Genomic DNA, 54,979 nt, shown 5'->3' on the forward strand with positions numbered 1-54,979 from the left:
GAGCTGCGTGAGCGCGCGCTGGCGGTGTAAGGCCTGACAGGATCGGCGCCACCTCAAGGCTGGCGCCGATCCTTTGTGGGAGCGGCCTTGTGTCGCGATGGGCCGCAAAGCGGCCCCCCGGATTTCAGCGTCAACGCAACAATCGCCGGGGCTGCCATGCAGCCCATCGCGACACAAGGCCGCTCCTACAGGGATAGCGACCTGCCTCAGAATCCTTGAGCCGGTGCCACCCACAGCATCGCTCAAAGGGCAAGTTCGGTGTCCTTGTCGGTGTAAGGCCTGACAGGATCGGCACCACCTCAAAGCTGGCGCCGAACCTGTGTAGGAGCGGCCTTGTGTCGCGACGGGCCGCAAAGCGGCCCTCCAGATTTCAGCGTCAACGCAACAATCGCCGGGGCTGCCATGCAGCCCATCGCGACACAAGGCCGCTCCTACAGGGACAGCGACTGGGGCGCCGTGCTCGGTAACCCCCGCGCGGGCCTTCGACCAGGCAATCAGTTTCAGCTGGCACTGTAGCGAGGTGCCAGCCGGTTGCTGGAAAGCTCACCGAACAGGGCTTGACGGTTACTCTCGTAGGTTTCGTAGCGCTGCAGGTCATGCAAGGCAGGGATGGAGATCAGTACCTTGTTTTCGAAGTCCTGCAGGGCGCCTTCGACCAGGTCGTCAACCGACATCACGATACCTGGGTCGAGGTTCTCCACCGGCAAGCCGCCAATCGCCCAGAAGTCGGTGGCCGTGGCGCCAGGCAGCACGGCCTGGACCTGGATGCCGTGTGGCGAAAGTTCCTTGTACAGCGACTGGGTGAAGGCGGTGACGTACGCCTTGCTGGCGCCATAAACGCCATTTAGCAGCTCCGGGACCAGGCTGACGACCGACGAGATATTGATCACTGCACCTTGCTGGCGGGCAACGAAGCCTGGCGTCACGGCATAGGTAAGGCGGGTGAGGGCGGTGACGTTGAGGCTGATCATCTCGGCCATGCGTTCGACATCGCTTTCCAGCAGGGGGGTATGGGTGCCGATACCGGCATTGTTCACCAGCAGGGTGATGCTCGCGTCTTCACGCAACTTGCGCTCGACCCGGGCGAGTTCATCGGGGCTTGCCAGGTCTGCCGGGAAGACTTCGACACTTTGCCGGGTTTCCTGGCTGATGCGGCTGGCCAGTGCATTGAGGCGGTCGCGGTTGCGTGCGACCAGCACGAGGTCATAGCCGAGGCGGGCCAGGCGCTCGGCGTATACCGCGCCGATACCCGAGGAAGCGCCGGTAATGAGGGCGGTGCCTTTGTGCGAGTGAGTCATGATTCAAGCTCCAGTGGTTGGGGACTGGGGCCATGATGCGGTAGATTCCCACTGGCTCAAATGACGTATATGGTAGTGTTTCAGGACACTACCAGACGGAGCCCGGTCATGCATCGCATCGGCTATCTGATCACCGAAGGTTTTCAAATCATGGGCCTGGCCACGCAGACGGTGTTCGAGGTCGCCAACCTCGTCGCCGGGGAGGCGTTTTACCGGGTGCAGAACTTCTCGGTAGGTGGCGGCATGGTCCGCTCATCGCTGGGCATGCCCATCGAAACCCTGCCGTTGGCTGCACCAGGCCTGGCTGACACCTGGATGGTCAGCGGTACCCTGACCCCCGAGACGCCCCCCGCCGATGAGGTGCTGGCGTGTGTGCAAGGCTTTGTTGCCAGTGCGCGCAGGACCGCCGGGCTGTGTACCGGCTCCTTCGTGCTGGCGCAGGCCGGTGTGCTGGACAATCGCCGGGCCACCACCCACTGGGCCTATGCCAAGGCACTGCGCACCCTGCACCCCAAGGTCGAGGTCGACGATGACCGGATCTTCATCATCGATGGGCCGGTCTGGACATCGGCGGGAATGACCGCGGCCCTCGACATGGCGCTGGCCATGGTGGAGAAAGACCTGGGGGCAGAGCTGGCCAGGTCGGTGGCGCACAAGCTGGTGATGCATCAGCGGCGCTCAGGCGGGCAGTCGCAACATTCCGAACTGCTCGCCCTGGCGCCGAAGTCGGACCGCATCCAGAGCGCCCTGGAATACGCCCGCCAGCACCTGAGCCGCCCGCTCAGTGTCGAAGAGCTGGCCGGTGTGGTGCACCTGAGCCCCAGGCAGTTCACCCGGGTGTTCACTGCCGAAACCGGGCAGTCCCCGGCCAAGGCCGTGGAGAACCTGCGCCTGGAGGCTGCCCGCCTGATGATCGAGCAAAGCCGGCACAGCCTGGATGTGGTGGCCAGGGAGACCGGCTTCAGAGACCGTCGGCACCTGCGCGAGGTGTTCATCCGCGGGTTTGGGGTGCCGCCGCAGGCGGTGCGCAGGGATGCCAGGCGAGTGGTCTAGAGGGTCGTTCAGGCTTCCTCGAAATGCATCTCCGGTGGCTTGCGCTTGAAACCACGGGTAATCACGGTCAGGTAGAGCACCCCGAGGCAGAGCCAGCCTGCCCCCAGGTAGATCGCCAGGTGATCGAGACTCGCCATCAGCCACAAGGTGGAGGCAAAGCCCACCAGGGGGAATGCGAGGTACATCAGCAGCGCGTTGGCACCACGCTGCTGCATGGCAACCCAGTAGTGGAAGATCACCGCGAGGTTGACCAGGCTGAAGGCGAGAAAGGCACCGAAGTTGATGAACGAGGTAGAGGTCGTCACGTCCATGCGCAAGGCGAGCAGGGCGACCACCCCGCACAGGATGATGCTGGGCACCGGCGTACTGAAGCGCTCGCTCAGCTTGCCGAAGAATGATCTGGGCAGCACACCGTCACGCCCCATCGCATACAGCAGGCGGGAGGCGCTGGCTTGCGCCGACAGGCCCGAAGTGAACTGGCCGACGATCAGCCCCAGCAGGAAGATGCTGACGAAGATGTCGCCACCGATGTTCTGGGCAATTTCATAAGCCGCAGCGTCGGCGTTGGCAAAGTCGGTGGATGGGTGAGCGAGCTGAACGAAGTAACTGCAGGCGATGAACAGCCCGCCGCCGATCAGGGTGATCAGCAGGATGGCTTTCGGGATGTTTTTGCGTGGTTCCCTGGTTTCTTCGGTCAGGGTGCTGACCGCGTCGAAGCCCAGGAATGAATAGCAGGCAATCGCCGCACCGCTCATGATCAGCGGCAACTGGGTGCCTTCCTTGTAGAACGGCTCGAGTGTCCACAGCGGCACCGTGGGGTCGCCCCAGACATAGTGCACCGCGAGCGCAACGAACGCCGCCAGCACCAGCAACTGAATGAACATCAACAGGCCATTGACGGTCTTGGCCAGCCGCAGGCCGATCACATTGATCGTCGTGGTGATGCCGATGAATGCCAGCACCCAAATGGCTTGCGGCACGCCCGGGAACGCCGAGTGCAGATAGGCCGCGCCAATGAGCCAGATCGCCATGGGCAGGAACAGGTAGTCGAGCAACACCGCCCACCCGGTGATGAAGCCCAGCTGCGGGCTGATCGATTTGCGCACGTAGGTATAGGCGGACCCGGCGACTGGAAAGGCGCGCGCCATGTGGCCGTAGCTCAAGGCGGTAAAGAGCATGGCGATGGCGGCAGCGAGGTAGGCTGCGGGTACCCTCCCTCCCGTGGTCTCGGCCAGGATACCGAATGTGCCCAGGACGATGATGGGGGTCATGTAGGCGATGCCGAAAAGCACCACCGAGCCCAGCGAAAGCGTTCGCTTGAGTGTGGCCATTACTGCTTGCTCCAGCTTGTGATTGTTATTCAGAGTCGAACACGCTGCCGTCCCTGGCGGCCTTGCATTCCAGTAAGAGAGCCTGGAAGGGTGGAATATTCAGGAGGGGATGATCAGTTCGCGAAGGCCGTTGGCGTGCTCGACCTGTTCACCCGGCAGCTGGATGCGGCGCTGGGCGATGTAGGTGTAGTCGCGCCGTGACTGCTGCAGTTGCTCCATGGTCAGCTCGACGGTCATGCGGCACTCGCTACGGCCGGCTTCGCACAGCAACTGGCCGTACGGGTCGACGACGGCACTGCCGCCAGCGAAAACCAGGCCGCCATCACCGTCGCCCACGCGGTTGACCATGACCGCGAAGGCCTGGTTTTCCATGGCGCGTGCGGTGATGGCGGTTCTGTGGGTGGGCCCGTACGGGTCCATGTTGCCGTTGGTGACAATGATCAGTTCTGCGCCCAGCTGCCCCAGGGCGCGGGCGGTTTCAGGGAATTCGATGTCAAAGCAGATCAGCAGGCCGACACGGATGCCTTTGAACAGGGCTGTCGCAAAACGGTCGCCTGGGGTGAAAACCCCGCAGTCCGATGCCCAAAGGTGGGTCTTGCGGTAGGTGAGCGCTACGCCATCAGGCGTGACCAGCACGGTGGTGTTGTAGAAACGACCGTCGTCTGCGGCTTCGGCCAGCCCGACGACCACGGCAACGTTTTGCGCTTGTGCGGCCTGTTGGACTGCCGTGATGCTCGGGCCATCCAGTGGTTCGGCGATGCGTCCGATGTTTTCTTCGGTTGGGAAGCCCATCAACTGGGTTTCCGGGAAGACCAGCAGATCGGTATCGGCGCCGCAGTTGCCGATCGCCTCGATGGTGCGCTGCAGGTTGTACGCGGTATCGCCATCGCGACCGGCCAGTTGGACAAGCTCTACCTTCATTTCCAATCCTCGACTAACGGCTTCGACCGCCATGCCCTGGCGGCATGGGGTGTAAAAAACGATCCCGGTACAGGTTCGCTCAGCGTAAGCTAGCCCGGATTATGGGGTGGTCATCATGGCGGGGGGTATTACGCCCACGTGGTAACCCAACAGGGGTAGAGGATGAATTTTACGCTGCACGACATCGCCTGGCACCGATCGGTAGGCCAATTGATCGACACCCTCGACAAGGACCACTTCTGGACAGCCCTGGTGCGGTTGCTGAACGAGTACGTTGCCTGCGACAGCTGGGTTGCGCTGCTGTTTTCCGCAGGGCGCCCGCAGGTGTTCGCCGAATGCCCCAGTGCAGACGGCAACCCTGACCCGTTGTTCCAGGACTATCTGAACGGCCTGTACCTGCTGGACCCGTTCTACGTGGCCAGCCGAGAGGCTGTGGTGTCCGGCCTGGTGCGCCTGGCGGACGTGGCCCCTGAGTGTTTCGAGCAGACGGACTACTACCAGCGCTATTTCCGGCTTAACGTGGTTGCCGATGAAATTCAGTTCAACGTGCAGCTGGATGCGCAGCGCACGTTGTGCCTGTCGTTGGGTAGCAAGCGCCGGTTCAGCATCGAGCAGGTCACCCTGCTGGAACTGTTGCGGCCTTGGGTCACTGCGCTGATGCGCCAGCGGATGACGTTCGAGCGGGAGTTGCTGGAAGAGGCCACCAAGCCCGCGCCGCACTGGCAAAGCCGCATGGAGGACAGGGTCGAGCAGATGGAGTCGCCGCTGACCGGGCGTGAGCTGGAGGTGGGCCGGCTGATGCTCAGCGGGTGTTCCAGCAAAGAGATCGCGCGCAAGCTTGAAATCTCCGTGGAGACAGTGAAAGTGCACCGCAAGCATATGTACAGCAAGCTGGGTATCAAATCGCAATCGGAGCTTTTTTCGCTGTTTCTTCAGGCCCAGCTGGGTTGATTCCGGCCAACTAGATGCCCCCCTCATGGGGCTGCACATGACTTGTTGCTTTAGCAGGGAACCTGTGGGAGCGGGTTTACCCGCGAACACCGGCTTAGCCGGTGCCATCCACCGCGTCGCTTGCTTCGCGGGCATGCCCGCTCCCACAAAGACCGCGCGGGCACCCAGGCCTGCGCTGCATCTTCAGATTCGACTGGTAATTAAAAATGACCCGCCCGCTGTTTGTTTCCATCGATGGGCCCAAGGGCACCGGCAAGACCACGCTTCTGGAGGCGGTTACCAAGGCCCTGAGGGCTGACAACAAGAAAGTGATCCGGCTTTGCGAGAAAAAAAGCGACCCCTACCGGGGAGAAACCATGGCCCTCGTCAACCAACTGGTCAGAAACCCCTCCCGGGACCTGGAATTGAGGGTATGCGAGCGCTTCGCCGAAAGCCGTGCCTGGATTTCCCGGCATGTGCTGCCGAGGCAGCCAGTAGACAGCATCATCCTGATCGATCGCTGGTACCCGTCCGATGCCGCATTTCGCCGCAGCGTGGCGTTCGACGAGATCCTGCGCCTGAACCTCGAGCGAAATGTGCAAGTGCCCGATTTGCATGTCGGCGTTGTCACGGCCCCTGATACTTCATGGGCAAGGGCCGCGGCACGAACGCGCGGGTTGGGTAGTACGGTGATCCATAGCCTGGACGAGCAGGTTGCCTGTACCGAGGCGTTCGAACGTGCGGTAGCGGAACACGGCTGGGTACTGTGCCGTAATGAAGGGGCCATCGAGGATGCAACGCGGCAGGTAGTGGCCGAGATCGATGGCGTGCTTCAGTGTGTTGATCGGGCTGGGGGCTGGCCTGTTCGCGGTGGTAGCTGACGTACCCCGGTGGATGCTGCATCATGCCTGGCCATTTACCGCCCCAGGGAGACAGCGATGATCAAGACCGGCGATACACTGCCCGACGTAACGCTTTGGCCGGCGTTCGCAACGCTTTGCCATGTTGGTCGACAACCTGGTGGTCAGGCACATCGCGGTCGAAGCACCCGGCAAGTTCGAGTGCAGCGACGCCGCGAGCATGTTGGCTGTTTGTAAGCCCTGAAGGCATACACAGGTCCTGTGGGAGATTGCCCAGCCCTTTGGGTCGCGCTGTCGCACAGATAACGGAATTCGCAAGCGATCCTCTTACCCTGTGGGAGCGGCTTTAGCCGCGAAAAATCCAACGCGGTGCATGGCACCGGCTGCGCCGGTGTTCGCGGCTAAAGCCGCTCCCACAGGGTCCCTGCTAATTCAATGAGTTATGTGCAGTTCTATGGGAGCGCATGCGGTGTAACGGCTACGCGGCAAAGTCGGTAGAGAGCGACAGGTCCCGCCACTGGGCCAGTTCTTGCTCGACCGCGCTGTTCTTGGCCTCGATGCGCGCGACGGCGTCGCTGCCCAGCGCCAGGCGCAGTGGCGGGTTCGCCGCATTGGCCAGGGCCAGCAGGGCTTCGGCCAGCTTCGCAGGGTTGCCGGGCTGGGCATGGTTGGCCGCCTCGGCGTAGTGGCGCATGACACCGACGGTGGCTGCGTAGTCAGGCAGCTCCAGGGCCGTCTTCACCAGCGATTGGTCATCCAGGAAGTCGGTACGGAAGAAGCCCGGCTCGACCACGGTCACCTTGATTCCCAAGGGGGCCAGCTCCTGATGCATCGCTTCGCTGATGCCTTCGACCGCGAACTTGGTCGAACCGTACACCCCCCAGCCCATGTAGGCCTGGTAGCCGCCGAGCGACGAGATGTTGATCACGTGGCCACTGCGTTGGCGACGCATGTGGGGCAGTACGGCGCGGGTTACGTTGAGCAGCCCGAAAACGTTGGTGGCGAACAGCCGTTCGGTTTCGCTGGCGCTGGTTTCTTCTACCGCGCCGAGCACGCCAAAACCGGCGTTGTTGACCAGCACGTCGATTTGCCCGAAATGCTTGATGCCAGCAGCGACCGCCGCATGGGCGTCCTCTTCGCGGGTCACATCCAGGCGCACGGCCAACAGGTTCGGGTGCCGGCCAAGGCGAGCCTCGATGTCTTCCGGGTTACGCGCCGTTGCGATGACGGCGTCACCCGCTGCCAGGGCCTGTTGGGCGATCAGGGTGCCGAAACCGCGGGAAGCGCCAGTAATGAGCCAGGTACGCATGTCAACTCCTCCTGTATCCGACCCTGCACCATGCGGGCCTTCTCGATGAGTTGAGCGAACTTTAAAATCTGCGGATTGATGTGATAATCCCATGAATATTACATAGGCCTTTGAGTAGCTTTCAGCAATGAAGCCAACCAGCACCGCCGACCTGTCCGTGTTCCTGTGCATTGCCCGCCACCTGAACTTCAGCCGCGCGGCGGTCGAGCTGGGCCTTACGCCCTCGGCCCTCAGCCATGCGCTGCGGGCCCTGGAAACCCGTCTTGATGTTCGCCTGTTCAACCGCACCACGCGCAGTGTGGCGCTTACCGAGGCAGGGGAGCGTCTTTACCAGAGGCTGCAACCGGCCTTTCGGGACATCGCCGACGCGCTGGAGGACCTCAACAACTTCCGCGACAAACCGTCAGGCAACCTGCGCATCACCGCCGGGCGTGCCGCAGTAGAGCTCGCGCTACTGCCACTGGCCAATCGCTTTCTGCTGGCGTATCCGGATGTACGCCTGGAAATCGTCAGTGACGATGCGCTGGTGGACATGGTGGGCACCGGCTTTGACGCCGGCGTGCGCCTGGGGGAGCGACTCCAGGCGGACATGGTTTCGCTGCCCATCGGCCCTTACCTTCGTTCGGTGGTGGTAGCGGCGCCCGCGTTCTTCGATCGATATCCTGTTCCACAGCACCCGCAAGACTTGAAGCAGCTACCTTGCATCGGGCACCGCTTCCCTGGTGGCGCACTTTATCGATGGGAATTCGAGCGCGGGGGCGTGCAACTGGAGGTCGATGTACAGGGGCCCTTGGTATTGGGTGACGTCAGCCTGATGCTGGCGCCTGCCTTGCAAGGGCTCGGCCTGGCCTATGTGTTCGAAGACATGGCCAAGGAGCACCTGGAGCGTGGCCATCTGCAGCAGGTGCTGGGGGACTGGTGTCACTACTACCCGGGGCTGTATCTGTACTACCCGAGCCGCCGCCAGGTGCCTGCGGCGCTGCGGGCCTTCATCGAGTTCGTACGGGAGCAGCGCTAGCGTGAGCATGGCTTCTGGAGGCAGGTAGGGAAGGGCTAAACTGGCGCCAGTTCCAGCGCGTTTCGCTTTGCCGTCGCTGCCTGCGATGCCATATGCCAAACCACTGTTTCAAAGGTATTGGTGTTTCGCCGGGCAGATGTGTAAGGCCCCGCAGCCGCGCACATCTCATCTCTTGCCCGGCAATACCGAGCCGAGAACTTGCCTGGCCGTCTGCACGATGACCCCAGCCTGGTCCGGGTCGCCCTTGAGCAGGCTGCTGGCGAACTTCTTCGCCTGTTCAAGCTTGATGTGCGGCGGCAAGGGAGGTACGTCCGGATCGGTCTTGAACTCGATCAACACCGGCCGGTCAGCCGCCAGGGCTCGCTCCCAGGCGTCGGCAATGTCTTCTTCGCGTTCCACATAGATGCCTTGCAAGCCGATGGAGATGGCGAACAGATGGTAGGGCACATCAGGAATCGTCTGTGAGGCCTCGAACTTGGGGTCGCCCTCCATTACCCGTTGCTCCCAGGTCACCTGGTTGAGGTCTTCGTTGTTGAACACCGCGCAGATCCACTGTGGGTTTTCCCACAGGCGCCAGTACTTGGCGACGGTGATCAGCTCGGCCAGGTTGTTCATCTGCATCGCCCCGTCACCCACCAATGCCACCACGCTGCGCCGCGGATGGGCGAACTTGGCGGCGATGGCATAGGGTACCGCCGCACCCATGCTGGCCAGGCCACCGGACAACGAACACTGCATGCCCTGGCGTATCTGCAGGTCGCGGGCAAACCAGTTGGCGCAGGACCCGGAGTCGCTGGTGACGATGGCGTGGTCGGGCAGGCGAGGGGAGAGTTCGTGCACCACGCGCTGGGGGTTGATCGGGTCGGCCTTGACCAAGGCGCGTTTCTGCAGGGTCTTGTCCCAGTCTGCGCGCCAGCCTTCGACCTTGTCGCGCCAACGGCGCTCGGTCTTGTGTTCGAGCAATGGCAGCAGTGCCCGCAGCGTTTCGCTGGCGTCACCGACCAGGTTGACCTCCATGGGGTAGCGCAGGCTGAGCATGTCTGGCTGCAAATCGATCTGCACGCCACGGGCCTGGCCTTCCTCAGGCAGGAACTCGGCGTAGGGGAAGCCGGAACCGATCATCAGCAAGGTGTCGCATTCGCTCATCAACCGATAACTCGGTTCGGTACCTAGCAGCCCGATGGCGCCGGTGACCCAGGGCAGGTCGTCTGGCACTACGGCCTTGCCCAGCAGCGCCTTGGCCGCGCCTGCACCAAGCGTTTCAGCTACCGCGATCACCTGTTCGGTGGCTTGCAGTGCACCGGCTCCGACCAGGATCGCCACTTTTCGCCCAGCGTTGAGTACCTCGGCGGCACGTTGCAGGTCCTGCTCGAAAGGCACCACCCTGGGCCTGCTGTAGCCGATGCCGGAATGCACCGTGCCATGGGCTTTCGGTGGTTCGTGGTAGGGCAGGTCCTGCAGGTCGTTGGGCAGGATGATGGCGGTGACCCGGCGTTCGCCGACGGCGGTACGTACGGCGCGATCGAGCAAGTGGCGCACCTGTTCCGGGGTCGAAGCCTGCTGGACGAAGGCACCTGCGACGTCCTTGAACATCGACAGCAGGTCCAGCTCCTGCTGGTAATGCCCGCCAAGCGCTGCTCGCGCCTGCTGGCCGACGATGGCCAGCACCGGCTGGTGATCCATGCGCGCGTCATACAGGCCGGTAAGCAGATGTGAAGCGCCGGGGCCGGAGGTGGCAATGCACACGCCCAATTCGCCGGTGAACTTGGCATGGGCGCTGGCCATGAAGGCCGCCATTTCCTCGTGGCGTGCCTGGATGAACTGGATCTTGCCCTCGGCCCGGCTCAACGCCCCGAATACCCCGTTGATGCCGTCGCCGGGGTAACCGAAGATGCGCCGCACCCCCCATTGATACAAGCGCTCCACCAGAAAGTCGCCTACCGTGCTGGTCATTGCCTTCTCCCGTCCTGTGACCGATAGGGTCTGGACTTGGCGCGGATCGGGAAAGTTTCAAGCGTGTGCGCACTGGTCTACCGACTGGAACCTTGCATGAGCCATCGGGTTCGCAAGTGAACGGACAACAGGATCAGGATGCTCGACATGAATGCGACAGACACTGCGGGTGCCACCGTGCAGACCTTGTATTTCAAGGACGACGGTGCAACGCCGAACAGCCGTTTCCCGGTATTGCTGTACCGCTTGCAAGTCAACCCGTCGCAAGACTGCGCCAGTGCCTTCGAGGCGCTGTTCACCGCACACCAGTGGGTGCCGCTGTGGCGCGGCGGGATCTTCGATTACCATCACTTCCACCCCAATGCTCATGAGGTTCTGGGCGTCGCATGCGGCCGGGCGCGGGTGACGCTGGGCGGCGAAGCGGGGCAGACAATAAGCGTGAAGTGCGGCGACGTACTGGTACTGCCGGCAGGAACTGGCCATCGCTGCGTCGAGAGCAGCGATGATTTTCTGGTGGTCGGCGCCTATCCCAAGGGGCAGGAAAACTTCGATATCCAGCGCCCAGAAAGCGCAGGGCACCAGCAGGCGCTGGCGCGAATCGCTTCCGTGCCCGACCCCGCACAAGACCCGGTCAACGGCACGCGTGGCGCCCTGATGACGGCCTGGCGCTGAGTTTCTGAGCCGGTCGTCGCCCCTGCTGAACGGCTGCACTCAAGCCAGGATCAATCGAGCTGAGTCGCCCGATTTCACTCAGCCAGCAGGAGTTACAGCGATGGCCAAGTACCTGTACCTGATCAGCTACATCCTCGACAACCAACCCGGCACCTGCGAGTTGCGCAGCGACCAGGAGGACCTGAGCCGCGAAGCGGCGCGCGATTACCTGCAAGGCATGCACCGCAACGAAGCGTCATCTTTCACTGACGTGCAGGTGCAGCGTCTGGAGCACGACCATGAGCCAGGCACATCGCCGGGGCATTATCAGCAGCCATGAAAAGGTGAGGGCTGGCAGATGAAACGAAGAGGTGAAACCTACAGACGGTGGTGCGACCCGATCCTGCACCATCAGACCCATGAGGAAACGCTCGGCACCGGCACCTGCCTGGAAGTGCAGACGCGCTTGTCACGCACAGGCGCCACGCAGTTGTTCATCGGTGTCTATCGCACCGACGGTTCCGTGCTGTGCGAACGGATCTACGACCAGCGCGCGGGGGAAACCATGAGGCGGGCGCTGCTGTGGGGTGTGGGGTATGCCCGGCGCGTCGCGGGTGAGGGCGAGGCGTTGCGTAGCGAACCGGCTGGAAGCGCTGCAGCGTCTGGCTGAACGCTTGAGGCACCGCCGTGGAAAAGAGCGATGACCAACCAGTCAAAATTAATGAATCTTTTTACACGTTGCTCGCTCCATTAGTCTGAATTGGTGAAGGAGAGTGCAATGGCTGGACAGCAGTTGTATGTGATCGAGTACGAGCTTCATGGGGAATTTCGCACCTTCATCATCCGGCTCGAGCGTATGGACAACGCCGAAGCCTGGCACTGGGCAAGTTGCGATGCCGGCGTGGGTATCATCCCGCGGTTCGGCCAGCACAAGATCAAGAAGGTCAGCCGGCCGATGGCTGAGCGCTACGGCATCAACAATGTGCGCTGGCGGGTATCGGGCGACGGGCCGGAGTTCGTCGCACCGACCATTGATGTAAAGAAATTCTCCAATAGCGGTACCGGCGGTACCTGAAGCTTGTTGTGACCAGGACCTGCCTGAAATCTTCAGGCAGGCCTTCACTCATGGGTTCGCTTCTCAAGTTTCGAGGCACCATCATTCTCACTTTCAGGAGCCAGTACGTGCCGCAAATCATCACTCCAGGCACCCCTGAACACGAGATCAGCGAGCGGAACGCCCGCATGTTCGGTTCGCCAAAAGAGCGCCTTGATTTCTACCGCCGTGAAATCCAGTACGAGACCAGCATCCTCGCCAACCGCACAGACGCCTATCTCGCCGCGCAGTCGTTTCTGGTGATCGCCTTCGTATCGTCGATGGGTAACCTCAATCAGAGCTGGGGCGAGATGTTCACGCTGGTGGTTCCGCCGTTTCTCGCATTGCTGGGCGTGTTGAGTTCACTCAATGCGTGGCCGGGCATTCGCGCGGCCTACAAGATCATCGAGCACTGGCAACTGAAACAGAGCCACCTTCTGCGCAGCGAGCCACTGATGGGGCTGGCATATGACGAATCGCCACTGTTCAGCGAGGCGGAAACCTCCCTGGCCGGGCACCGCAAGTCGTTGTTGTTTTCGCTGCGTACACCTTGGATATTCCTGGTCTTCTGGATGATTCTCGGTATTTACGCGGTATTCATCCAGCTGGCCTGAGCGGCGCGGCTGCCCCCGAGACAACGCGGTGCTCCAATCGTTGTCGACTCTGATTACCGCCACCTTCAAAGCCTTTGCTCCGGTACCAATAACCAGGTTTGATTGCGCCATTTTCTCTGGGCCTCCAAGCAAATGTCATAGATCACAAACGCTGAACTCCTGCCGCCTCACCTGCGTCCCTCGAATGAATGCCCCATTAAAGACGGCATCCACCCAACTATCCGCTTCGAGGGCGAAACGATGGACAAGACCAATCAAAGCTCGACCTCTCCACCCGGCAGCACCCAGGAACATGCCTTGATCGATGACGCCGGTGCGCTGCTTGGCGAGGCCAGGCACAAAGGCAGCGAGCAGTTCGAACACTACCGCGATAACGCAGCCGATCAGCTTGATTCGCTTGAGGAGGGGGCGCGCTCGGCTGCTGCTGCGCTGCAAGGCAACGACAGCCTCGGGCTGTCGCAGTACCTGAACCAGGCAGCAGAGTGCGTGGGTGAGTTTGCCGAGCAGGTACGCCATGAAAGTGCCGAAAGCCTGCTGCAGCGTGGTGCTCAGTTGGCCAGGAGCAACCCGGCGCTCTTTTTGGCCGGTAGCGTCGCCATCGGGTTTGCCGTGTCGCGTTTCATGCGAGCCAGCACCAGCCATGAGTCCACCACCCCTGCGTCGTCCGCTGATTGGCCGCAGTCCCGCCCCGCGCAGCCAGTGCCTGATCGTGGTAGCGACATATCCACCCGTGAACCTTTCACCCCCGTCGACCCAGTCGGCCCTGGTGCAGGCACGCCGGTCAGTGGCAGCCCGTTCGAGCGCGATCCACTCAAAGGAGGTGAATGATGAACAAAGACCCCTTGCATACCACCCCAGGCCTGCACACGGTGGAAGACGACGCCGTCGGTGTTGGCGGTTTGTTGCGCCAGCTGATGCGGGAAGTACCGGCCCTGTTCACCAAAGAGCTGGCGCTGGCCAAGGCAGAGCTGCAGCAGAACCTCGCCACCCTCAAGGCCGGCACGGCTGCGGTGGCAGCGGGCGCGATCGTGATGCTGGCGGGCTTCGTCATCCTGTTGCTGGCGGCAGTCTACGCCCTGGCGATGGTAGTCGAGCCTTGGCTGGCAGCCTTGATCGTGGGCGCGGTCACCTTGGTGATCGGGTTCATCATGTTGCAGTCGGGCAAGAAACGGTTCGAACCCACGCACCTGGCCCCTGACCGCACCTTGCATGCCATGCAGCAGGACAAGGACACGCTGAAGAGGAAACTGCCATGACCACTTCCTTCGAACATGAAGCGCACAAGGACCCTGACTTGCTCGAGCAGGAAATCAACGCCAAGCGCGAGCATATCAGCGATCTGGTGGACGCCCTCGAACAGCGCCTGAGCCCGGGCCAGATGGTCGACCGAGTCCTGGCCTATGCCAAAGGCAATGGCGGCGAGTTCTTCCAGAACCTGGGCACCACCCTCAAGAACAACCCCGTACCCGCTACCCTGACGGTACTGGGCCTGGCCTGGCTGGGCCTGAACCAGAACCGCCCCTTCAACCCCGGGCCTGCGCACCATGGGCCTGGGTTGGGCGAAAAGGTCGGCGACGCGGTGGACACGGTGAAGGGCGCTTTCGCGCAGGCGGGGGAGGCAGTGCACGACGCCAGCCAGAAGGTGCGCATGAAAGCCCATGACATGCGCGATCGGGCCAGCGAACTCGGCAGCGGCGCCCGCGACTCCATGGGGGCTTCTGCGGATACCCTGCGCCATTCGGCACACAAGGCCGCAGACCAGGCCACGGCTCTGAAAGGCCAGTTCGATCATCTGCTTCAGGAGCAACCGCTGGTATTGGCCGCTTTGGGGATAGCACTGGGTGCGGCATTGGGGGCGGCGCTACCCAGTACCCGCAAGGAAGACCAGCTGATGGGCGCCAGCAGCGATCGCTTGACCGACACACTCAAGGCCAAGGGTCGCGAGGTGAAGGCGTCGGTCGAAGAGTCGCTCGATCAGGCGGGTGGTAAAGCGTCGACACAGGCAGAGCGCAGGCCTGGAGACTCCGACCTTTCCTCGGGGTTGGGCTTCAATTCCTGATCCTGGGCATCTTCGTCGTCGGCCCAACTGCCCCGGCAGAGGGCCGGCGGCTATCTGTGTGCAGGACAATCGCTTGCAGCTTGAATCAGGGAGGCTCTGCTTTGAAGATCGACGCGTTGTTGACCGAACTCCTCAATGCCCGTGGACCTCTAGCGCTGCAGGTTGTCCCGAGCGGCATCGTCTGCCTGCTGTTCGCGAGGCGACTGTGGGGCCGTTTCGCAGTTTCGGCCCATCGCCTGATACTCCTTGCGAAGTTGATGGATCTCTCGGTTGTCGAGAGATTCGAGACCTAGTACCGATTGCTCTGCGGACTTTGTAGCGCGGATCAGTTCGTCGAGCTTCACGTGGATGATGTCGTTGTCACGGTTCTGGGTGTTCTGAATCAGAAAGACCATCAGGAAAGTGATGATGGTCGTCGATGTGTTGACGATCAGTTGCCAGGTGTCGTTGTAGTGGAACCAGGGCCCGGACGCAGCCCACAGGGTGATGAGCACCACGGCGATGAGGAAGGTACTGGGTTTACCAGCGTGCTTGGCGAGCCATTGGCAGAACAGCGCGAATTTCATGGTGTTATCTCCACTGCTATCTACGATTCTGACCGCAGCGGTGCGCTGAAATCTTTTTTGCTTTTTCGCCTGGATGACGGGATACACCTGGCGCGCTGCAATTCCTGCAAGCCAACGCTGGGCAGGTATAAGCATTGCCGCTACGCTTTGATCCTCGCGCCAGGTCAAGAATTTTCCACAGTGAAGAAAACAGTTCGGGTTGATGATCTTCAGGTCTTCGTCACAACAGCCTCGGCCGGCAGCTTTTCGGCTGCGGCCAGGTTGTTGGATATTTCACCGGCCTTGGCCAGCGGCGCAGTCCAGCGCCTGGAAAGCTGCCTGGGTGCCAGGTTGTTCGTGCGTTCCACGAGGCGTTTGCGGCTTTCGGATGATGGCGAGCGATACCTGCCTCATGCCCGTCAGGCCTTGGAGGCACTGGACAACGGTGAGGTGGCGCTGACCGAGGGGCGAGATGAGATCGCGGGTACACTTCGCCTGTCCATGCCCTCGGATATTGGCAGGAATCTGCTGCTGCCCTGGTTGGACGATTTCCAGCGATTGCACCCCAAGGTGATGCTGCAACTGCGGATCAGCGATCAGGTGGCCGACCTTGTCGGCCAGCAACTGGATGCGAGTATCCGATATGGGCAGCTGGCAGATTCCAGCCTTGTTTCACTGATGCTTGCCCCTGGAAATCGCAGAACGGTCTGCGCCTCGCCACATTACCTGGCACGACATGGGGCACCAGGGGCCTTGGAAGATCTGGGCAGGCATAATTGCCTGCGTTATGTGATGGGCGAGCAAACCTACGAGCGATGGAGCTTCCATTTGCCCGATGGCGTCAAGACCGTGCAAGTCACAGGCGACCGCGTGAGCGATGACGCCGATATCGTTCGGCGTTGGGGTGTGGACGGATTGGGGGTCGTTTACAAATCCAGGCTGGACGTGCTGGCGGACATACGTGCCGGGCGGCTGATCGAGTTGTTTCCCGGGGATTACGGTCAACCTGCGCCGTTGCAGCTGGTGTGCGCTCATCGAACATCGCTCACACCTGCTGTGCAGGTGCTCAGAGCGTTTCTGGCGGAGCGTTTCGAGCAGCTCATCGCTGCTGATGGATAAGGTGACGGGGCTCATGGCCCCGCCTTCGTTGCGTTGACCGGGCGAGTGATCAGAAGCCTTCCAGAACGATCTTGCCTTTTGCCTTGCCGCTTTCGATCAGGGCATGGGCGCGTTTGAGGTTGCTGGCACTGATGCTGCCGAAGTGCTCGCCAACGGTGGTCTTGATGACCCCCTCGTCGACCAGCGCCGATACCTTTTCCAGCAGGTTGTGCTGCTTGATCATGTCCTCGGTCTGGTACAGCGAGCGTGTGAACATGAGCTCCCAGTGCACCGACAGCGATTTGCGCTTGAACGGCACGATATCGAGATGCTGAGGGTCATCGATCAGCGCGAGCTTGCCCTGTGGGCGCAGCACTTCGACGATCTGCGCGAGGTACGCATCGGTGTGGGTCAGGCTGATGACGTAATCCACCGAGTTGAACTGAAGTTGTTCCAGTTGCAGGGCAAAGGATGCCGAATGGTCGATGACATGATGTGCCCCGAGTTCGCTGACCCAGGCCTGGGTTTCAGGGCGTGACGCGGTACCGATAACCTTGAGCTGGGTAAGCTTGCGTGCAAGCTGTACCAGGATCGAACCAACACCGCCGCCGGCACCGATGATCAGCAGGCTCTTGCCAGCGCCGCCATTTTCCTCCACACCCAGGCGGTCGAACAGCAATTCCCAGGCGGTGATGGATGTGAGCGGCAAGGCTGCGGCGCTGGCATTGTCCAGACTACGAGGCTTGTGCCCGACGATTCGCTCGTCGACCAGGTGATATTCGCTGTAACTGCCCGGGCGGTCGATTGCACCGGCGTAGAACACTTCGTCGCCAGGCTGGAACAACGACACCTCGGCGCCGACTTCGCGAACGATCCCCACGGCATCCCATCCCAACACTTGAGGGTGGTCACCGCTGCGGCTGGCTCTGACCTTGGTGTCGACAGGGTTTACCGCGATGGCTTTGATTTCCACCAACAGGTCCCTGGCACCGGGTGTGGGCTTGGGCAGTTCGTGCTCGTACAACGATCGGGAATCCTGGATCGGGAGGCCGGGGGTGTCGTAGACGATTGCTTTCATTGGGATGTGACCTTTCAGGTGAGCAGTGGTGACAGGTTAATCGCGTCGCCCCCCTGAAAAACCAGGTTGGTGCCGGAACACTTTCCGCGTTTCGCTGATAATCGGGTACCTCTACACAGGGAGCAGGTGCTCTCGTTCAAGCAGCTGGATGTTGGACGGCTTGACCTGCACTTCGTGAAGTTCAGGCGCTGTAAACCAGCGGCACTCCACGATCTCGTGATTTGCGGTAGGCTTTGCGCCAGTTTCGACAGGCAGTTGATAGAGATAGTGTTCCTCGCCTGCGAGCACGTAGTGGTTGAGGAATCGAGCACCATTGAAGGGTAGGCAAGTCTCCTCCATCAGCTCGCGCTGCGCAGCGTCCAGATGATGCTCGCCTGGATCTATTTTTCCGCCTGGCAACGACCATTCAGCGCTTTGCTTGCGCACGAAAAGGATGCGTCCTGCTTGCAGGCAAATGACCGTCGAATGCCGTTCTCTGGAGTTGTTCATCAGGAGCCTCCCGTACGTTGGAGGTGGCATCAGGGCAAAACTCACCCTGATGCCGGCTGCGGATGATCAGCGATCTTTATCCCACTGTTGATCATCTGCCTGGTTTTGCTGGCCGCCCATGCGGTCCTTGTCTGTCAGGTTCTGGTTCTGCTTGTCGGTCGTACGTTGGCCGCCTTGACTCCCCGTGTCACGGGAACGTTCCCAGTCCTTGTTCATCTTGTCCTCAGGTTTCTGGCCGGACTGGCTGCCACCTTGCTGCTGTTGGCCGGGCATCCGGCCGCCCGAACCCTGGCCGCCTTGCTGGCCGGTGCCGGCAGTGTTGTTACCCATGCCGGTGTCAGCATTACCTTGGTTGCCACCCTTGTCTTGATTGTTTGCCATGATTGCTTACCTCAGGTCAGACACAGGAAGGTCTGTGTGTACTGTTATGACCGAAGCCCGTTCCTGCGGTGTGCAAGAAATATTTGGCAAGCTGACTAAACGCATTAATTTCAAGGGTGCGAAATTTTGGTGTGTGGCCACGAACCTATCTGAAGGGCAAAGCGCGATAGGCGAACCCCTGTTCGGGGCGATCGGTGATCGCCCCTTTTGCGGTTCAGGGGCGGTCCTTGAGGGTTTCGAAGGCTTTGACGCTTTGGATCAGGCTTTTGTTGCTGGCGGAACCTGCACTGTTGAACAGGAAGGAGAAGTCCGAGGCCAACGAAGGGCTGCCGGCAATCGTCGCGTACTGATGGCACTGGTTGCAGTCGTCACCCTGCACGTAGGTCTCCATGGTGGTGTTGGCCACCGGCACATTGCCCTGGCTGATGAACGGCCCGTACGACAACGGCACTTGCGCGTTGGCGCCCGGTTCCGGGCTGGGCGGATTGGGGGCGAGGGTCCAGAGTACGTTGATCAGCTTGTAGTACTGGAACACCGACTTGCCTTGGCTGTGCTGCGCGAAGTTGGCTTGTACCGCGCTGTTGAGGGCTTGCAGGTCGCCGGGCACGGGGTGTTCGCGGGTGGTCTGTACCGGCTGGTCGCGTGGGAAGAGATCGGTGCAGTCCTTGTCGGGATGCGTTTGCTTGCACTGGATACGGGCTTGGTTTGGTGTGCACTCGGGGCCGTTGCCACAGTCAGGGTTGTTGAAGGCAAACCCGTTCGGCGGGGTTTGTTGCGGCGGGACCTGGGCCGGTTCGGGCACGTTGTCCACCTGCTCGAAGGTGGTCCAGATGAAGTTGGGCGAAGCCTGGGTCTTGTTGATGATATGCAGGCCCACCAGCCCCACCACCTCCTGGGTACACTCCAGCGTGTCGGGGCGTTTGAGCCAGGCGACGGTAGTCAGGTAGCGCCCGAACAGCTCGGGTTTGCCGGTCAGTACCCGCCAGGCAGCCTTGAGCTCGATCGCGCCCAGTTGCTCCTGTGGCACTGGGGAGGTCGGCAGTGAGCGCATCGGTTCGCCGATGGGCAGCGACAGGCCCTCCGGTGTCTGGCCGTCGAGGTTTTGCGCGACCTTCAACTGGTTGGCGGCGTCGTAGAGCCCCTTGTCGACGATGTAGTCGAACTCGGCCTTGCCCACCTTGCGTTCGAAAAACACCAGTTTGCCCGCCTGGTCCGTCAGCCAGCCGCCGGACGCCTCCATGACCGGGTCGGGAATGGACGCAAGTGTCCCGGTCGACAGGTGGAAACCGTGCAAGGCATTGATCGCGCCTTCGGAGGTGGCGTTCATGAACTTGCGTGCGCCGACCTTGAGTGCCTTGAGGCTACCCTGGGTGCTGCAGCCGGATGGCACCAGGGTTTGCACGCCCCAGCCGGTGGGCGTGGGTGCGCCGGGCAGGAAGATGTCGTTGGCGTCCTTGTAGCTGGCCCATACCGGGGCCACGCTCATGGGTTGACCCGGTGCGGAGGGGACCCCGAACTGCGCCAGCGTGCTTTGCATGTCGGGTTCGCCCGCCAGGCTGGCGGTGGCCGGCCAACCGGGGTTCACCGGCCAGTTCAAGGCAATGAACAGCTGCCAGCCAAAGCAGTTCATGAACGCCTGGCTGGTGGCATTGAAGTTGTTGACCGGCAGGAATCCCCCGCTGGCCGGGTTGAACACCAATTGCTGCTGCACACAGGTATCGGCGTCCGACAGCGTGGCCGCCGTGGCGGGTTGCAGGGTCGACAGGCACAGCAGAATGCCGCACAGCAGCGACAGAAGACTCAAGCGTGACCTGGACATCATTGCGCTCCTTGCAAGCTGTGAAGCCGCACCCGAAGGTGCGGCGGTAGAGGGGTGTAAGGGGTGTGACTGGCGTGGCTCAGGCGCCAGGCACCAGCGCCAGGCCGGACTCCCAAGGGTGGTCTGTCGCGCTCACGTTCACATCTTCACCCGGGTTGAGGGCACGCACTGTCACCAGGCCGGGTGCTGCGGAGGGGCTGACCGTGATGGTCAGAATGTAGGCCTGGGTGCCGCCCGAGTTGGTCTGGCCGGGAATGGCCGACGCGTCGGGCAGGTACTGGGTGACCTGCGCCGTCACCCCAGGGTTGGAGAATTGCACCCTGGCATTCTGCGCCGTGGTAGTCGGGTCGGCGCCTTGCACCACCAGCACGAACTGGTTGCTGCTGCCCGGTGCAAGCCAGGCGGGCAGGTCGGTTGGGGATTGCCCGTAGAACAGGTCCAGCGGCAGCAGCTGCACTGGCCAGGGTTGCAGGCCGGCCACCCGGTCCTGCACGCATGGGAACGCTTGAGGCGTGGTGCTGAGCGGCTTGACGGTGACGCTCAGGCCGACCAGCAGTTGTTGGGCGATGACCCACACATAGTTGACCTTCTGGTTGTTGATGGTGATGTCATTGATCGAGAAGCCGGCGCTTTCCGGCACCTCGAACACCGCCTGCAGGATCTGGTCGGAACCGTTGGCAGCCGACTTGGCCGTACCACGCGTGATGCGCCAGTACTGGCTCACGTCCTGGCCTTGCGGGCCCTTCCAGGCGCTGAAGTCGGTGGGCTGTTGCAAGTACAGGCCAATGGGGTTGGTCAGCGACAGTCGGTTGTTCACCGCCGTGGTATTGGCCATGAAACCGATGTGCGGATCAGAGTTGCGATAGTTCTGCCCGTACTGCGCGCAGCAGATCAACGACTGGGCGTTCTGGCTGCTGCTCACCGGGCGCAGGATGGTGGCGGCGGCGGCCAGGTACACCTCGGCGCTGAGGGTATTGGGGCCGGAGGTCAGGTGCATCGCACCGCCGAACTGGCCGGGCACACAGGCCGTTCCGGCGTTCCATTTGTTGACGGTGTCATAGGCCGGCTTGCCGGTGGTGGGGTCGATGACCGGGTCACCGGCCTTGCCGGTCGGGCCGTCGGCGGTGTAGCGAAGGTACAGGTCTTCGAGTTGCACGTTCGGGTCGATGTAGTCGCGGTACAGGCCCAGTACTGCGTTCGGGTCGATACGCCACATGGTCAGGAAGTACGCGGGGTTTTCGCAGGTGAAGGTGATCTTGCGCATGTTGCCGTTGGCATCGCGCACGATCGACCACTCGCAGTACTCGTCGAGCCAGCCCCGTGGGCCGGAAGGCGAGAACGCCGTGTACTTGCCGTTCCAGTCGATGCTCGGGCAGCGCTTGGCCGGCAGTTGCAGCACGGTACCTTGTTTGTTGGGGTCGTAGAGCATGTAGAGGGTGTTGTCGAGGGTGATCTGGCCGTGGTCGGTCAACTCCATCACCTGGTCCAGGGTCATGGCCTTGCCACCCAACTGGGGAATGACCGCCGCACCGTTGTTGTAGAAGAAGGTCCAGAGCCGGTTGGGGAAGGGCGCCCAGGTGATCGCCGGGGCGGTCACGTCGCCGAAACCTTCCACCAGCGGGTTGTAGTAACCCGAGCGGGGGGCGTCGTTCAGGCCCGACCAAGGGTTGCCGATGATGGACGATTCGGTCCAGCCGGTGAGGTTGTTGTTCCAGTCGGTTTCAAACTGCGGCAACTGGTCTTCCAGGCCCAGCTTGTTGTAGTCCTTGGGGGCTTGGCCGGCGGGAGAGGTGAACTGCGTGAAGGGCGTGCTCATGTCGGTTCTCCTGATGTGCGTGAGGTGGAAGCAGAGCAGCAGCCGGCGACCGGGGGCGGGCCGGCGAGGGTCTGGCGCGGGTCGTCCCACACCAGTTGGGCGATGAAACCGGGCAAGGTCATGTATTCGTCAGGCGTCAGCACGCGGCCGCTGTCGAGGTGAGTCACCACCAGCGACAACTGCACCGCATCGCCGCGGCCAAGGCCCAGCGCAGTGGCGTTGCGGGCCGCATTCAGTGCGCGGGACACGCCGTGGGTGATGCATCGGCCCTTGTCGTCCACCAGCCCCATGCCGATACGGCTGAAGCGCCCCACGTAATGGGGGTTGTCGGCGCTGACGTGCTGCGTGGCAGCGTCGGGCTGGTCGAGAAAGACATCGATCAGATAGGTGTCATGGGTGCAGCGCACATGATCGAACACCACCCACGGCCCGGGCCCTGCGGCGTTGCCCGCGGCAGGCCCGGCTTTTGCACTGTGCTTGCAGCAGGCGCCGGTGGCCGCCTTGGGCACGCCGAACTGTGGGGCTACCGGCACGCCATAGTCGTAGCCGATGTGCCGGCTGTCCTGGGCCATGTCGCCGATGGTGGTGTAGCGCCAGGCGTCGGCGCTGGTGAAGGTGAGCTGCGTGGCGTCGTGGCCGGAGAACGGCTGGAGCAGGCACTGCGTGGTGTATTGCGCCCCGGGGTTGGCCCTGATCCAGACCTCGAGCATGCGGTCGATGTTGGCGTGGTAGGAGCAGAACACCGGGTCGAAGGCGGTGTAGGCGTTGTCGGCCATGTCGCCGCCGATCCAGCCGTGATAGTTGTCGTGGGGTTGCTCGTACAGGCCGTCGAAGTTGAGGGCACGATTGGGGTACAGGCTGTCCTTCTGGGGCGGGTCGAACACCGGGATATTGGCCCACGGATAACCGGGCACACCCTGTGGTTGGCTGAAGGTGGTGAACTTCAGGGCATCCACCACCTGTTGCTGGAAAATCCGGCTCATGCCGTACAAACGGGCGCGATCCGAGCGCGAGTCGTCACCGTGGGTGTAGAACAACCGGTCGCGTTGCACATAGCGGCAGTCCACCCCCTTGGCCGCGCCGCTGGCGCACACCTTGGAACAACCGTCCTTGGCGGCCGCGTAGCGCAGGGGATTGGGCCGGGTTTCGCCGGTGTGCGGGTGCACATAGGTTTCATCGAGAAACGCCTGGGGCAGGCCGGCCTGTGGGCTGCCGTCGACGCTGGCATCTTCGGCCATCCAGTCCCAGTAAGGAATGGCGCAGTCGATCAGTTGTTCCAGGTACAACAGGTAGGCCCGGTGCCAGAGGGCAAACGCCTCCTGGTAATGCAGGCACCAGTTGGTGTGGATGTAGGCGTAACGTTGCCAGGGCGAGCCACTGTCGGGGTCGCCCACCTGCATCACGTCGTCCAGGCGGGCGCGGTACAGGTTCAGTTCCTCAAGGCTCAGGGCGCGGATGTCCTTTCTCACCCGCCTGACCGATTGGGGCAGGTCTGGTGGCGGGATGCGTTCGGCCAGATCGAAGGGAGAATCGGCGTCCAGGCGCCAGCCCTGGTTGACCCACAACCTGAAGGTTTCCAGGGCATCGATCGGCCAGAACTGTTGCTGGTCGAGGGTCAGCGGCATGTTGCGCGAGGCCAGGTGCTGGTAGATGGTTTCTGACCAGGTTTTGACCGACTCCGGGTCGTCCAGGTAGACGAAATAGGCGTTCATGCACCCGGTCCAGGAGGCTGCCACGGCCGCGCGCTGCGCAGCGGGGATCCAGTAGGGAGCGGTAAAAAGGCCGTGGATGTCCGCGGTCCATGTCGGTTTCGCGATGATCATAAGGTCCCTCTCATGCGCCCCGCAGGCGGGCTGCTAAGCTCAGTTGATGGTAAAGAGCTGGCACGCAGGGAATCGTGCAAATTGGCGCGTCCTTGCGGCGGATTCATTGCAGTTTTTCAAGGAAGACACGTGAAAAATGACAGACGCCATGGATCTGAAGATTCTGGGAAAGCTGCAAAAGGATTGCAGCCAGAATCTGGAGTTGCTGAGTGACAGCGTCGGGCTGTCTTCCACCAGTTGCTACCGGCGTATCAGGCGCCTGGAAAGCGCAGGCATCATCAAGGCCAAGGTCGCGATACTGGACGAGCGCAAGCTTGGCATTCAGGTGACGGCCTTCTTTCTGGTGAAGCTGGACCGCGACAGCAACGACATTGACCGCAAGATGCAGCACATCCTGGCCAGCCACCCGGAGATTCAGGACTGCTACCTGATGACGGGCGAGTTCGACTTCGTGATGGTTGCCAAGTTTCGCGATGCCACCGAGTACACTGACTATATCTACCGGTTTCTCGACACTTACCGGGATATTCCGATTCGCACTTATTCCTCGACGTTGGTGGTGCGCACGGTGAAGAAATCGTATGAATTGCCGCTGGGAGGAGGGCTGCAGCAGGCTGTCGATGCCTGATCGTGTCTCCAACCTCGTGGCTTTGCGCGGGCTCTTGTGGGAGCGGCCTTGTGTCGCGATTGGGCTGCGAAGCGGCCCCAAGGTTTCAGCACAAGTGCACAAATGGCGGGGCTGCTTCGCAGCCCAATCGCGACACAAGGCCGCTCCCACAGGATCCTCTACAGGCCAGAAGCTCGATGCAAGGCATGTGCGATCTCTTTGGGAGATTACCCTGCCCTTTGAGCTGGCGCTGTTTGACGTAACTCCGAAATATCGCGTTTCGGCGGCGTACCGAATTGCCGCCCATATTCGCGACTGAACTGCGAAGGGCTTTCATAGCCGACCTTGAAGGCTGCCGTGGCAGCATCCAGGTGTTCATTGAGCATCAGCCGTTTCGCCTCGTTCAACCTCAACCATTTCTGATACTGCAGCGGGCTCATCGCGGTGAGCTGGCGGAAGTGCTGATGGAAGGTTGACAGCCCCATCTGCACCCGAGAGGCCAACTCATCTACCCGCAACGGCGCGGCGTAGTTCAGTTTCAGCCAGTCGATGGCCTTGGCGATTCGATGCCCCTTGCTGCCGACCGAGGCGATGTAGCGGAGCAGGGGGGCCTGGTCGCTCTGTAGCAACCGATAGTGGATTTCTCGCTGAATCAGCGGCCAGAGCACGGGTATCGCATCAGGCTCTTCCAAAAGCCCGATCAGTCGGCTGAAGCTCTCCAGCAGCTTCGGGCTTAGCAAACCCACGCCGGCGCTTGTGTGAACAGACTGGCTGCCCGCCGGCAGGCGGCCGTCTTGCGCGATCAACTCTGCCAGTGTGCGCAGGTCGAGCTTGAACACCAGGCCCAAGCAAGGTGCGCCTTCGCTGGCCATCGTCACCGCCGAATGGGCAGGGATGTTCAGCGAGGTGACCAGGAACCGGGTCGAGTCATAAGGGAACACGTCGCCGCCGATGACCATTTCCTTGGCGCCCTGCACGACCAACACGATGCTTGGCTCGACGATACAGGTGACCGGTGGGGCCGGTGCGTTGCGTCGATAGACGCTGAGGTCCGCGATGCGTGTCGCGAAATCGCCAGCCGTTGGCGCGTGGGCGCCGATGACCTTGCACAGCGTGGCCATCGGGTGCGCGTGTGAGGTCGGTTGTGTGGTGGCGGACATAGGAAGCCTCAGGTCATCTCTTGGAAAGACACTACTCGCGCGTCACTTCCGCTGTCCATGCCCCGTCGACAGGGTCTGGAGAATCAGGCAAGAAAACTGTTCGTTTGATCTACTGATACGCCGTTTTTCGCGAGGAAGATGGGCGGCAGGCAATGTTGCCAAAGTGCTCGAGTAACGCGAGGGCACCCGCTTTTCATAACCTGCTGCACGAGAACCACCATGACCAGCTCAGCGATCCCCCTTCAACATTCCAGCAGGCAGGTCTGGGGCGCCGTGCTGGCAATGTCACTCTGCGCCTTTGCCCTGGTAGCGTCCGAATTTCTGCCGGTGAGCCTGCTTACACCACTTGCCACTGATTTGTCGCTTACCGAAGGCCAGGCCGGTCAAGCCATTTCGATCTCGGGTTTCTTCGCCGTAGTCACCAGTTTGTTGCTGTCCACCCTGACGCAGGGTATTGATCGAAAACCTGTCCTGCTGGCCACCACGGCGCTAATGCTGGTTTCCGGTGCAATGGTGGCGTTTGCCCCGAACTACCCGACCTTGATGTTGGGGCGGGCCGTGCTTGGGATCGCCATTGGTGGATATTGGTCGATGTCCACCGCAGTGATGATGCGTATCGCACCTGAAGCCCTCGTTCCCAAGGCCATTGCCGTGATGCAGGGCGGTACTGCGCTGGCCACGGCGATCGCGGCCCCGGTCGGCAGTTACCTGGGCGGCCTGATCGGCTGGAGAGGGGCCTTCTTCTGCGTCGTACCTTTGGCCGCAATTGCGTTGATCTGGCAGGCCTTCACGCTGCCGGCGATGCCTGGCGAGCGTGGTACGGCTTCGGCGACCGCATCCCTGCGTTTGCTGCTGGACAGCAAGGTTGCGCTTGGCATGGCTGCAGTTGCATTCCTCTTCATGGGGCAGTTCACGCTGTTCACCTACCTTCGCCCATTCCTGGAAACCGTGACACAGGTGGACGTGCCCACGTTGTCGCTGCTTCTGCTGATCATCGGCGTTGCGGGGCTGGTGGGAACGATGATGGTAGGTTCGCTCGTAGGCCGCCATCTGTTCAGAGTGCTGCCCGGTATTCCACTGCTCATGGCCGTCATCGCATTCGCTGTGATTTCGACAGGTTCCTGGGTCGTCCCGACGGCGGTGCTGCTTGGTGGCTGGGGCTTGATTGCCATTTGTGCGCCCGTGGGCTGGTTCACCTGGCTGGCCAGGATGCTGCCCGAGGACGCCGAGGCCGGGGGAGGCCTGATGGTCGCGGTGATACAACTGGCGATTACTGTAGGTGCGACCTTAGGTGGGGTGCTTTATGACGGCGTTGGGTACCAGGCGACCTTCATCGCCAGTGGGATGATGCTCTTGGTAGCGACTGCCTTGACCATGAGGGTAGGGCGGCATCGAAGGAGTACAAATGTGCTCCCTAATTGAGCAAAGGCTCAGCCAGCATGGACGCCTGTCGCTGCCAAGCCTGCGGCGACATCCCCTCGGCCTTGACGAATGTGCGACAGAAGTGGGACTGATCGCAGAAACCGCACTCCAGTGCGATCTCAGCGAGCATCATTCCCGAGCCCCCCAGTAGTTCCTTGCTTTTGCGCAACCGTTGTTCACGCATCCACTGCTGCGGGGGCACATGCAGGGTATCCCTGAACATTCGTGTGAAATGGCTACGCGACAGCGAGCAGGCTTGGGCGAGTTCCGTAACAGTTATGCCGGTGTCCAGGTTCTCCAGCATCAACCTCTTGGCAGTCGTGACTTGCCAGGGCTTGAGCAGCCCGGTCGTTTTCAGTGCGACAGTCGCCAGCACAGTGCAGTGATCGCTGTTCATACAAATCCATTAATCAATGAAGTGGGCACGCACGTTTCGAGTGAGCAGAGCAGGCCACTGCAGCCTCGGGCGGGCTACAGACGATAACGCTCGATTCGATGGCCTGGCTCAGCCAGCCGGCGTACCCATCAGCGGGTCAATGAACAGCCCCTGGATGCAGGGGCTGGCAATGGTCAGACAGCGGCAGCAACCGGGGCCAGGGTTGGGCCGTGCTGAACGCGCTCTGGTGCTTTGTGCACCATGGTGTAGGCGTAGTCGACACCCATGCCGTAGGCGCCTGAGTGTTCTTTCACCAGTTCCATGACGGCATCGTAGGTGTCGCGGTTTTTCCAGTCGCGCTGCCACTCCAGCAGCACTTGTTGCCAGGTCACCGGAATCACGCCTGCCTGAATCATGCGCTGCATGGCGTAGTCGTGGGCTTCCTTGGTGGTGCCACCGGAGGCGTCGGCAACCATGTAGATTTCATAGCCGGCATCGTTCATCGCCGACAGCGCGAAGGTGGTGTTGCACACCTCCGTCCACAGGCCGGAAACGATGATCTTGTTGCGCCCGTTTTTCTTGAGCGCGTCACGCACCTTCTGGTCATCCCAGGAGTTCATGGAGGTTCGCTCCAGCAGCGGAGCGTCGGGGAACACGGCGAGCAGCTCGGGGTAGGTGTGCCCAGAGAAGCTTTCAGTCTCGACCGTCGTGATGGTGGTGGGCACATTGAAGATCCTGGCTGCCTTGGCCAGGCCTACGGTGTTGTTTTTCAGGGTCTGGCGGTCGATGCTCTGAACGCCGAAGGCCATCTGTGGCTGCTGATCGATGAAGATCAGTTGGCTGTTGAATGGGGTCAGTACTTCAGTTTTTGGATTGTTCATTCTTGTTCCCTGTCAGCTGGATGATGGTCATCGCACAAGTCACGGCGCCTGCCTTCTGCAGACTGTGCTGAGGCACTGGATGACGTCCTCAGTGATGCCCGTTGCTTGAGTCCGAGCACAAGATAGCGAATCGCAGAGCGAAGCGGTGGCGCACCTTTGCGCTCTCAGGAGCGCATTAATGCGCCATTCGCTTGTTCATCCTGCTGCTAGGATTCGCACGCAAACGCGGATCTACCTGATCCGGTTTACGCCAGGAGAAAGCGATGGCAGCTTCACAACCACTCAACAAACAAACCGCCTATTGGGGCGTTCCGTGGGAGAATTCTTACGGGTATCCGCAGGCACGGCGGGTAGGGGACGAGATCTACGTATCGGGCCAGTTCAATCATGACGAAGAAGGCAACCTGGTCGCGCCGGCACCCCTGGATCGTGACGGCAGGCCCTGTGATTTCTCTTCGATGGGGGATCAGATGCGCGCCGCCTACGACAATATCGCCAAGCTGCTCGCGCTGTATGGCGCGACGCTTGAAGATGTCGTGGAAGAGACGCTCTACGTACTGGACATGGACGCGGCCTTTGCCGTGGTCGGCAAGGTGCGCAAGGCCGCCTACGGCACGGAGCGGCCTCAATGCGCCAGCAACATCATCGGCGTCTCGAGGCTTGCCCAGCGCCCACAGCTGATCGAAATCGCCTGCAAAGCGGTACTTGGCTCACGCGCTGAGTGACCCGCACTCCCGGTTTCGCTCTACGTGACCGGGAGTACCAGTTGGCCCTCGATCAACGGCTTCTGGTTGGCAACGGCAGCTGCACAGAACGTCATGAATGCTTTGACCCGCCACGATTTGCGGATGTCCTGGTGCGTCAGCAGCCACAGCTCATCCTGCAGCTCCGGCACCACCGGGCCGACGCGTTCAAGCCCTGGCGTGATATCACCCAGCATGCAGGGCAAAAACCCCACACCCAGGCCCGCCGCGATTGCAGCACTTGCCGCCGCAACCGAATCGGTGCGGTACGAGATGCACTCGGCAGCGACCCTGTTTTCGACATAGCTCGTTGCCTTGAGCCCGCGAAGCGCCGCGGAATAGGAAACCCATGCCTGGCCTTCAGTGAACAGAGGAGCAGGCGATGTGTGGTTGCTGCTGCCGTAGGGAGCCCAGGCGATTGTGGCCAGTTTGCGGCCCACCAGGCTTTCGGCGGGTTTCCTGGTCGCCCGAACCGCAATATCCGATTCGTCTCGCGCAAGGCTCAGTGATTCGTTGCCCACCAGCACCTCGATCGTGATGCCTTCATTGAGGGCCTTGAAGTCCGCGATGATGGGGGTAAGGAAGTAAAGCAGCAGTGAGTCGCTGGTGGTGATACGAAGCTTTCCGAGTGGCCCCTGGCCGGCACGTGAGACACGCCGCGTCACGCTGACGATGTCCAGCTCCACGCGCTCGGCGAGGGCACGCAATTCCGCGCCCTCGATGGTGAGCAGATAGCCTGATTTGCGGTGATCGAACAAGGCTACGCCAAGTGTTTTTTCGACCTGGGAGACCCTGCGGGAGACGGTGGACACGTTGATGCCAAGCTTCTTGGCTGTGGCAGCGCGATTGCCACACTCACTGAGCGTTTTGATGATCCGCAGGTCGTCCCAGGAGAGCTGGTTGGCAGCCTCGCCCACGTTCCATTTCACGTCCTTGGGGGCAACCGGGGTAATTGGGACATTTCCAGGTAACGACTTCACGAAATCCGTTCCAGATCAGATTGCGACGATCATACGAGAAGGGGCTGCGTGAACCAAGTATCAGCATGAAGGCGAAGGAGGGGGCTTCGGTCGTCCCTTCATGCGCACATCGACACTTGTTGGCGTTATCCTGAATAGTGAGCCCAGGAGCCTTTGGGGAGCTACTCATGCGCAAGTTGACACTGTTGTTCGCGATCGCTGCATTGGCGGGTTGCCAGGCGCCGATGCCCACTGCCAACCCACAGATGGCTTGGGTCGATCTCTCGACGCCATTCCCGAATGACCGTGTGCTGTTGGCCGAACGCCTGGATAAACAACGCCTGCGCGACGGGCGCTTCTTTGAGGTCAGCCCCGGCAGCCATGAACTGGTCGTCAGGTTCGACTACGAAGTGAATGGGGGCGGTGGCATCAGCCTGATGGGAGGCACCACGGTAAGGCAATGCTACCTGACCATAGACTACGAGCATTTCAAGGCTGGACAGCGCTACGTGCTCGAGGCCCGCTCCATGGCCATGACGCCAGAGGCGAGGCTTTATGATGCGAAGGGAGAGATTGTGGCAGAGGTTACGGAATTCTATTGCCTGATGTGATGGTGAATCGTTCGTTGTTCATTGATTACAACTAGCCTCGAAAAATCAGATTTTTTCGCTTTCTTGTAGGGCATTTCCCAAAGATACTGTTGCCGCCTATTTTCCGTTGCGGGTGCCCTGGCAGGGCTCTAGTCTGGGCCTGTCGCTGCTCATCAGTGACACGGCTTTGACAGGCCGTAACGGTTTAAGCATTCGGCTTTCCCTTTATGGTGGCTGTGCGTGGGGCACGCTTGCGTGCGCCGGAACTTGCTTATTCCGCCGGTCTGTCAACCTACGTACAGCTGCCACCCTTCTGTTTGACAGCAGTCAGGTGGCGCACTCATAAAGGTAATAAGCAATTGACTACTGACGAATCGAACGAGAAAACCACCGTAGGCAAGACTACGTTCTACCAAGGTGAAAACCAGACCCATCCGTTGTTTCGCATCGAAGCCGGCATTCCTTGCAAGAGCGCTCGGGAGCAGTCTTCGGAATTGATGGGGTACGTGCGGGAACTGACGATTGTCGGGTTGATGGATGAAAAGCCGATGATGATCTGGGCTGCGCATTACCTGAGCGCGTTGGCCAAGGCGCTTATGGACGATGCCGAGTTGGGTATGGTGCGCTGAGTTCACTCCACCCTTGGCGGTCCGCGAAACGCGGCCGCCTTCACATCAGTGGGTGTCTTACGTCTGCGACGGATGTGGGCATACACTCAAACGGCGATGAGCTTCCTGTTCGGATCTTGCTGCATGAAGAGCAGGATGTCGAAGACCCGTCCAGGCTCGAATTGAAGGGCAGGGTGATCGCTCTTCAAAACGGCTTCAGTCAATAGCTCCTTGTTTTGCTCCCAGCATTGACCAAGCGTGAATGGCAGCCTGCAGAGCTTTTGTCCGGCAGCTTTTTGGGTGTCGCTGGGAAGCAGGTAGCGAGAACTGCTGAATCCTTGAAAACCCGCGTGCTGCAATCCTTTTCTTACCTGGCTATCCAATGCTGGCATGAATCCCGTTATCAGCAGTAATGCTTTCATGGGGTAAGTGACATTGGTGTTATTAACGAACAGAGCCTCGGCCAGCATCTTCAAGACCCCGAGCAGATCTGCATCAAAATGAGCCGCTGACTGATAAAGCCCTTCGGTGGTGAAGATCCGTTTATCTGCGGATGACAGTGCGAATCCACTCAGTTGGTGACTGTCAAAACGGACAAGCTTGGCGTGTAGGTTCGGGTCGCAAAGCCTTGCTGCAGCTTGAGAAGGCAGGTGCAGCATCGGAGCCTTTCTCGCGCCTGCGCCCCAGTTCATCAAAGCACTTCGAAGCGCGTCGGCCAGCGCTGTGGCGTTTTGCGTTGTGAGTGCAGTCAGGTAGGCTGCTGAAATTTTCCTCACCCGAGAAAAGTCTTCATGGTAAGAGGAATTGAATCTGTTGATCGCGGAACGGATGTCTATCTCTTCACCAACCACTCTAAGCATGTTCGATCCATTGGGTAAGGCGGCTAGGCACCCGGACGTGAGTCTGACCAGCGGTGCCAGATTGTATTAGCGGCCAGAATACCATCAAATAGCCATCTTTGAGCTTCGGTCTCTCGGATCGAACAGACTTCCCGGATTGCTTGGCGACCCTGGATAATGGAGGGGAATCACAAGGGCCATGCCATGCTGACCATCTCTAGTAACGTGCATCTGCCAGATGCCGATATCGAACTGACATACATCCGCGCGCAAGGCGCAGGTGGGCAGAATGTCAACAAGGTGTCCAGCGCCGTGCACCTGCGCTTCGACATTCACGCCTCGTCGCTGCCCGAGTTTTACAAGGAGAGGCTGTTGGCGCTGCGTGACAGTCGCATCACCGGCGACGGCGTGTTGATCATCAAGGCACAACAATACCGCACACAAGAGCAGAACCGTGCTGACGCACTGGCGCGTCTTGCCGAGTTGATCATCAATGCCGGCAAGACCGAGAAGAAACGCCGTCCCACCAAGCCGACCCTTGGCTCGAAGACCCGTCGCCTCGAAGGGAAAGCCAGGCGCAGCACTGTCAAGGCGGGTCGAGGCAAGGTGCCGTTCTAGGCTCTGGATAAAAGAGATGTCGCGAACGCTGCCTGGAATAAGTCAGTGCGACCATGGCGGTGTAACGTTAAGTGTCGCAAGCGCCACGAGTTGCTTATTCATATGATGCTTCTTTCACTTGGTTTTTTTGATTAAGGCGAATCGTGCCAAACGACTTGATCCGCAAAGGAAGCTGCCAGAGCATTGATGTGCTCAGTTGGTAAATCACTTGATATTGCCAGGGTGAGATAGCCTAGCGTGCGTCCTTGAATTTGCTCAATGGAGCTCTGGTGGAGGTATACATCTCCACCCAATACCTTCGAGATGCTCATCAGGTTTGGCTGCAACCCTTTGACCCCTGTGTAGTGTAAGTCAAGGTATCGTCGAGTTTCTTTCTTTGACTCGCTGGCGGGGTGCGAAGCCGAGAGAAGCACTTTGCTCACCTCATGTTTAGGTGCTCCGAAAACCTCCCATACCTCACCTGATTCGACAACGCGGCCTCGCTCCAGTACAGCAACCCGATCGCACAGATCTCGAATGACCTCCATCTCATGAGTGATGAGGATGATGGTCAGGCCTAGGCGTCGGTTGATATCCCGAAGCAGCATGAGAATGGATTTGGTGCTTTCTGGGTCGAGTGCAGACGTGGCTTCATCGCACAGAAGAATCTCTGGCTGAAGCACGAGCGCCCTGGCTATTCCAACTCGCTGTTTTTGCCCGCCCGAAAGTTGGGCGGGATAGGCGCCTGCACGTTCTGAAAGCCCCACCACGTTAAGCAGATCCTCTACCCGACGCGCTCGCTCTTGTTTTGGTATCCCCGCCATAACCAGGGGCAGCTCAACGTTCTCTGCTACTGTCCGGCTGGAAAGTAGGTTGAAGTGCTGAAAAATCATGCCCACCTTTCTGCGAAATTCGCGCAGACCCTGAGCATTCAAAATGGCGATGTCTCTTCCATCAACGATGACTTGGCCGTTACTCGTTGTTTCGAGTCGGTTGAGCAACCGGAGCAGTGATGATTTGCCTGCACCGCTTCGGCCAATAATCCCAAAAACCTCGCCGCGTTGAATCTCAAGGCAAATGTCATCCAGCGCACATACGGATCCGTAGCGCTTGTGAACGCCTCGTAGCTGGAGGTGGGCGGTGTGATTATGGATTTCTTGCTCGAAGCGGCTCATTTCAATATCTCGGATTCATTATTTGGCGTAGATTTTTACTGCCTGCTATCACTGATAGGGAGGGTTAAAACCCCGGCGCAATTTGCCCTTTGTAGCGCGTCAGAATGAACTCCCGCACCTCGGGGGAATTCAGCGCTTTTGCCAGTTTTTGAATCCCGGGATCCTCCAGATTGTCTGGACGGGCGACCAGGTACTCGACATAGAGATCCTTACCCTTCTCGGTGATCAGGGCGCTGTGCGTATCAATCCCAGCTTCCAAGGCGTAGTTGGCGAACACGAACGCCAGGTCGACCTGCTTCACTGAGCGCGCGAGCATGGCGCCCTCGAGCTCTCGAATCTTCAGATGACGAGGGTTCTCGATAATGTCGCGCTGGGTCGACTGCGGATTGCTTGGATCCTTGAGCTTAATGAGCCCAGCTTCTGCCAGGAGCACCAGAGCACGACCGGTGTTCACTGGATCGTTTGGAATGGCCACGTTGGCGCCGTCTGGGAGGTCAGCGATGCTTTTGTACTTCCCGGAGTAGGCGCCGAAGGGTTCGATGTGGACTCCGACCACGGGTACCAGATCCGTGTGGCGGGTTTTATTGAAATCGTTCAAAAACGGACGGTACTGGTAGTAGTTGGCATCCAGATTCTTCTGTGCGAGTTGCAGGTTGGGTTGGATGAAGTCATTGAACACCTTGATGTCGAGATCAACACCTTCCTTGGCGAGGGTTGGTTTTATGAACTCGAGGATCTCTGCATGAGGTACAGGCGTGGCGCCGACAACCAAATGTTCGGCGGCATGGGCACTCAACGAGTTGAGTGCCAAGAAGGCGGCGAGGGCAGTCAGGGTTTTTCTCATGATGTCAGTACCTGTGGGTTGGAGTCAGTGTCGAGTGAAATGCTTTACGAGGCGGTCGCCGCTCATCTGCAGGGCCTGCACCAGCAAGATCAATAGCAGGACGGTGACCACCATCACGTCGGTCTGGAACCGTTGATATCCAAAGCGGATCGCCAGATCGCCCAGACCACCGCCGCCGATTACACCGGCCATGGCGGTGTAATCGACCAGGACGATTGCTGTGATGGTTACTGCGGCGATCAGTCCGGTTCGGGCTTCGGGTAACAGGGTGTGCCAGATGATTTGGCGGATACTGCCGCCCATGGCTTGGCTTGCCTCCACCAGCCCGCGGTCGACTTCTCGCAGAGCGGTTTCCACCAAACGTGCGAAAAACGGCGTGCAACCCACCACCAGGGGTGGGATGGTGCCCCGCACGCCTAGAGAGGTGCCGGTGATTAAAGTGGTCAGCGGAATCAGTACGATTAGCAGAATGATGAAGGGGAGCGAGCGCAGCACGTTCACTACCAGCGAAAGGCTGCGATAAACGGGGGCGTGTGCGAGCAGTTGGCGTTGCCCTGTGAGGTACAGCAGCACCCCCAGAGGAAGGCCGAACAATACGGTGAACCCTAACGCAGCGCCTAGCATGCTGAGGGTTTCGACACAGGCCTGGGCTATTTCCAGCCAGTTTAGATTCGCGAGCAGGTCATTCATCGGAGTGCCTCAGCGCGGAGTGCGGCTGCTGGATGGGGCGCTTGCAATCGATCTCCTCTTGCGAACAACTTGTTGCGCAATGTTCCCGGCGTGTATTCACGCTTGAACAGGCCACGAGATTGCAGCTCCGGGATGAGTAAGTCGACCACGGCGACGAAGGTCTCCGGGGCAACCACGCTCGCGAGATTGAAGCCGTCCACGTCGGTTTCTTCTACCCACGCCTGAAGCTGATCGGCTACGGATTTTGCGGAGCCGACCAGCACCGGGCCATCGCCCCCAATAGAGCAATAGTCGGCGATTTCGGCAGTAGTCCAAGTTCGTGAAGGATCGGCGCGAGTGAACGCCTCAACGGCGGATTGAATCGCTTCGCTTGGCACCTCGCGCAGCACCTGGTCATCGTCATACTGTGCGAAATCGATGCCTGTCCAACCGGCCATCAGCGTCAACGCTCCGGTTTTGCTCGCATATTCTCGATACTCCCGAAGCAGAGCGAGTGCAGCCTCGTCGGTCTGCGCGACAATCACGGTCAACTGCTCAAAAATCAGAATGTCATCGGCAGCTCGCCCGGCACCTACCGCAGCCGCTCTCAGTTCTGTAACCTGCTTTTTCAACACCGCTTTACTCGGTGCGGCTACAAAAACGCACTCTGCATTTGCTGCTGCAAACGCTCGACCTCGGCTTGATGCACCTGCTTGGTAAATGACCGGGGAGCGCTGCGGTGAGGGCTCACTGAGGTGAAAACCAGGGACTTTGAAATAGGCGCCCTCATGCCCGATGCCATGCACTTTGGCAGGGTCGGCGTAAACGCCACTCTCGCGATTGGCAACTACAGCGTTGTCTTCCCAACTGGTTTCCCAAAGCTTGTAGCAGACCTGAAGGTATTCTTCGGCTAGCGCGTAGCGCTGGTCATGAGTGAGCTGGTCGCGCTGGCCGAGGTTGCGAGCGCCACTGGCGAGATATGAGGTGACAACGTTCCAACCTGCTCGGCCTTGGGTAAGGTGATCGAGGGTACTCATGCGTCGAGCAAAGGGAAACGGGTGCTCGAACGACACAGAGGCCGTTACGCCAAAACCTAGGTGTTGCGTCGCTGCCGCCATTGCGGGTACCAGTTGCAATGGGTCATTGACCGGTACCTGGGCGGCGCTGCTCAAGGCCGCGTCCGCGCTGGCACCGTAGACGTCGTATACACCCAGTACATCCGCGATGAACAGACCGTCGATGCACCCGCGTTCCAAGGTTTTGGCTAGCTCGATCCAATAGTGAATGTCGGTGTAGCGCGTAGCCTGATCTCGAGGGTGGCGCCACAAGCCGGGCGAAAGGTGCCCGACTGTGTTCATTGCGAAGGCGTTAAGGCGAATCTGCTTGGTCATGGCGCGCCCTCAGTTCCAGTCGTGACGGGCTGGTTTAATGCCGTTGAGAGCCCAGTTACCGACCAGGTGGTATTTCCAGCGCACGGGATCATGGAGGGTGTGCACCCGGGCATTGCGCCAATGGCGATCGTAGTTGTGCTTGGTAAGTGACGAGCGTGTGCCTCCCAGTTCGAACAACCGGTTGCTTGCCTCGATGGCTACTTCGGTTGTGAGCACTTTGGCCTTTGCAACGGCAACCGAGGCTGTTGCTACGTTGTCTTCATCCGGCGAAGGTTTGGCTGCGTCCAATGCCCATCCAGCACGTTCCAGCAGCGCTTCAGCGGCCTCCTGGCGAATTTCCATTGAGCCCACCTGAATGATGGTCAACGGGTCTTCACTGGCGTTATCAACTTTGGCATCAATCCAAGGTCGGGCCTGCTCACGGACAAATGTGATGGTGTCGTTTAGGGCTGCTCGGCCAATGCCGGCGTCGATGGCTGCGGTGGTCAGCTGAGCGAACGGGCCAGCAAGGGTAGGGCGTTCGTAAGAGCGGTACGTGGGGAAGAGATTGAATGCAGGTACGCGCAATCCTTCCAGCAGTACCGTGCCACTTGAAGTGGTGCGTTGGCCCATGCTGCTCCAGTCATCAACGATGACCAGCCCTGGTGTATGGCGAGGGACGAACGCCAGTTGCGCACGGTCTTGCTCATCCAGTGCCAGAACACCGATCCAGTGGGCGTACAGGGAACCAGTGCAGTAGCCCTTCCGACCATTAATCTGGTAGCCATCAGGCGTTGGGATGATTCGAGTGCGAATATCCTGAACGGTCTTCCCGCCCGTTTCAGATAGAGCATTCGCGAAGCGATGTCCTTGCAAAACCAGGTCGAAAAAATAGCGCTTCTGTTCCGGGGTGCCTTGCAACCGAATGTCTTCGAGCAGGCAGTAGTGGTTCTGAGGAATCTGCCCAAGCGATGGATCCGCAGTGGAGAGAGTGGCTATGACTTTTGCCAGCGTGGCGAAAGACACCTCGGCTCCGCCGTATTCCCGTGGAACGGTGATGCCCCATAGTCCGCTGTTTGAGTAGGCGTCAACAATTTCGGCAGGTACCAGCCGCTCACGATCGCGCTCCGCAGCCCCCGGGCGTAGAAGGTTAGCTATCTCATGAGCAATGGCGATGGCTTCCGAGTCGTCTAGGATGATGTGGGCTTTGGGTGTGTTTATTTGGAAATTGGCTGGTACGGTTTCGAGGCTCATGGCGTGCTCACATGCAATCTAAAATCTATGTGGTGCATACGCCGTGCCAATGGAATAAATCAGTAAAATCAGGTGCTTAATTCGTAAAAATGGCTCCATTTGTGTTGGGCTCGCAACCAACTGTTGAGTTGGTGTTTGTCGGGCGACAGTTAGTGTAAATACAGTCGCCAGCACAACACCGGTACGCAAATTTTTTGGAATGCCCGAATACGACACTGTGGATGTGGTGGTCGAATGGGTTAAGGGTCGGGTGGGGTTAACCGGAGGTTAGTGAAGGGCCATGCGCAGAGATAGGGTTATGAGTGGAACCCAAGCTCCTGATTTTCTGGGAAACGGGGGGTTGTGGGGATTTGACCGGAGGTGTGAGGGATTGGACAAATATGGTCGGGCGCTTCCAAATACGTCATTTAACATAATACTCATTATGCGCTAGTCTATATTTGGTCACCGGACCACGAGTGAGGCACTTTGGGACCAGGGAAAGCTCCCTGGTCTAGATAATCTGTCCTGATCCATCGCTCGCTTACCATCACAAGCGCCGACCTGGTGCCGGATGCGTTAGCCTTGCCTTTTGGACTGTTGGCTACCGCGACTTGGACATCAGGCCAGCCATTTGCTCCTGTACCCTGAGTGCTTGAAAGAAACCTGGTACGGTCACCCTCGACCTTGTTTGCCCGGACAAATCCGGCGCATGCATGGCCACACTGACGACTAGCGCCTGTCAGCCAGCGCCATTGAGGTTGCCACGCTGCCCATCGCCGGCAACCCAACTCCCGGTCGATCGGTTAACGCGGTCAATTGTAGGAGCGGCCTTGTGTCGCGATGGGCTGCGCAGCAGCCCCCAAGGTTTCAAAGCAGACGTATGAATTGCTGGGGCTGCCTTGCAGCCCATCGCGACACAAGGCCGCTCCTACAAGGGCCCGCAGGATTGAGAAGACAGTTGTTTACATCTCTCGCAGACCTCAAGCCACGAACCATCCCTGTGGGTGCTGGCCTGCAAGCGATGTGAGCAGTACAAGCGACAAAAGATACATGAGGACCGCGCGATACCTGAGGGCCAGACATACCCCCTATTTGGCATGCTGTATATGCAAATAAGGTATAACTACACTAAATACTCATTTAGCGTAGTTATATAAAACCCGCCTCTGCACTCAATCCTCAAACAAGCCCGCCAAAACGCCTGTAAAAGCCTTCATTCACATCCGGCAACGGCCCATCAGCCGTCTCCAGCGCTGCATTCAGCCATTCTTCCGCCTTGGCAAACACCAGCCGATAGAGGTTACGGCACAACTGCCGCGCGGCCCTTCCCTCCCAATCCCCAGGCAGCAGCTCGTCCGGCAGTTGCGGGTCGCGCAGCAGCAGCCGGCGGTATTCGTGAATCAGCAGCGTACGTGCCAGGAAGCAATCCTGCGCATCGAGCTGTTGCTGCTCTTTCAAACCTTGCCATAGCGGCCTGAACAGCTGGATGAACTCGCTGTATTGCTGCCCCAGTTCGTCGATACGCCAGCTTTCCCGCACCTGGGCGCGCATGGCCTTGGATGCCAGCACTTCCTGGGTGTGGGTTTCGAAGACGATGCTGTCGTCGCTCGCCTCCAGGTCACGCAAGGTGGCGGCCAGGTCGGCGCGGTCTGCCCGTGGGCAGCCCAGCAGGTTCGGCGCCATGGCCCCGAAGCCCTGCCACTCCAACTCTTCACGCAAAGCCTTGCGCTTGCCGGCCTCCAGTTGCGAGAGCAACACCAGTGTCCAGGCACCGTCCCAGGCTGGTTGGCTGGGGCTGTAGACCCGTTTGAAGGCCTTCTCGAACCGCCGGCGGCCAGTCCCTGTCAGGCTGTAGTAACTGCGGCGGCCAACCTTTTCGGCGGTGAGCCAGCCTTCCTTGGTAAGGCGGAAAATCGATGTGCGGATCAGGCGCTCGTTGATGCCGATCGGCTCCAGCAGGTTGATCAGGCTACCCAGCCAGACGGTTCCGCCGTGGGGCTCGATGGCGTCGCCATACAAAGTGATGATCAGGGAACTGGCGCGGATCGGCGTCTGTTCCTGGAAGCGGGTGATCAGGTTGTTCAGTGGGGCGAGATTGCTCATGGGCGAACTGTGCGCGGTTAAAGCACCGACTATACCTGCGCGGCGGGCCGCCTGACCATTGCGTGACGCTGCCAGGCTCATGCCGATGCCTGGCCTTTGGGCCTGACGCCGGTGTCTTCCATGCGTGGGCGCTCGGGCTCGACCTCGGTCAGTGGCGGGCATTCGACCATGCTGTTCATGCAGCGTTGCGCCAAGTGCTGGTACTCCGCCGTGCCACGTTGCTTCCAGGCCAGTTCCTGTTCGGTCAGTGGGCGCTTGACCTGGGCTGGCGAGCCCATCACCAGGCTTTGTGCCGCACATTCGAAGCCCGCCTTGACGAATGCCGTGGCCGCGACGATACAGCGCGGTGCCACATGGGCACCATCCATCACCACCGCGTTCATGCCGATCAAGGCGTCTTCGCCAACGCGACAGCCGTGCAGCACGGCGCCATGCCCAACATGCCCGTTGCGTTCGACCACCGTATCGCCACCCGGGAAACCATGCATCACGCAGGTGTCCTGCAGGTTGGCACCCTCCTCCAGCACGATACGGCCGAAATCCCCCCTTAGTGATGCCAGTGGGCCGACGTAGCAACGAGGGCCGACGATTACATCACCAATCAGCACGGCGCTGGGGTGCACGTAGGCTGTCGGATGAACCACGGGCGTCAGGCCGTCCAGTCGATAGCAAGGCATGGCAAAGCTCCTGAAATGATTTCAAATGCGCCTTGATCTTGTATCACAATCTTGTGGTGCGTCAATCAGCATGGCCGTGTATCGCTTTTGCTGGGGTCATCGCGCTCGCGTAAATTCAGCATTATTCATTGAATGCGAGGTGATGAAGCGATTCAACATCATGAAACCCTTTGCTGAGGCAGTTGTCATTCACGCACAAAGAGATACATGAAACAATTTTGAATGTTGCATAATTGTATCGCGTAATGCATATACTGGTTCCACCTGGACGTGATCCCCGGATCACGCCCCTGCAAACAATTCCAAGAAATGCCGGCCCCACGATGTGCCGTGCGTGCAGCCAGAGGAACCCGACATGCCGCGATATCTCGATGTGCAGGCGCCCGAACACGGCGTCCAGCTCATTACCCTGCAACGGCCCGAGGCGCTCAACGCCCTGTGCACCGAGCTACTGGCAGAGCTGGCCGCTGCGCTGGAAGCGGCCGGGCACGACGAACAGATCCGCGCGGTGGTGCTCACCGGCAGCCGCATGGCATTCGCCGCAGGCGCCGATATCCGCGAGATGGCCGAGCGCGACCTGGTCGGCATCCTCAACGACCCGCGGGTGGCCCACTGGCAAAGCATCGCCGCCTTCGCCAAGCCACTGATCGCCGCCGTCAACGGCTACGCCCTGGGTGGCGGCTGCGAACTGGTGATGTGTGCCGACATCGTCATCGCCGGCAGCGACGCCCGTTTCGGCCAGCCGGAAATCAACCTCGGCATCATCCCCGGCGCCGGTGGTACCCAGCGCCTGCTGCGGGCAGTAGGCAAGCCGCTGGCCATGCAAATGGTGCTGACCGGCGAAGCCATCACCGCCCGTCATGCCTTGCAGGCCGGGCTGGTCAGCGAAATCACCCAGCCGGAACTCACCGTAGAACGCGCCCTGCACATTGCCCGCAGCATCGCCGCCAAGGCCCCACTGGCGGTGCGCCTGGCCAAGGAAGCGCTGCTCAAGGCCGGCGATACCGACCTGGCCAGCGGCCTGCGCTTCGAACGCCATGCCTTCACCTTGCTGGCCGGCACCGCCGACCGCGACGAAGGCATCCGTGCCTTCCAGGAAAAACGCCAGGCCCGCTTCCAGGGCCGCTGATCATCTTTCCCTCGACTGACGGAGCGAGTCTGTCATGACTTTCCAGCACATCCTGTTTTCCATCGAGGACGGCGTCGCCCTCCTCTCGTTGAATCGCCCCGAGCAGCTGAACAGCTTCAATACCGCCATGCACCTGGAAGTGCGCGAGGCGCTCAAGCAAGTACGCCAGAGCAGCGAAGCACGGGTGTTGTTGCTGACTGCCGAAGGCCGTGGATTCTGCGCCGGCCAGGACCTGTCCGACCGCAACGTCGCCCCGGGCGCCGAGATGCCGGACCTGGGCGAATCGATCGACAAGTTCTACAACCCGCTGGTGCGCACCCTGCGCGACCTGCCGCTGCCGGTGGTCTGCGCGGTGAACGGCGTGGCTGCCGGCGCCGGTGCCAACATCCCGCTGGCCTGCGACCTGGTGCTGGCCGCCCGCTCGGCCAGCTTCATCCAGGCCTTCTGCAAGATCGGCCTGGTACCCGATTCCGGCGGCACCTGGCTGCTGCCGCGCCTGGTCGGCATGGCGCGGGCCAAGGCCCTGGCCATGCTGGGCGAGCGCCTGGGCGCCGAACAGGCCCAGCAATGGGGGCTGATCCACCGCGTGGTGGACGATGCCGCGCTGCGCGACGAAGCCCTCACCCTCGCCCGCCAGCTCGCCACCCAGCCCACTTACGGCCTGGCCCTGATCAAGCGCAGCCTGAACGCCAGTTTCGACAACGGTTTCGATGAACAGCTGGAGCTGGAGCGCGACCTGCAGCGCCTGGCCGGGCGCAGCGAGGACTATCGCGAAGGCGTGAGCGCCTTCATGAACAAGCGCACGCCGGCATTCAAGGGGCGTTGATCATGAGCGCACTCGCAAGCAATGCCCAGGTGGCGGTGATCGGTGCGGGCGCCATGGGCGCAGGCATCGCCCAGGTTGCGGCCCAGGCCGGCCACCCGGTAAAGCTCTACGACAACCGCCCGGGCGCTGCAGCCCAGGCGGTGGCCGGCATAGACCGGCAACTTGCCCGCCTGGTGGAAAAAGGCAAGTTGCAGGCTGTCGAGCGGGAAGCCATCAGCGCCCGGCTGTGCCCGGTAGACGACCTCGAAGCCCTGGCCGATGCCCGACTGGTGATCGAGGCCATCGTCGAGAACCTGCAGGTCAAGCAGGCGCTGTTCAGCCAGCTGGAAGCCTTGTGCGCCTTCGACTGCATCCTCGCCAGCAACACCTCGTCGCTGTCCATCACCAGCCTCGCTGCCGGGCTGCAACGCCCGCACCAGGTGGTTGGCATGCACTTCTTCAACCCGGCGCCGCTGATGGCCCTGGTGGAAGTGGTGTCGGGCCTGGCCACCGCCCCGGCCGTTGCCGCGTGCATTCATGCCACCGCCCAGGCCTGGGGCAAGCAGCCGGTGCACACGCGCTCCACGCCGGGCTTCATCGTCAACCGTGTGGCGCGGCCGTTCTACGCCGAAAGCCTGCGCCTGCTGCAGGAAGGCGCAGCCGATTGCGCCAGCCTCGATGCGCTGCTGCGTGATGCCGGCGGTTTCCGCATGGGCGCGTTCGAACTCACCGACCTGATCGGCCACGACGTCAATTACGCCGTCACCTGTTCGGTTTTCGATGCGTTCTATGGCGACTTCCGCTTCCAGCCTTCGCTGGTGCAAAAAGAACTGGTGGACGCAGGCCGCCTCGGGCGCAAGACCGGCCAAGGCTTCTATAGCTATGCCGAAGGCGCCGAACGCCCGCAGCCAGCCGAACTGCACAGCCCCGCCAGCGTCGATGCCTGCGTCGTCGAAGGCGACCTGGGGGTGATGCAGCCGCTGATCGAACGCCTGCGCCAGAGCGGCGTCGCCGTGACCCAGCGCGCCGGCAGCGGCCTGATCCAGGTGGGCGATGCCACCCTGGCGCTGTCCGATGGCCGCCTGGCCAGCCAGCGCGCCCGGGAAGACGGCCTGCGCAATCTGGTGCTGCTCGACCTGGCCCTGGACTACACCACCGCCACCCGCCTCGCCATCAGCTGGTCGGCCGACACCAGCGACAACGCTCGTGACCAGGCGGTGGCCTTGCTGCGGCGTGCCGGCCTGAAGGTAACGGCGGTCGCCGACCTGCCCGGCCTGGTGGTGCTGCGCACCGTGGCGATGCTCGCCAACGAGGCCGCCGATGCCGTGTTGCAAGGTGTCGGCAGCGCCGCCGACATCGACCTGGCCATGCGTGCCGGCGTCAACTACCCCTGCGGCCCGCTGGCCTGGGCCGCGAACATCGGCATCGCCCACACCCTGCGCGTGCTCGACAACCTGCAGCGCAGCTACGGCGAGAGCCGCTACCGCCCTTCCCTGCTGTTACGCCGCTGCGAAGCCAAAGGAGGCACCCTGAATGACTGAAGTCGAACTGGCACAAGCCTGTGCCGAGGCCATGTACGCCCGCGACCAGGCCACCCAGGGCCTGGGCATCCGCCTGCTGGAAGCCGGCCCGGGCCAGGCATGCCTGCGCATGCCGGTACGCGCCGACATGATCCAGGGGCATGGCACCTGCCATGGCGGCTTCCTGTTCGCCCTGGCCGACTCGGCGTTTGCTTTCGCCTGCAACAGTCACGACCAGGCCACCGTCGCCCTGGGCTGCAGCATCGACTACCTGGCCCCGGCGCTGCGCGATGACGTGCTTACCGCCTGCGCCAGCGAGGTCAGCCGCAAGGGCCGCACCGGGCTGTACCACGTCCGCATCGAGAACCAGCGCGGTGAGCTGGTGGCGATGTTCCATGGCAAATCCTACAAAGTGCGCGGCACCGTGCTGGCGCAGGAGACGCAAGATGACTGAACACACCCTGGCCGATGCCTTGATCATCGACGCCGTGCGCACCCCCATCGGCCGTTATGCCGGCGCCTTGAGCGGCGTGCGCGCCGATGACCTGGCCGCCATCCCGCTCAAGGCCCTGATCCAGCGCCACCCCGAACTGGACTGGAAAGCCATCGACGACGTCATCCTCGGCTGTGCCAACCAGGCTGGCGAGGACAACCGCAACGTCGCGCATATGGCCAGCTTGCTGGCCGGGCTGCCGATCGAAGTGCCGGGCACCACCATCAACCGCCTGTGTGGCTCCGGCCTGGACGCCATCGGCAATGCGGCCCGCGCCCTGCGCTGCGGCGAAGCCGGGCTGATGCTCGCCGGCGGCGTGGAGTCGATGTCACGCGCGCCGTTCGTCATGGGCAAGGCGGAGCAGGCGTTCGGCCGCGCGGCCGAACTGTTCGACACCACCATCGGCTGGCGTTTCGTCAACCCGCTGATGAAGGCGGCCTTCGGCACCGACTCGATGCCGGAAACGGCCGAGAACGTTGCGCAGCAGTTTGGTATTTCCCGCGCCGACCAGGACGCCTTTGCCCTGCGCAGCCAGCACAAGGCCGCCGCCGCCCAGGCACGCGGGCGCCTGGCACGGGAAATCGTGCCGGTCGAGATCCCGCAGCGCAAAGGCCCGGCCAAAGTGGTCGAGCACGACGAACATCCCCGCGGCGACACCACCCTGGAGCAACTGGCCAGGCTGGCTACCCCGTTCCGTGAGGGCGGTAGCGTCACCGCTGGCAATGCTTCCGGGGTCAACGATGGTGCCTGCGCCCTGCTGCTCGCCAGCAGCACCGCCGCCCGCCGTCATGGCCTGAAGGCTCGCGGCCGAATCGTCGGCATGGCGGTGGCCGGGGTCGAACCACGGCTGATGGGCATCGGCCCCGTGCCGGCTACCCGCAAGGTGCTGGAGCTTACCGGGTTGTCGTTGGCCGACATGGACGTCATCGAGCTCAACGAGGCCTTTGCCGCCCAGGGCCTTGCGGTACTGCGCGAGCTCGGCCTGGCTGACGACGACGAGCGGGTCAACCGCAACGGCGGTGCCATCGCCCTCGGCCACCCGTTGGGCATGAGTGGTGCACGCCTGGTCACCACCGCGTTGCACGAGCTGGAAGAAACCGCCGGACGCTACGCCCTGTGCACCATGTGCATCGGCGTTGGCCAAGGCATCGCGATGGTCATCGAACGCCTCTGAGCGGCTCAGACCATCGGCTTGTTACCGAACCGAACGCAGCCGTATATGCTGCTTCCATGACACTCACCACGCGGCCTGCAACCGGTACCGCGCGGCGTACAAGAACAATTCGAGTGAAGCCATGAACATGTACCATGATGCCGATCGTGCCCTGTTGGACCCGATGGAAACCGCCAGTGTCGACGCCCTGCGCCAGCACCAGCTGGAGCGCCTGCGCTGGAGCCTGAAGCACGCCTACGACAACGTGCCGCTGTACCGCCAGCGCTTTGCCGAGTGCGGCGCCCACCCCGACGACCTCAAGTGCCTGGAAGACCTGGCGAAGTTCCCCTTCACCGGCAAGAACGACCTGCGCGACAACTACCCCTACGGCATGTTCGCCGTGCCCCAGCAAGAGGTAGTGCGCCTGCACGCCTCCAGTGGCACCACCGGCAAGCCGACGGTGGTGGGCTACACCCAGAACGACATCGACACCTGGGCCAACGTGGTCGCCCGCTCGATCCGTGCCGCGGGTGGGCGCAAGGGGGACAAGGTGCATGTCTCCTACGGCTACGGCCTGTTCACCGGCGGGCTCGGCGCGCATTACGGTGCCGAGCGCCTGGGCTGCACGGTGATCCCCATGTCCGGTGGCCAGACCGAGAAGCAGGTGCAGCTGATTCGCGACTTCCAGCCCGACATCATCATGGTCACCCCCTCCTACATGCTCAACCTGGCCGACGAGATCGAGCGCCAGGGCATCGACCCGCAAGACCTCAAGCTGCGCCTGGGCATATTCGGCGCCGAACCGTGGACCGACGAGCTGCGCCGCTCTATCGAGCAACGGCTGGGCATCGATGCCCTCGACATTTATGGCCTGTCAGAAATCATGGGGCCTGGGGTGGCGATGGAGTGCATCGAAACCAAGGATGGCCCGACCATCTGGGAGGACCATTTCTACCCCGAGATCATCGACCCGGTCACCGGTGCGGTGCTACCGGACGGCCAACTGGGCGAACTGGTGTTCACCTCGCTGAGCAAGGAAGCGTTGCCCATGGTGCGCTACCGCACCCGCGACCTCACTCGCCTGCTGCCCGGTACCGCCAGGCCGATGCGGCGGATCGGCAAGATCACCGGCCGCAGCGATGACATGCTGATCATTCGCGGGGTCAACGTGTTCCCGACCCAGATCGAGGAGCAGGTGCTAAAAATAAAACAGCTTTCAGAGCTTTATGAGATTCATCTGTATCGCAATGGCAACCTGGACAGCGTCGAGGTGCATGTGGAACTGCGTGCGGAGTGCCAGCACCTCGATGAAGGCCAGCGCAAGCTGTTGACCGGGGAGCTGACCAAGCAGATCAAGACCTACATCGGCATCAGCACCCAGGTGCGCCTGCAGCCCTGCGGCACGCTCAAGCGTTCCGAGGGCAAGGCCTGCCACGTGTTCGACAAACGGTTGGCCAGCTGATTCATTCGGCTGCCTTTTCGGCCCCGGCATCGTCCGGGGCTTTTTTTTGCGTTTTTTCGGCTGGCCTCTTCGCGGGCTCGCCCGCTCCCACAGGAAATGAAGTGAAGCCCAAGCCTGCGCGGTCCCTGTGGGAGCGGGCGAGCCCGCGAAGAGGCCGGAATGTGATACATAAATCTTATTCGATACACATAAAACTGTTTGACGTTATGTTTTGTATCGCTTACAAATGACTCATGCCTTAGCAGGAGTCGGAACACATGTACGCACAGCTAGTGGAAACCGGAGTCAAGCGCGTCAAGTCGCTGGAAGAGATGTCGCCCGAGGAGCGCAACTTCCAGGAAAAGATCGACGCCGAAATCAAGATCGAAGCCAAGAACTGGATGCCCGAGGCCTATCGCCAGACCCTGATCCGGCAGATCTCCCAGCACGCCCACTCGGAAATCGTCGGCATGCTGCCCGAAGGCAACTGGGTCACCCGTGCCCCCAGCCTCAAGCGCAAGCTGCAGCTGATGGCCAAGATCCAGGACGAAGCCGGCCACGGCCTGTACCTGTACAGCGCCATGGAAACCCTGGGCGCCGACCGTGACGAAGAAATCGCCAAGCTGCACAGTGGCAAGGCCAAGTACTCGAGCATCTTCAACTACCCCACCCTCAGCTGGGCCGACATGGGCGCAGTGGGCTGGCTGGTGGATGGCGCCGCCATCGTCAACCAGGTGGTGCTGCAGCGCACCTCCTATGGCCCGTATTCGCGCGCGATGATCCGCATCTGCAAGGAAGAGAGCTTCCACCAGCGCCAGGGCTACGAAATCCTCCTGACCATGATGCGCCACGGCACCCAGGCCCAGCGCGACATGGTCCAGGACGCGATCGACCGCCTGTGGTGGCCGGCACTGATGATGTTCGGCCCCAGCGACGAGCACTCCCCCAACAGCGCCCAGTCCATGGCCTGGAAGATCAAGCGCCAGACCAACGATGAGCTGCGCCAGCGCTTCATCGACCAGACCGTGCCGCAGCTCGAATTGCTCGGCTGCACCGCCCCCGACCCCGAACTGAAGTGGAATGCCGAGCGCGGTCACTACGACTTCGGCGAAATCCAGTGGGACGAGTTCTACGAAGTGATCAAGGGCAATGGCCCATGCAACCAGGAACGCGTCGCCACCCGGCGCAAGGCCATCGAGGACGGTGCCTGGGTACGCGAGGCCGCCGTGGCCTACGCGCGCAAGCAACAGAACAAGAACGCCGCCTGAGTGGCGATTGATGCGGAGATCGAAAATGTCTGTCTGGACCCTCTACGAAGTGTTCGTGCGCAGCAAGCACGGCCTTAACCACAAGCATGTCGGCAGCGTGCACGCCGCCGATGCTGCCATGGCCATCGAAAACGCCCGCGAGCTGTACACCCGCCGCAGCGAAGGCGTGAGCCTGTGGGTGGTGCCCTCGGCACTGATCACCGCCTCTTCCCCGGACGAGAAAGACCCGCTGTTCGCCCCGGCGGACGACAAGGTCTACCGCCATGCCAGCTTCTACGAACTGCCCGACGAAGTCGGACACATGTGAGGTTGGCCATGCACAACGAAACCCTTGTCCCCTACCTGCTGCTGCTCGGCGACAGTGCCCTGGTGCAGGGCCAGCGCCTCTGCGAATGGTGTGGCCGCGCCCCGGCCATCGAAGAAGAACTGGCCCTGATGAACGTCGGCCTCGACCTGGTAGGCCAGGCGCGCAACTGGCTGGAGTATGCCGCCGAGCTGCTCGATGATGGCCGTGACGCCGACGCCCTGGCCTTCCGCCGTGACGAGCGCGCCTATCGCAACCTGTTGCTGGTCGAGCAGCCCAACGGCGATTTCGCCGTGACCATGACCAAACAGTTCTTCTATGACGCCTGGCATTTCGCCGTGCTTCAGGGCCTGGTCGGCTCGAACGACGAGCGTATCGCCGGTATCGCCGCCAAGGCCCTGAAGGAAGTCACCTACCACCTGCGCCGCTCCAGCGAGTGGGTGCAACGCCTGGGCGGTGGCACCGAAGAAAGCCGCCAACGCATGCTCGCGGCCATCCCGGCACTGTGGCGCTTCACCGTCGAGCTGGCTGCCGGTAGCGACAATGAAGTGCACCTGGCACAGGTGGGTATCGCCGCCGACCCCGCTGCCGTCGGCGCGGCCTGGCTCAAGCAGGTTGGCTCGACCTTCGCTTCGGTCGAGCTGCCGCTGCCCAAGGCCGCCAGCCACTTCTACCTGGACGGTCGCAAAGGCCTGCACACCGAGCACCTGGGCCTGCTGCTGGCCGAGATGCAGTTCCTGCCAAGGGCGTACCCCGATGCAACCTGGTGAGCTGATTGCCGGCGACCGTGGCGCCCGCGCGCCACGCGGCGACGACCTGGCCCGGGCCTGGGCGGTACTGGCCCAGGTCATGGACCCGGAAGTGCCCGTGGTCAGCGTGGTCGACCTGGGGATCGTGCGCGACCTCGGCTGGCACGCCGGGCACCTGCACCTGGTCGTCACGCCGACCTACTCCGGCTGCCCGGCCACCGAGGTGATCGAAGGGGACATCCGCCAGGCGCTGGAACAGGCCGGTTTCCCCGCCCCGGCTCTGGAGCGCCGGCTGACCCCGGCCTGGAGCACCGACTGGATCAGCGAACTGGGCCGCGAGCGCCTGCGCGCCTACGGCATCGCCCCGCCACAGGGCAGCGCCAGCAAACGCAGCCTGCTCGGCGAGGCGCCGCAGGTGTGCTGCCCGCAGTGCGGCAGCGCCCATACCGAATTGCTCAGCCAGTTCGGTTCCACGGCTTGCAAGGCGCTTTACCGCTGCCGCGAGTGCCTGGAGCCGTTCGACTATTTCAAATGCATTTGAGCCGTGGAGAACGCCATGAGCCAGTTTCACAGCCTGACCATCAAGCAAGTGCGCAACGAGACCCGCGACGCGGTGTCGATTGCCTTCGACGTGCCCGAGCACCTGCAGGCGCAGTTCCGTTTCACCCAGGGCCAGTACTTGGTCATGCGTACCCAGCTGGACAACGAAGAAGTCCGCCGTTCCTACTCCATCTGCAGTGCCGTGCAAGACGGCGAACTGCGTGTGGCGGTAAAGCGCGTGCCTGGCGGGCGCTTCTCGGCATTTGCCAATGACGTGCTCAAGGCCGGCCAGCAACTGGAAGTGATGCCGCCGTCGGGCAGCTTCTTCGTGCCACTGGAACCGGCCCGCCAGGGCAACTACCTGGGCGTGGCTGCCGGCAGCGGCATCACACCGATCCTGTCGATCATCGCCACTACCCTGGCCAGCGAGCCACACAGCCGCTTCACCCTGCTGTACGGCAACCGCTCCAGCTCTGGCGCTCTGTTCCGCGACAAGCTGGAAGACCTGAAGAACCGTTACCTCGACCGCCTGAACCTGATTTTCGTGTTCAGCCGCGAGCAGCAGGATGTCGACCTGTACAACGGCCGCATCGATGCCGACAAGTGCGGCCAGCTGTTCTCGCGCTGGATGGACGTTGCCAACCTGGATGCTGCGTTCATCTGCGGCCCGCAGGCGATGACCGAGACGGTGCGCGACAGCCTGCGGGCCAATGGCCTGGCCAAGGAACGCATCCATTTCGAGCTGTTCGCCGCAGCCGGCAGCGAAGCCCGTCGTGAAGCCCGCGAGGCGGCGCGCCAGGTGGACTCGGCGCTCAGCCACATCACCGTGATCAGCGACGGCCGCGCCCTCACCTTCGACCTGCCACGCAACACCCAGAACGTGCTGGACGCCGGCAATGCAATCGGCGCCGAACTGCCGTACTCGTGCAAGGCCGGCGTGTGCTCGACCTGCAAGTGCCGGGTAATCGAGGGCGAAGTGGAGATGGACAGCAACCATGCCCTGGAGGACTACGAAGTGGCGGCCGGGTATGTGCTGTCGTGCCAGACCTACCCGGTGAGCGACAAGGTGGTGCTCGATTTCGACCAGCTCTGAAACCGCGTTGCCTGCTTCGCGGGTGAACCCGCTCCCACAGGGACTGCACAAGTCTTGAGAGCAGCGCCCTACCTGTGGGAGCGGGTTCACCCGCGAAGAGGCCATCAGCAACACCGCAACACCCGCGTGACCTCAACAAAACAATTACAACACCCAGAGATCGCAACCCATGACACCCGAACGCATCGAAAGCATCGCCAACCACCCCGACTTCCAGCACCTGGTGCAGCGCAAACGCCGCCTCAACGGCAGCCTGACCCTGGCCATGCTGGTGATTTACTACGGCTTCGTCCTGCTGGTGGCGTTTTCCCCCAGCACCCTCGGCCAGTCCCTCAGTGGTGGCGTCACCACCGTCGGCATGCTGGTGGGCGTGCTGATGGTGCTGCTGTCCTTCGCCCTGACCGGTATCTACGTGCACCGCGCCAACAACGTGCTCGACCCGCTCAACGACAAGGTCAAGCAGGAGTGCGCACAATGAACTGGACCGCCATCTCGATGTTCATGGTGTTCGTCTGCTTCACCCTGCTGGTCACCCGCTGGGCTGCCATGCGCACCCGCTCGGCCAGCGATTTCTACACCGCCGGCGGGGGCCTGACCGGCATGCAGAACGGCCTGGCGATCGCCGGCGACATGATCAGCGCCGCGTCGTTCCTGGGCATTTCGGCAATGATGTTCATGAACGGCTACGACGGCCTGCTGTATGCCCTGGGCGTACTGGCCGGCTGGCCGATCATCCTGTTCCTGATCGCCGAACGCCTGCGCAACCTGGGCAAGTACACCTTTGCCGACGTGGTCAGCTACCGCCTGGCGCAAACCCCGGTGCGCCTGACCTCGGCCTTCGGCACCCTGGTGGTGGCGCTGATGTACCTGGTGGCGCAGATGGTCGGTGCCGGCAAGCTGATCGAACTGCTGTTCGGCATCAGCTACCTGTACGCGGTGATGCTGGTCGGCGTGCTGATGGTCGCCTACGTCACCTTCGGCGGCATGCTCGCCACCACCTGGGTGCAGATCATCAAGGCAGTGATGCTGCTGTCGGGCACCAGCTTCATGGCCTTCATGGTGCTCAAGCATTTCGGCTTCAGCACCGAGGCGATGTTTGCCAGCGCCGTGGCCGTGCATGCCAAGGGCCAGGCGATCATGGCCCCGGGCGGCCTGCTGTCCAACCCGGTGGACGCCATTTCCCTAGGCCTGGGCATGATGTTCGGTACCGCCGGCCTGCCGCATATCCTGATGCGCTTCTTCACCGTCAGCGATGCCAAGGAAGCGCGCAAGAGCGTGTTCTATGCCACCGGGTTCATCGGCTACTTCTACCTGCTGCTGATCGTCATCGGCTTTGGTGCCATCGTCATGGTCGGCACCGAGCCGTCCTACCGTGACGCCACCGGCGCGATCATCGGCGGCGGCAACATGGTCGCCGTGCACCTGGCCCAGGCCGTGGGTGGCAATCTGTTCCTCGGTTTTATCTCCGCCGTGGCCTTCGCCACCATACTGGCGGTGGTCGCCGGCCTGGCGCTGTCCGGTGCATCGGCCGTTTCCCACGACCTGTATGCCTGCGTGGTGCGCCAGGGCAAGGCCAGCGAGCAGGAGGAAATGCGCGTATCGCGTATCGCCACCCTGCTGATCGGCCTGCTGGCGGTCATCCTCGGCCTGATGTTCGAGTCGCAGAACATCGCCTTCCTCTCCGGCCTGGTGCTGGCGGTGGCCGCCTCGGTCAACTTCCCAGTGCTACTGCTTTCGATGTTCTGGAAAGGCCTGACCACCCGCGGCGCGGTGTGCGGCAGCATGGCCGGCCTGGTTTCGGCGGTGCTGCTGGTGGTGCTGGGCCCGGCGGTATGGGTCAACGTGCTGCATCACGAAAAGGCGCTGTTCCCCTACAGCAACCCGGCGCTGTTCTCCATGAGCCTGGCCTTCCTCGGCGCCTGGGTGTTCTCGGTGACTGACAGTTCCGAACGCGCCAGCCAGGAACGTGGCCGCTACCTGGCCCAGTTCATCCGTTCCATGACCGGAATCGGCGCTGCCGGCGCCAGCAAGCACTGACTCTCAGGAAAGAACAACCATGTCGGGTAAAACAACAACAATGAACCGCACGCACTACATTTCGGCCGCCTGGCTGGCGACCCTCGCCCTGCCGATGCCGGCGATGGCAGACTTCATCGGCGACAGCCACGCCCGGCTGGAGCTGCGCAACCACTACCTGAACCGCGACTTCCGCCAGAGCAACGCACCACAGGCCAAGGCCGAGGAATGGGGCCAGGGCTTTACCGCCAAGCTGGAGTCGGGCTTCACCGAAGGCCCGGTCGGCTTTGGTGTCGACGCCATGGGCCAACTGGGCATCAAGCTCGACTCCAGCCGCGACCGCCGCAATACCGGCCTGCTGCCTTTCGGCCCGAACAGCCATGAACCGGTCGATGACTACAGCGAACTGGGCCTCACCGGCAAGGTGCGGGTGGCCAAGAGCACACTGCGCCTGGGGACCTTGCAACCGATCCTGCCGGTAGTGGTGTACAACGACACCCGCCTGCTGGCCTCCACCTTCCAGGGTGGCCTGCTCACCAGCCAGGACCTGGCCGGCCTGACCTTCAACGCCGGCCGCCTGACCAAGGCCAACCTGCGTGATTCCTCGGGCCGCGACGACATCGGCTACGGCGCCGCCAGCAGCGACCACCTGGACTTCGGCGGCGGCAGCTACGTCATCACCCCGCAAACCAGCGTCAGCTACTACTACGCCAAGCTCGAAGACATCTACCGCCAGCAGTTCGTCGGCCTGATCGATACCCGCCCGCTGGGCGAAGGCCTGAGCCTGCGCACCGACCTGCGCTACTTCGACAGCCGCAACGACGGCGCCGAACGTGCCGGCAACATCGACAACCGCAACTTCAACGCCATGTTCACCCTCGGCGTACGGGCCCACAAGTTCACCGCCGCCTGGCAGCAGATGTCCGGCGACAGTGCCTTCCCGTTCGTGAACGGCGGCGACCCGTTCACCGTCAACCTGGTCACCTACAACACCTTCACCCGCGCCGGGCTGGACTCGTGGCAGGTGCGCTACGACTACGACTTCGTCGCCATGGGTATTCCCGGCCTGAGCTTCATGACCCGCTACACCGATGGCCGCCACGCCGAAACCGCCACCGTCAGCAATGGCCGTGAGCGTGAGCGCGACACCGACATCACCTATGTCATCCAGAGCGGCCCGTTCAAGGACGTCAGCCTGCGCTGGCGCAACGTCACCTTCCGGTCCGGCAATGGCCTGACCAACGCCGTGGACGAAAACCGCCTGATCATCGGCTACACCGTGGCGCTGTGGTAACAGCGCCCCCCCTCTACATTGGAGAACAGTATGTCTGCCGCCCCTACCTTGCAAAGCTTCATCGCCGGCCGCTGGCTTGGCCAGCACGGCGCCCAGGCCCTGCGTAGCGCCCTGGACGGCCACGTCTTGGCCTACAGCCACGAAGAGCGACCGGATTTCGCCGAAGCCGTGGACTTTGC

Annotated in this window: 57 protein-coding genes and 2 pseudogenes (1 of these 59 cut by a window edge); 35 read left to right on the forward strand and 24 right to left on the reverse strand. The window is 61.5% G+C overall.

Annotated elements, in window-relative coordinates; all coding sequences use genetic code 11:
- Positions 1-500 precede the first annotated feature (500 nt).
- Complete coding sequence (locus tag RYH74_RS15045; RefSeq protein ID WP_317409661.1) at positions 501-1,298, reverse strand: SDR family oxidoreductase; 798 nt, start codon at positions 1,296-1,298, stop codon at positions 501-503.
- A 108-nt stretch (positions 1,299-1,406) separates the two neighbouring features.
- Between RYH74_RS15045 and RYH74_RS15050 the strand changes: the two genes are divergently transcribed.
- Positions 1,407-2,351: a GlxA family transcriptional regulator gene (locus RYH74_RS15050; protein WP_317409662.1), complete on the forward strand. Its 945-nt coding sequence runs from the start codon at positions 1,407-1,409 to the stop codon at positions 2,349-2,351.
- A gap of 8 nt (positions 2,352-2,359) precedes the next feature.
- On the opposite strand, the gene RYH74_RS15055 is transcribed toward RYH74_RS15050, so the two are convergent.
- Entirely contained in the window at positions 2,360-3,682 is a 1,323-nt protein-coding gene (locus RYH74_RS15055; RefSeq protein ID WP_075045271.1) for an APC family permease, read from the reverse strand.
- Between the two features lie 99 nt (positions 3,683-3,781).
- A complete protein-coding gene (locus tag RYH74_RS15060; protein ID WP_075045270.1) occupies positions 3,782-4,603 on the reverse strand; it encodes a carbon-nitrogen hydrolase family protein in 822 nt (273 codons plus the stop codon).
- A 162-nt stretch (positions 4,604-4,765) separates the two neighbouring features.
- Here RYH74_RS15060 and RYH74_RS15065 point away from each other — a divergent pair, with 162 nt between their 5' ends.
- The 3 genes and pseudogenes from RYH74_RS15065 to RYH74_RS15075 form a co-directional block, all read left to right on the forward strand.
- The gene (locus RYH74_RS15065) at positions 4,766-5,554 is read left to right on the forward strand and encodes a helix-turn-helix transcriptional regulator (RefSeq protein ID WP_317409663.1); all 789 of its coding nucleotides are present in this window, start codon (positions 4,766-4,768) and stop codon (positions 5,552-5,554) included.
- A gap of 206 nt (positions 5,555-5,760) precedes the next feature.
- The gene (locus RYH74_RS15070) at positions 5,761-6,414 is read left to right on the forward strand and encodes a dTMP kinase (protein ID WP_075045268.1); all 654 of its coding nucleotides are present in this window, start codon (positions 5,761-5,763) and stop codon (positions 6,412-6,414) included.
- A 97-nt stretch (positions 6,415-6,511) separates the two neighbouring features.
- A pseudogene (locus RYH74_RS15075) lies at positions 6,512-6,637 on the forward strand (peroxiredoxin); the annotation flags it as partial.
- A gap of 234 nt (positions 6,638-6,871) precedes the next feature.
- On the opposite strand, the gene RYH74_RS15080 reads toward RYH74_RS15075, so the two are convergent.
- Positions 6,872-7,702, reverse strand: a complete 831-nt coding sequence (locus tag RYH74_RS15080) for an oxidoreductase (RefSeq protein WP_085704760.1) — start codon at positions 7,700-7,702, stop codon at positions 6,872-6,874.
- Positions 7,703-7,829: 127 nt separating this feature from the next.
- On the opposite strand from RYH74_RS15080, the gene RYH74_RS15085 reads away from it, so the two are divergent.
- Entirely contained in the window at positions 7,830-8,720 is an 891-nt protein-coding gene (locus tag RYH74_RS15085) for a LysR family transcriptional regulator (protein WP_286099920.1), read from the forward strand.
- Between the two features lie 165 nt (positions 8,721-8,885).
- On the opposite strand, the gene RYH74_RS15090 is transcribed toward RYH74_RS15085, so the two are convergent.
- Positions 8,886-10,673, reverse strand: a complete 1,788-nt coding sequence (locus RYH74_RS15090) for a thiamine pyrophosphate-requiring protein (protein ID WP_317409664.1) — start codon at positions 10,671-10,673, stop codon at positions 8,886-8,888.
- Positions 10,674-10,811: 138 nt separating this feature from the next.
- Here RYH74_RS15090 and RYH74_RS15095 point away from each other — a divergent pair, with 138 nt between their 5' ends.
- The 8 genes from RYH74_RS15095 to RYH74_RS15130 all read left to right on the forward strand — a co-directional run bounded on the left by RYH74_RS15095 (position 10,812) and on the right by RYH74_RS15130 (position 15,090).
- Complete coding sequence (locus RYH74_RS15095) at positions 10,812-11,345, forward strand: cupin domain-containing protein (protein ID WP_317409665.1); 534 nt, start codon at positions 10,812-10,814, stop codon at positions 11,343-11,345.
- Between the two features lie 100 nt (positions 11,346-11,445).
- On the forward strand, positions 11,446-11,664 hold the full coding sequence (locus RYH74_RS15100) for a hypothetical protein (protein WP_003258752.1): 219 nt from the start codon (positions 11,446-11,448) through the stop codon (positions 11,662-11,664).
- Between the two features lie 18 nt (positions 11,665-11,682).
- Complete coding sequence (locus RYH74_RS15105) at positions 11,683-11,994, forward strand: hypothetical protein (RefSeq protein ID WP_317409666.1); 312 nt, start codon at positions 11,683-11,685, stop codon at positions 11,992-11,994.
- 108 nt (positions 11,995-12,102) lie between these two features.
- Positions 12,103-12,399 carry a DUF6555 family protein gene (locus tag RYH74_RS15110; RefSeq protein ID WP_025339190.1) on the forward strand — a complete coding sequence of 99 codons (297 nt, stop codon included), beginning with the start codon at positions 12,103-12,105 and terminating at the stop codon, positions 12,397-12,399.
- 107 nt (positions 12,400-12,506) lie between these two features.
- On the forward strand, positions 12,507-13,031 hold the full coding sequence (locus tag RYH74_RS15115; protein ID WP_075045260.1) for a hypothetical protein: 525 nt from the start codon (positions 12,507-12,509) through the stop codon (positions 13,029-13,031).
- Between the two features lie 240 nt (positions 13,032-13,271).
- Positions 13,272-13,859, forward strand: a complete 588-nt coding sequence (locus RYH74_RS15120; protein ID WP_075045259.1) for a hypothetical protein — start codon at positions 13,272-13,274, stop codon at positions 13,857-13,859.
- A complete protein-coding gene (locus tag RYH74_RS15125; RefSeq protein ID WP_084785187.1) occupies positions 13,859-14,287 on the forward strand; it encodes a phage holin family protein in 429 nt (142 codons plus the stop codon). The genes RYH74_RS15120 and RYH74_RS15125 overlap by 1 nt, the downstream gene beginning before the upstream one ends.
- Positions 14,284-15,090 carry a DUF3618 domain-containing protein gene (locus tag RYH74_RS15130; protein WP_317409667.1) on the forward strand — a complete coding sequence of 269 codons (807 nt, stop codon included), beginning with the start codon at positions 14,284-14,286 and terminating at the stop codon, positions 15,088-15,090. The genes RYH74_RS15125 and RYH74_RS15130 overlap by 4 nt, the downstream gene beginning before the upstream one ends.
- 149 nt (positions 15,091-15,239) lie before the next feature.
- On the opposite strand, the gene RYH74_RS15135 is transcribed toward RYH74_RS15130, so the two are convergent.
- Positions 15,240-15,656 (reverse strand): low affinity iron permease family protein, encoded by a 417-nt coding sequence (locus tag RYH74_RS15135; RefSeq protein ID WP_137164011.1) that lies wholly within the window; start codon positions 15,654-15,656, stop codon positions 15,240-15,242.
- Between the two features lie 180 nt (positions 15,657-15,836).
- Here RYH74_RS15135 and RYH74_RS15140 point away from each other — a divergent pair, with 180 nt between their 5' ends.
- Positions 15,837-16,754 carry a LysR family transcriptional regulator gene (locus tag RYH74_RS15140; protein WP_038408135.1) on the forward strand — a complete coding sequence of 306 codons (918 nt, stop codon included), beginning with the start codon at positions 15,837-15,839 and terminating at the stop codon, positions 16,752-16,754.
- 49 nt (positions 16,755-16,803) lie between these two features.
- On the opposite strand, the gene RYH74_RS15145 is transcribed toward RYH74_RS15140, so the two are convergent.
- The 6 genes from RYH74_RS15145 to RYH74_RS15170 form a co-directional block, all read right to left on the reverse strand.
- The gene (locus RYH74_RS15145; RefSeq protein WP_317409668.1) at positions 16,804-17,811 is read right to left on the reverse strand and encodes a zinc-binding alcohol dehydrogenase family protein; all 1,008 of its coding nucleotides are present in this window, start codon (positions 17,809-17,811) and stop codon (positions 16,804-16,806) included.
- Positions 17,812-17,922: 111 nt separating this feature from the next.
- Positions 17,923-18,300, reverse strand: a complete 378-nt coding sequence (locus RYH74_RS15150) for an NUDIX domain-containing protein (RefSeq protein WP_084785185.1) — start codon at positions 18,298-18,300, stop codon at positions 17,923-17,925.
- A gap of 66 nt (positions 18,301-18,366) precedes the next feature.
- Complete coding sequence (locus RYH74_RS15155; RefSeq protein ID WP_075045255.1) at positions 18,367-18,681, reverse strand: hypothetical protein; 315 nt, start codon at positions 18,679-18,681, stop codon at positions 18,367-18,369.
- Between the two features lie 214 nt (positions 18,682-18,895).
- On the reverse strand, positions 18,896-20,500 hold the full coding sequence (locus tag RYH74_RS15160; RefSeq protein WP_317409669.1) for a hypothetical protein: 1,605 nt from the start codon (positions 20,498-20,500) through the stop codon (positions 18,896-18,898).
- 79 nt (positions 20,501-20,579) lie between these two features.
- Entirely contained in the window at positions 20,580-22,316 is a 1,737-nt protein-coding gene (locus tag RYH74_RS15165) for a hypothetical protein (RefSeq protein WP_317409670.1), read from the reverse strand.
- Positions 22,313-24,139 (reverse strand): tyrosinase family protein, encoded by a 1,827-nt coding sequence (locus tag RYH74_RS15170; protein ID WP_317409671.1) that lies wholly within the window; start codon positions 24,137-24,139, stop codon positions 22,313-22,315. The genes RYH74_RS15165 and RYH74_RS15170 overlap by 4 nt, the downstream gene beginning before the upstream one ends.
- Before the next feature lie 148 nt (positions 24,140-24,287).
- Between RYH74_RS15170 and RYH74_RS15175 the strand changes: the two genes are divergently transcribed.
- Positions 24,288-24,767: an Lrp/AsnC family transcriptional regulator gene (locus RYH74_RS15175; RefSeq protein WP_003258733.1), complete on the forward strand. Its 480-nt coding sequence runs from the start codon at positions 24,288-24,290 to the stop codon at positions 24,765-24,767.
- 206 nt (positions 24,768-24,973) lie between these two features.
- On the opposite strand, the gene RYH74_RS15180 is transcribed toward RYH74_RS15175, so the two are convergent.
- Complete coding sequence (locus RYH74_RS15180) at positions 24,974-25,906, reverse strand: AraC family transcriptional regulator (RefSeq protein ID WP_317409672.1); 933 nt, start codon at positions 25,904-25,906, stop codon at positions 24,974-24,976.
- Positions 25,907-26,125: 219 nt separating this feature from the next.
- Between RYH74_RS15180 and RYH74_RS15185 the strand changes: the two genes are divergently transcribed.
- The gene (locus RYH74_RS15185) at positions 26,126-27,328 is read left to right on the forward strand and encodes an MFS transporter (protein WP_317409673.1); all 1,203 of its coding nucleotides are present in this window, start codon (positions 26,126-26,128) and stop codon (positions 27,326-27,328) included.
- On the opposite strand, the gene RYH74_RS15190 is transcribed toward RYH74_RS15185, so the two are convergent.
- Both RYH74_RS15190 and RYH74_RS15195 read right to left on the reverse strand, forming a co-directional pair.
- Positions 27,321-27,725 carry a helix-turn-helix domain-containing protein gene (locus RYH74_RS15190; protein ID WP_085589795.1) on the reverse strand — a complete coding sequence of 135 codons (405 nt, stop codon included), beginning with the start codon at positions 27,723-27,725 and terminating at the stop codon, positions 27,321-27,323. The two genes, RYH74_RS15185 and RYH74_RS15190, sit on opposite strands and share 8 nt — an antisense overlap.
- A gap of 173 nt (positions 27,726-27,898) precedes the next feature.
- The gene (locus RYH74_RS15195) at positions 27,899-28,585 is read right to left on the reverse strand and encodes a hydrolase (protein WP_003258732.1); all 687 of its coding nucleotides are present in this window, start codon (positions 28,583-28,585) and stop codon (positions 27,899-27,901) included.
- A 263-nt stretch (positions 28,586-28,848) separates the two neighbouring features.
- On the opposite strand from RYH74_RS15195, the gene RYH74_RS15200 reads away from it, so the two are divergent.
- Positions 28,849-29,310 carry a Rid family hydrolase gene (locus tag RYH74_RS15200; protein ID WP_023663225.1) on the forward strand — a complete coding sequence of 154 codons (462 nt, stop codon included), beginning with the start codon at positions 28,849-28,851 and terminating at the stop codon, positions 29,308-29,310.
- 20 nt (positions 29,311-29,330) lie between these two features.
- Here the strand turns inward: RYH74_RS15200 and RYH74_RS15205 are convergent, their stop codons facing one another.
- Positions 29,331-30,257 (reverse strand): LysR family transcriptional regulator, encoded by a 927-nt coding sequence (locus tag RYH74_RS15205; RefSeq protein ID WP_084785332.1) that lies wholly within the window; start codon positions 30,255-30,257, stop codon positions 29,331-29,333.
- Between the two features lie 218 nt (positions 30,258-30,475).
- Here RYH74_RS15205 and RYH74_RS15210 point away from each other — a divergent pair, with 218 nt between their 5' ends.
- Entirely contained in the window at positions 30,476-30,898 is a 423-nt protein-coding gene (locus RYH74_RS15210; RefSeq protein ID WP_317409674.1) for a hypothetical protein, read from the forward strand.
- Between the two features lie 338 nt (positions 30,899-31,236).
- Positions 31,237-31,506: a DUF3077 domain-containing protein gene (locus RYH74_RS15215; protein ID WP_085704741.1), complete on the forward strand. Its 270-nt coding sequence runs from the start codon at positions 31,237-31,239 to the stop codon at positions 31,504-31,506.
- An 86-nt stretch (positions 31,507-31,592) separates the two neighbouring features.
- Here RYH74_RS15215 and RYH74_RS15220 read toward each other — a convergent pair whose 3' ends face one another.
- On the reverse strand, positions 31,593-32,345 hold the full coding sequence (locus RYH74_RS15220) for a hypothetical protein (RefSeq protein ID WP_317409675.1): 753 nt from the start codon (positions 32,343-32,345) through the stop codon (positions 31,593-31,595).
- Between the two features lie 183 nt (positions 32,346-32,528).
- On the opposite strand from RYH74_RS15220, the gene arfB reads away from it, so the two are divergent.
- Positions 32,529-32,942 carry an alternative ribosome rescue aminoacyl-tRNA hydrolase ArfB gene (gene arfB, locus RYH74_RS15225; RefSeq protein ID WP_317409676.1) on the forward strand — a complete coding sequence of 138 codons (414 nt, stop codon included), beginning with the start codon at positions 32,529-32,531 and terminating at the stop codon, positions 32,940-32,942.
- Positions 32,943-33,073: 131 nt separating this feature from the next.
- Here the strand turns inward: arfB and RYH74_RS15230 are convergent, their stop codons facing one another.
- The 7 genes from RYH74_RS15230 to paaY form a co-directional block, all read right to left on the reverse strand.
- Positions 33,074-34,096 (reverse strand): methionine ABC transporter ATP-binding protein, encoded by a 1,023-nt coding sequence (locus RYH74_RS15230; RefSeq protein WP_085615770.1) that lies wholly within the window; start codon positions 34,094-34,096, stop codon positions 33,074-33,076.
- A 64-nt stretch (positions 34,097-34,160) separates the two neighbouring features.
- Positions 34,161-34,940: a MetQ/NlpA family ABC transporter substrate-binding protein gene (locus RYH74_RS15235; RefSeq protein ID WP_085615768.1), complete on the reverse strand. Its 780-nt coding sequence runs from the start codon at positions 34,938-34,940 to the stop codon at positions 34,161-34,163.
- Positions 34,941-34,964: 24 nt separating this feature from the next.
- Positions 34,965-35,630, reverse strand: a complete 666-nt coding sequence (locus tag RYH74_RS15240) for a methionine ABC transporter permease (RefSeq protein ID WP_085615766.1) — start codon at positions 35,628-35,630, stop codon at positions 34,965-34,967.
- The gene (locus RYH74_RS15245; RefSeq protein ID WP_085615764.1) at positions 35,627-37,000 is read right to left on the reverse strand and encodes an LLM class flavin-dependent oxidoreductase; all 1,374 of its coding nucleotides are present in this window, start codon (positions 36,998-37,000) and stop codon (positions 35,627-35,629) included. The genes RYH74_RS15240 and RYH74_RS15245 overlap by 4 nt, the downstream gene beginning before the upstream one ends.
- A gap of 9 nt (positions 37,001-37,009) precedes the next feature.
- On the reverse strand, positions 37,010-38,233 hold the full coding sequence (locus RYH74_RS15250) for an SfnB family sulfur acquisition oxidoreductase (protein WP_317409677.1): 1,224 nt from the start codon (positions 38,231-38,233) through the stop codon (positions 37,010-37,012).
- A 1,161-nt stretch (positions 38,234-39,394) separates the two neighbouring features.
- Complete coding sequence (paaX, locus tag RYH74_RS15255) at positions 39,395-40,318, reverse strand: phenylacetic acid degradation operon negative regulatory protein PaaX (protein ID WP_075045237.1); 924 nt, start codon at positions 40,316-40,318, stop codon at positions 39,395-39,397.
- A 77-nt stretch (positions 40,319-40,395) separates the two neighbouring features.
- Positions 40,396-40,995 (reverse strand): phenylacetic acid degradation protein PaaY, encoded by a 600-nt coding sequence (paaY, locus tag RYH74_RS15260; protein WP_038409635.1) that lies wholly within the window; start codon positions 40,993-40,995, stop codon positions 40,396-40,398.
- A 355-nt stretch (positions 40,996-41,350) separates the two neighbouring features.
- Here paaY and paaF point away from each other — a divergent pair, with 355 nt between their 5' ends.
- The 15 genes and pseudogenes from paaF to paaZ form a co-directional block, all read left to right on the forward strand.
- Positions 41,351-42,124, forward strand: coding sequence for a 2,3-dehydroadipyl-CoA hydratase PaaF (gene paaF, locus RYH74_RS15265; protein ID WP_075045236.1), 774 nt, complete (start codon positions 41,351-41,353; stop codon positions 42,122-42,124).
- A gap of 34 nt (positions 42,125-42,158) precedes the next feature.
- A complete protein-coding gene (gene paaG / locus RYH74_RS15270; RefSeq protein ID WP_013972608.1) occupies positions 42,159-42,950 on the forward strand; it encodes a 2-(1,2-epoxy-1,2-dihydrophenyl)acetyl-CoA isomerase PaaG in 792 nt (263 codons plus the stop codon).
- Between the two features lie 2 nt (positions 42,951-42,952).
- Positions 42,953-44,470 (forward strand): 3-hydroxyacyl-CoA dehydrogenase PaaH, encoded by a 1,518-nt coding sequence (paaH, locus tag RYH74_RS15275; RefSeq protein ID WP_317409678.1) that lies wholly within the window; start codon positions 42,953-42,955, stop codon positions 44,468-44,470.
- The gene (paaI, locus tag RYH74_RS15280) at positions 44,463-44,903 is read left to right on the forward strand and encodes a hydroxyphenylacetyl-CoA thioesterase PaaI (protein ID WP_023663508.1); all 441 of its coding nucleotides are present in this window, start codon (positions 44,463-44,465) and stop codon (positions 44,901-44,903) included. Before paaH ends, paaI begins: the two co-directional genes overlap by 8 nt.
- Positions 44,896-46,116 carry a 3-oxoadipyl-CoA thiolase gene (pcaF, locus tag RYH74_RS15285; RefSeq protein WP_286099847.1) on the forward strand — a complete coding sequence of 407 codons (1,221 nt, stop codon included), beginning with the start codon at positions 44,896-44,898 and terminating at the stop codon, positions 46,114-46,116. Before paaI ends, pcaF begins: the two co-directional genes overlap by 8 nt.
- Positions 46,117-46,237: 121 nt before the next feature.
- Positions 46,238-47,557, forward strand: coding sequence for a phenylacetate--CoA ligase PaaK (gene paaK, locus RYH74_RS15290; protein ID WP_075045233.1), 1,320 nt, complete (start codon positions 46,238-46,240; stop codon positions 47,555-47,557).
- Positions 47,558-47,814: 257 nt separating this feature from the next.
- On the forward strand, positions 47,815-48,804 hold the full coding sequence (gene paaA / locus RYH74_RS15295) for a 1,2-phenylacetyl-CoA epoxidase subunit PaaA (protein ID WP_025339109.1): 990 nt from the start codon (positions 47,815-47,817) through the stop codon (positions 48,802-48,804).
- 25 nt (positions 48,805-48,829) lie between these two features.
- On the forward strand, positions 48,830-49,111 hold the full coding sequence (gene paaB, locus RYH74_RS15300; protein WP_013972614.1) for a 1,2-phenylacetyl-CoA epoxidase subunit PaaB: 282 nt from the start codon (positions 48,830-48,832) through the stop codon (positions 49,109-49,111).
- Between the two features lie 8 nt (positions 49,112-49,119).
- Positions 49,120-49,878, forward strand: coding sequence for a 1,2-phenylacetyl-CoA epoxidase subunit PaaC (paaC, locus tag RYH74_RS15305; RefSeq protein WP_286099845.1), 759 nt, complete (start codon positions 49,120-49,122; stop codon positions 49,876-49,878).
- Positions 49,865-50,398 (forward strand): 1,2-phenylacetyl-CoA epoxidase subunit PaaD, encoded by a 534-nt coding sequence (gene paaD, locus RYH74_RS15310; RefSeq protein WP_085664847.1) that lies wholly within the window; start codon positions 49,865-49,867, stop codon positions 50,396-50,398. The genes paaC and paaD overlap by 14 nt, the downstream gene beginning before the upstream one ends.
- A gap of 15 nt (positions 50,399-50,413) precedes the next feature.
- Positions 50,414-51,490, forward strand: a complete 1,077-nt coding sequence (gene paaE / locus RYH74_RS15315) for a 1,2-phenylacetyl-CoA epoxidase subunit PaaE (RefSeq protein ID WP_025339106.1) — start codon at positions 50,414-50,416, stop codon at positions 51,488-51,490.
- A 169-nt stretch (positions 51,491-51,659) separates the two neighbouring features.
- Positions 51,660-51,968 carry a DUF485 domain-containing protein gene (locus RYH74_RS15320; protein ID WP_004376242.1) on the forward strand — a complete coding sequence of 103 codons (309 nt, stop codon included), beginning with the start codon at positions 51,660-51,662 and terminating at the stop codon, positions 51,966-51,968.
- Positions 51,959-53,527: pseudogene (locus RYH74_RS15325) on the forward strand (cation acetate symporter); the annotation flags it as partial. The gene RYH74_RS15320 and the pseudogene RYH74_RS15325, both read left to right, overlap by 10 nt.
- Positions 53,528-53,567: 40 nt before the next feature.
- Complete coding sequence (locus RYH74_RS15330) at positions 53,568-54,800, forward strand: OprD family porin (protein WP_317409679.1); 1,233 nt, start codon at positions 53,568-53,570, stop codon at positions 54,798-54,800.
- A 30-nt stretch (positions 54,801-54,830) separates the two neighbouring features.
- Positions 54,831-54,979, forward strand: the 5' end (the start) of a protein-coding gene (gene paaZ / locus RYH74_RS15335) for a phenylacetic acid degradation bifunctional protein PaaZ (RefSeq protein ID WP_317409680.1). 1,903 nt of this gene lie beyond the right edge of the window; only the first 149 of its 2,052 coding nucleotides appear in the window; it begins with the start codon at positions 54,831-54,833; the stop codon falls past the right edge of the window.

Source organism: Pseudomonas sp. LSJ-87 (assembly GCF_032971465.1).
GTDB classification, from domain to species: domain Bacteria; phylum Pseudomonadota; class Gammaproteobacteria; order Pseudomonadales; family Pseudomonadaceae; genus Aquipseudomonas; species Aquipseudomonas putida_Z.

Excerpts from the sequence above, each read along its gene's own strand:
- RYH74_RS15045 (WP_317409661.1), bottom strand. The coding sequence starts at position 1,298 with ATGACTCACTCGCACAAAGGCACCGCCCTCATTACCGGCGCTTCCTCG.
- RYH74_RS15050 (WP_317409662.1), top strand. The coding sequence starts at position 1,407 with ATGCATCGCATCGGCTATCTGATCACCGAAGGTTTTCAAATCATGGGC.
- RYH74_RS15055 (WP_075045271.1), bottom strand. The coding sequence starts at position 3,682 with ATGGCCACACTCAAGCGAACGCTTTCGCTGGGCTCGGTGGTGCTTTTC.
- RYH74_RS15060 (WP_075045270.1), bottom strand. The coding sequence starts at position 4,603 with ATGAAGGTAGAGCTTGTCCAACTGGCCGGTCGCGATGGCGATACCGCG.
- RYH74_RS15065 (WP_317409663.1), top strand. The coding sequence starts at position 4,766 with ATGAATTTTACGCTGCACGACATCGCCTGGCACCGATCGGTAGGCCAA.
- RYH74_RS15070 (WP_075045268.1), top strand. The coding sequence starts at position 5,761 with ATGACCCGCCCGCTGTTTGTTTCCATCGATGGGCCCAAGGGCACCGGC.
- RYH74_RS15080 (WP_085704760.1), bottom strand. The coding sequence starts at position 7,702 with ATGCGTACCTGGCTCATTACTGGCGCTTCCCGCGGTTTCGGCACCCTG.
- RYH74_RS15085 (WP_286099920.1), top strand. The coding sequence starts at position 7,830 with ATGAAGCCAACCAGCACCGCCGACCTGTCCGTGTTCCTGTGCATTGCC.
- RYH74_RS15090 (WP_317409664.1), bottom strand. The coding sequence starts at position 10,673 with ATGACCAGCACGGTAGGCGACTTTCTGGTGGAGCGCTTGTATCAATGG.
- RYH74_RS15095 (WP_317409665.1), top strand. The coding sequence starts at position 10,812 with ATGCTCGACATGAATGCGACAGACACTGCGGGTGCCACCGTGCAGACC.
- RYH74_RS15100 (WP_003258752.1), top strand. The coding sequence starts at position 11,446 with ATGGCCAAGTACCTGTACCTGATCAGCTACATCCTCGACAACCAACCC.
- RYH74_RS15105 (WP_317409666.1), top strand. The coding sequence starts at position 11,683 with ATGAAACGAAGAGGTGAAACCTACAGACGGTGGTGCGACCCGATCCTG.
- RYH74_RS15110 (WP_025339190.1), top strand. The coding sequence starts at position 12,103 with ATGGCTGGACAGCAGTTGTATGTGATCGAGTACGAGCTTCATGGGGAA.
- RYH74_RS15120 (WP_075045259.1), top strand. The coding sequence starts at position 13,272 with ATGGACAAGACCAATCAAAGCTCGACCTCTCCACCCGGCAGCACCCAG.
- RYH74_RS15125 (WP_084785187.1), top strand. The coding sequence starts at position 13,859 with ATGAACAAAGACCCCTTGCATACCACCCCAGGCCTGCACACGGTGGAA.
- RYH74_RS15130 (WP_317409667.1), top strand. The coding sequence starts at position 14,284 with ATGACCACTTCCTTCGAACATGAAGCGCACAAGGACCCTGACTTGCTC.
- RYH74_RS15135 (WP_137164011.1), bottom strand. The coding sequence starts at position 15,656 with ATGAAATTCGCGCTGTTCTGCCAATGGCTCGCCAAGCACGCTGGTAAA.
- RYH74_RS15145 (WP_317409668.1), bottom strand. The coding sequence starts at position 17,811 with ATGAAAGCAATCGTCTACGACACCCCCGGCCTCCCGATCCAGGATTCC.
- RYH74_RS15150 (WP_084785185.1), bottom strand. The coding sequence starts at position 18,300 with ATGAACAACTCCAGAGAACGGCATTCGACGGTCATTTGCCTGCAAGCA.
- RYH74_RS15155 (WP_075045255.1), bottom strand. The coding sequence starts at position 18,681 with ATGGCAAACAATCAAGACAAGGGTGGCAACCAAGGTAATGCTGACACC.
- RYH74_RS15160 (WP_317409669.1), bottom strand. The coding sequence starts at position 20,500 with ATGTCCAGGTCACGCTTGAGTCTTCTGTCGCTGCTGTGCGGCATTCTG.
- RYH74_RS15165 (WP_317409670.1), bottom strand. The coding sequence starts at position 22,316 with ATGAGCACGCCCTTCACGCAGTTCACCTCTCCCGCCGGCCAAGCCCCC.
- RYH74_RS15170 (WP_317409671.1), bottom strand. The coding sequence starts at position 24,139 with ATGATCATCGCGAAACCGACATGGACCGCGGACATCCACGGCCTTTTT.
- RYH74_RS15175 (WP_003258733.1), top strand. The coding sequence starts at position 24,288 with ATGGATCTGAAGATTCTGGGAAAGCTGCAAAAGGATTGCAGCCAGAAT.
- RYH74_RS15180 (WP_317409672.1), bottom strand. The coding sequence starts at position 25,906 with ATGTCCGCCACCACACAACCGACCTCACACGCGCACCCGATGGCCACG.
- RYH74_RS15185 (WP_317409673.1), top strand. The coding sequence starts at position 26,126 with ATGACCAGCTCAGCGATCCCCCTTCAACATTCCAGCAGGCAGGTCTGG.
- RYH74_RS15190 (WP_085589795.1), bottom strand. The coding sequence starts at position 27,725 with ATGAACAGCGATCACTGCACTGTGCTGGCGACTGTCGCACTGAAAACG.
- RYH74_RS15195 (WP_003258732.1), bottom strand. The coding sequence starts at position 28,585 with ATGAACAATCCAAAAACTGAAGTACTGACCCCATTCAACAGCCAACTG.
- RYH74_RS15200 (WP_023663225.1), top strand. The coding sequence starts at position 28,849 with ATGGCAGCTTCACAACCACTCAACAAACAAACCGCCTATTGGGGCGTT.
- RYH74_RS15210 (WP_317409674.1), top strand. The coding sequence starts at position 30,476 with ATGCGCAAGTTGACACTGTTGTTCGCGATCGCTGCATTGGCGGGTTGC.
- RYH74_RS15220 (WP_317409675.1), bottom strand. The coding sequence starts at position 32,345 with ATGCTTAGAGTGGTTGGTGAAGAGATAGACATCCGTTCCGCGATCAAC.
- arfB (WP_317409676.1), top strand. The coding sequence starts at position 32,529 with ATGCTGACCATCTCTAGTAACGTGCATCTGCCAGATGCCGATATCGAA.
- RYH74_RS15230 (WP_085615770.1), bottom strand. The coding sequence starts at position 34,096 with ATGAGCCGCTTCGAGCAAGAAATCCATAATCACACCGCCCACCTCCAG.
- RYH74_RS15235 (WP_085615768.1), bottom strand. The coding sequence starts at position 34,940 with ATGAGAAAAACCCTGACTGCCCTCGCCGCCTTCTTGGCACTCAACTCG.
- RYH74_RS15240 (WP_085615766.1), bottom strand. The coding sequence starts at position 35,630 with ATGAATGACCTGCTCGCGAATCTAAACTGGCTGGAAATAGCCCAGGCC.
- RYH74_RS15245 (WP_085615764.1), bottom strand. The coding sequence starts at position 37,000 with ATGACCAAGCAGATTCGCCTTAACGCCTTCGCAATGAACACAGTCGGG.
- RYH74_RS15250 (WP_317409677.1), bottom strand. The coding sequence starts at position 38,233 with ATGAGCCTCGAAACCGTACCAGCCAATTTCCAAATAAACACACCCAAA.
- paaX (WP_075045237.1), bottom strand. The coding sequence starts at position 40,318 with ATGAGCAATCTCGCCCCACTGAACAACCTGATCACCCGCTTCCAGGAA.
- paaY (WP_038409635.1), bottom strand. The coding sequence starts at position 40,995 with ATGCCTTGCTATCGACTGGACGGCCTGACGCCCGTGGTTCATCCGACA.
- paaF (WP_075045236.1), top strand. The coding sequence starts at position 41,351 with ATGCCGCGATATCTCGATGTGCAGGCGCCCGAACACGGCGTCCAGCTC.
- paaG (WP_013972608.1), top strand. The coding sequence starts at position 42,159 with ATGACTTTCCAGCACATCCTGTTTTCCATCGAGGACGGCGTCGCCCTC.
- paaH (WP_317409678.1), top strand. The coding sequence starts at position 42,953 with ATGAGCGCACTCGCAAGCAATGCCCAGGTGGCGGTGATCGGTGCGGGC.
- paaI (WP_023663508.1), top strand. The coding sequence starts at position 44,463 with ATGACTGAAGTCGAACTGGCACAAGCCTGTGCCGAGGCCATGTACGCC.
- pcaF (WP_286099847.1), top strand. The coding sequence starts at position 44,896 with ATGACTGAACACACCCTGGCCGATGCCTTGATCATCGACGCCGTGCGC.
- paaK (WP_075045233.1), top strand. The coding sequence starts at position 46,238 with ATGAACATGTACCATGATGCCGATCGTGCCCTGTTGGACCCGATGGAA.
- paaA (WP_025339109.1), top strand. The coding sequence starts at position 47,815 with ATGTACGCACAGCTAGTGGAAACCGGAGTCAAGCGCGTCAAGTCGCTG.
- paaB (WP_013972614.1), top strand. The coding sequence starts at position 48,830 with ATGTCTGTCTGGACCCTCTACGAAGTGTTCGTGCGCAGCAAGCACGGC.
- paaC (WP_286099845.1), top strand. The coding sequence starts at position 49,120 with ATGCACAACGAAACCCTTGTCCCCTACCTGCTGCTGCTCGGCGACAGT.
- paaD (WP_085664847.1), top strand. The coding sequence starts at position 49,865 with ATGCAACCTGGTGAGCTGATTGCCGGCGACCGTGGCGCCCGCGCGCCA.
- paaE (WP_025339106.1), top strand. The coding sequence starts at position 50,414 with ATGAGCCAGTTTCACAGCCTGACCATCAAGCAAGTGCGCAACGAGACC.
- RYH74_RS15320 (WP_004376242.1), top strand. The coding sequence starts at position 51,660 with ATGACACCCGAACGCATCGAAAGCATCGCCAACCACCCCGACTTCCAG.
- RYH74_RS15330 (WP_317409679.1), top strand. The coding sequence starts at position 53,568 with ATGAACCGCACGCACTACATTTCGGCCGCCTGGCTGGCGACCCTCGCC.